Source organism: Gilliamella sp. App2-1 (assembly GCF_001690255.1).
Taxonomy (GTDB): domain Bacteria; phylum Pseudomonadota; class Gammaproteobacteria; order Enterobacterales; family Orbaceae; genus Gilliamella; species Gilliamella apicola_G.
On the sequence record NZ_LZGR01000022.1, the window covers coordinates 1 to 57,671 of the forward strand.

The window sequence follows — 57,671 nt, forward strand, 5'->3', positions numbered from 1 at the left end:
AAATATAAAAAAACTTAACATTAAAATAAATTTATAAAATGATTTATTGACCAGTTATATTTACTAATATTGAGAAAACCCACATCATGAATACCATAAAAAACAGAAAAAATTTCGTTTGAAGCACGCGTTTTTCTAATTCATTGGTTTTGAATTTATTTGCAAGCAAGTGGCTCTACTTTATTGTTATAAATAATAGTCACTCAGCAGAAGAATCTTTAAGACTCTCCAAAATTATGTTGTTAGGTTATCTTTTTGGTATTTTCACTTGAATAACAACTGTTATAAAAATATTCAGGTTAATCCGGTTGAACGCTGGTTTCTTGTTATAGGATTAACAAAAAGTAATGGATGACTCCACGTTAAGTTAAAATCGCTGCCGTTAGTTTAATGACAACCAAATTTATGAACAGACTGATGTTAATATTATAGAGCAATCGATTGCCTAACAGCTGATATTGGTTGAGTACTATGTACTGACTGCATCCATTTCAAAGTAAACCCTAATAAGGGAAAAGCCTTAATGAGCAATGTATTGTTGAACCCAATCAATAGATAAAAGTCTTAAATAGAGCCATTAAGGCAAAAAACTGGACAGAAGGAAAAAGCAACATTAATACCAAGGACGGAAGTTAAAGATAAAAACATCAAAGTGAATGTAACCGGCCCAGTGGCTTTGAGGACAGCTATCGTCATATTTGGGAATGGATGATAAAGAAAAGAGCGAGGATATTTGCTGAGTAAGCATATTTGCGGTGGAGTACAGAGGTCATGCCAGAGAAAGGAAACGATAAAGTTATTTTTATTACCTTTTTAGATTATTACTTAGTTACGCTCTATGGCATCCAAATTAAAAACTTATTCTTTTGCTAAAGATAAAACTCGAATTATATCTAGTTTTGTCAATAATTTGAAGGGCCATTAATGGCCTTTCAAATTTATAACAATTACAGCATTTATTTTTTCATTTCTGCAATTTTTTTACGAATATTAGCAGCACGATCTGATGAGGAAGGATGGCTACTTAAGATTGAAGCATCACCACCACCTAATTTATCAAACGCTGAAGCAAGACCTGATGGATCGATATTTCTTTTTACTAGAAAATCAAAAGAGTAGTTATCTGCTTCTTTTTCTTGACTTTGGGAAAATTGAGCATTAATAACCGAGGTAGCTAAAGCGCCTAGTGAAGATTTAGATAATTTAGCTACAGCCGCATTACCTGATATAGCAACAGTATCATGTGCTACTTCGGTTGCATAAGCAACTTGCATAGCTTTCTTACTATGGCCTAAAGCAACGTGACCTAATTCGTGACCTAAAACACCTGCAATTTCATTGTCAGTCATCATGTCCATTAAACCACTATAAACACGAACACAACCATTAGCCATAGCCCAAGCATTAACTTCTTTTGTAATGTATACTTTATAGTTAATTGGCGTACCGTTTAAATTGTTACCAAGTGATTTAGCGACTTTATTTAATCGTTTAGTATAAGGGCTTTTTTCTGAAGCTATTTTTGATTCAGCATCCATTTCCGCACAAGCTTGTTTAGCTACTTCCTTTACATCATTATCACTGAGAGTAGCAGCTTTCAAACCTTTCATGCCAAGACTAGTTAGATCATCTACACTCAGATTTTTACAACCAACTAGTGACATTGCAGCAACTAAAGGTAGTGCAACTAACAATGTTTTTTGATGTGTTTTCATACTTTTTTCCTTATATTAACATAATTCATTTTTCTCACTTTCGTTAGTTCGAAGAATTTTAACGTAACTTTAATAATAATCAATGAATAATTACTTGATTAGGCATTATGGGGGCTTTAGACTAATGCCTCATTTTTTGAGGACCCTAATTATGCAACTATCCGATTTTGATTTTTATCTTCCAAAAGAACTGATTGCCAAACATCCTTCAAAAACCAGAAGTGAATGTCGACTTTTATCACTTGATAGTCATACAGGTAAAGTTGAAGATAATATATTTACTGATATTATCGATAAAATAAATCCGGGTGATTTACTTATTTTTAACAATACAAAGGTTATTCCTGCTCGCGTGTATGGAAAAAAAGCTTCAGGAGGAAAAATCGAAATATTAATTGAAAGGATATTAGATAGTAACCGAGCGCTTGCGCATATTAAGGCATCGAAATCACCCAAAGTAGGCGCTGAACTGATATTAGGAGAAGATGCGTCAACTCATGTTACGATGCTAGCACGCCACGATACTCTATTTGAATTGCAGTTTCCCGATGATGTACTGAGCATTTTAAATAAAATTGGCCATATTCCATTACCGCCTTATATCGATCGTCCAGATGATGAACAAGATCGTGAAGTTTATCAAACTGTCTATAGTAAAGTGCCCGGAGCAGTCGCAGCCCCCACTGCCGGTCTTCATTTCGATAAACCTTTATTAGAAAGACTAAAACAAAAAGGAGTTGAAATGGCATTTGTGACTTTACACGTTGGAGCAGGAACTTTTCAGCCAGTTAGAGTCGAAAATATCCAAGCGCATATTATGCATTCAGAATATGCAGAAGTACCTGAGTCCGTTGTGAATGCTATATTAGCATGTAAAGCAAGAAACAATAAAGTTATCGCTGTGGGGACAACATCTGTTCGTGCTTTAGAAAGCGCCGCACAAAGAACAGGTAAAATCACACCTTTTTTTGCCGATACCCAAATTTTTATTTATCCAGGCTACCAGTTTAAGGTCATCGACTCCCTCATCACCAATTTTCATCTGCCTGAATCAACGTTGATTATGCTTGTTTCTGCATTTGCTGGTTACGAAAATACCATGAATGCTTATCAACATGCAGTTAAAGAAAACTATCGATTTTTTAGTTACGGTGATGCTATGTTTATCACTGATCTGAATAATCAATCTTAATAAAATATTAAATAGATAGCCAATCTGATTTGAACTAACCTCAAATCAGATTGGCTATTTTCAATTAACTATCCAGATATTTATTTACCGTTTATCCTATTAATAATATTCGTTATGCGTTTTTTGCTTGAAGGGTGAGATGTTGGATTATTTGTTGAATGAATAGGCACTTTTACTAGCATTTCAACTAAACTCATCGGATCAATATTTTTACTCTCTAATAAATCAAATGCATAATTATCAGCTTCGATTTCATATTGTTGAGCAACTTCTTCTTTAGCAATAATAACAAGTTCTTCAATGTTATCAGTAAATTCAATATAAGGGGCTTGTAGAAATAAACTAACTGCATGTTTGAGTGCTATATGCGCCTGTTCGTGAGCAAGCACTGCTTGTAACTCATTATCATTTAACAATTTTATTAAGCCACTGTTGACACGTATGCAACCATTAGCGGTAGACCATGCATTAGGCTCGGTATTAATATAGACTTTATAATTTATCTCAATATTATTCGCTTTTGTGGGTAAGGTGTTAGCAATTTTATTTAGCCTTTGGTTTAATGCATGATCGTCAGCAGGAATCACTGCTCGCTTATCTATTTCAATGCAAGCAAGTTCACTAATGGCGAATATATCATTTTCAGATAGCGATTTAAGCCGTTCGGAGGTAATGACTTTTGGATAAGTCTTATCTTGGATCTGACAGCCAGTGATTAAAAACATCAACAAACACAACAAGAATAAAATAATACGTTTCAAACGATTCAAAGCCTCTTCAAATATTGTTTATTCCAGTCAGGCGCGATAAACTAGGCCCTGCAAATTAATGATACGGCTACGTATTATAACAATAATTCGCTCCAAACTGTTTATTTGGTCGCAAGAGGTTAATAAGAAATGAAGTTTGAATTAGATAATACCGACGGATTAGCTCGTCGAGGACGTATGAAGTTCGATCGTCGCGGGGTCGAATATACTGTTGAAACACCTGCATTTATGCCTGTCGGTACTTATGGCACTGTAAAAGGTATGACACCTGAGGAGGTTGCCGCAACCGGCGCTCAAATCTTACTTGGTAATACATTCCATTTATGGTTAAGACCAGGCCAAGAAATTATGAGGAAACATGGTGATTTACATGATTTCATGCAGTGGCATGGCCCAATTCTAACCGATTCGGGTGGGTTTCAAGTTTTCAGCCTTGGAGATATTCGTAAGATTAAAGAAGAAGGCGTCTATTTTCGTAATCCGATTAATGGCGATTCGATTTTCTTATCACCTGAAATATCAATGGAAATTCAATACGACTTAGGTTCAGATATTGTCATGATTTTTGATGAATGTGCGCCCTTTCCTGCTGAGTGGGATTATGTCAAAAAATCAATGGAGATGTCATTGCGCTGGGCAAAACGAAGTCGCCAGCGATTTGATGAATTAGGCAACAAAAATGCGCTATTTGGTATTGTGCAAGGTGGTATACATCAGGAGTTACGTGATATCTCGATTAAAGGGTTAACCGAAATTGGCTTTGATGGCTATGCTGTTGGGGGATTAGCGGTTGGCGAGCCTAAAGCAGATATGCACCGAATTTTAGAAGGTACTTGTCCACAATTACCTGCCGATAAGCCTCGTTACCTAATGGGAGTGGGTAAGCCTGAAGATTTAGTTGAAGGTGTACGCCGAGGGATTGATATGTTTGATTGTGTGATGCCGACGCGAAATGCGCGTAATGGGCACTTATTTGTCACAGAGGGGGTGATTAAAATCCGTAATGCGAAATATAAAGACGACACCACACCGCTTGATCCGCATTGTGATTGTTATACCTGTAAACATTACACAAAGTCTTATCTTCATCACTTAGATAAATGTGGGGAGATTTTAGGTGCACGTTTAAATACCATCCACAATTTACGTTATTATCAACGCTTAATGGCAGAAATTCGTGAAGCGGTTGCCAACAAACGTTACGAAGATTTTGTTGTCGAATTTTATCAACGCATTGGCAAAACGCCTGCACCTTTATCAAAATAAATACATAACAAGCATAATTTTTTGTAGTAAGTATTGACACTTTTTAGTTAGCGCAGTATTATGCGCTTCCTAACGGCGAGTAGCGCAGCTTGGTAGCGCAACTGGTTTGGGACCAGTGGGTCGGAGGTTCGAATCCTCTCTCGCCGACCAATTTCATAAAAAAGCCTACTCATTTGAGTAGGCTTTTTTATTTACCCCTGTTTTGGCTGAATTTAAATGGATGATGCTTTGTACAAAGCTAGCTAATACTGTTTTTGCAATACAATCAAAGCAGCGATACTTATCAAGTCAGCACACTTCATTTTATTATTTCAGACTAACAAAAACTATAAACTAGCTCTTGATTGAATCATTGGCACTAATACTGATAAGTCTGATTGGTAATTAGTTTCATTTCTTAACTGATTTAACAATAAATTAGCTATATATTTGCCAATTTGCTTAGACGGCTGCGCAACGGTTGTTAATGGTGGAAAACTGACTTTGCTAAACTCGCTATCGCCAAACCCACTTACCGCTAATTGATATGGAACACCAATATGCCGCCGTTGACACTCATAAAGCACACCACATGCTAATTCATCAGTCGTACAAATTAAGGCATCGATCTCAGGCCAGTTCAAAAGTACATCCGGTAGTAATTTACTTCCTGTGCTAAAATTAGCAGGCTTTGCAGCATGCATAATCCTATGCGTAGATAAATGGTGATTTAGCATTGCTTTATGCCAGCCATGTAACCGTTGTTGAAAAAGGTAGTATTGCTGGTTAGCACAAAGCAAACCAATAGATCGATAACCTTTTTTGATCACATGTTCAGTCAACATATACATTGCTAAACTATCATCCAATCCCACATTCAGATTGGTTAATTCATCATATTGCTTGCCAATACTCATAACTTGAACGGTTTTATTTCGAGCTACTTGTCGAATAAAATCATCACTTTCAACATAAAAAAGGAGTATTGCTTCAAGATTATGGCTATATAGTGTATTTAATAATTGTGATTCACATTTAAGGTAGTGGTAAGATTCAATGATTAATATGGTATATCCTTCTTGTGCCAAGCTTGCTTGTAACACATTAAGTAATATTTGAGTGGCGTGATCATAGATCTTTGTCGTTATAATTGCGATGACCTGATTAGCCGATGCGGATGCTAATAAGCTAGCTGCAACATTTGGTTTATAGCCTAACGTATCAATGGCAATTTGAATCTTTTTACGAAGTTTATCAGAGACAAGCTCTGGGCTACGCAAAGCACGAGATACCGTCATAGAGCCAACACCCGCAAATTTAGCCACATCAAATAAAGTAACCTGTCCTGTACTTCTGCGTTTTTTTATATCCTGCATCTTTCACTCCAATTGCATGTCAATGATAGCCAATTAACAGTGGATGTATCATAACCTCATAAAAGGTTATGGATCTGTCTTTTAAATCACAATCTTTTAAATCATATTATTCGGCAAAAGTAGACGTTTCTGATTAATTTATTGAAAATGATAACTACATCACATAATGGCTGAAAATTTCATCAACTTTGATAGCGCTATCACATTTCTTATTTTTTTTTATTTCTATTATTACGCGGTGTGTTAATTTCCTAATAAGCTCTCAATGAGATCAAATTTAGCGGAGGAAAAATGTTAGCAAAATGGTTAACTAGCCAAACGGTCAATATTGTTGATTCAATCGAGGATTGGCAAACAGCGATACAACTTTGTGCAAAACCGTTATTACAAAATAACGCTATTTCACCCGATTATATTCAAGCCATTTTCAAATTACATGAATCAATTGGCCCTTATTATGTCTTGGCTCCTGGCATTGCGATGCCACATGCAAGACCAGAACAGGGCGTAAACCAATTGGGTCTATCAATGCTATTGGTCAAAGACGGCGTCAAATTTAATTCAGAAGAAAATGATCCTGTTTATTTAATTACTTTATTAGCAGCAAGTGATAGTACTAGCCATATTGAAATATTAACTCAATTGGCAACACTATTTGGTACACAAAATGATATCCAGACAATTTTTAATGCGCAAACCCCTGCTCAAATATTGTCTGTTATCAACCATTATTAAATTTAATTAAACTCAATAAAAGGATAAACAAAATGAAAATTATGGCTGTTTGTGGTTCGGGTCTTGGTAGTAGCTTTATGGTTGAAATGAACATCAAAAAAGTTCTTAAAAAATTAAACATTGATGCAGAGGTCACACATGCCGATCTTGCTTCAGCAACACCAGATCAAGCTGATGTATTTGTCATGACAAAAGATTTAGCTGCCAGTTCAGGTATTCCTGACAATAAATTAGTTGTACTAAACAATATTATTGATATCAATGATTTAGAATCAAAACTTGTTGAACATTTTGCTAAGTACTAATCAACCTATGAGGTGTTGCCATGATTCAAGAAATCGTAAAATTTATTGTAGATATTTTAAAAGTACCTGCGATATTAGTCGGTTTAATTGCGTTGGTTGGACTCATTGCCCAACATAAATCATTTGCTGATACCGTAAAAGGCACAGTTAAAACAATTTTAGGTTTTTTGGTATTAAGTGGTGGTGCAAGTGTACTGATTAGTGCAATTACCCCACTCGGCATAATGTTTGAACAAGCTTTTAAATTACAAGGTATCATTCCTAATAATGAAGCCATTGTTTCTATGGCATTAAATGAATTCGGTGCAGCAACAGCATTAATTATGGCATTGGGTATGATCGCCAATATTGTGGTCGCACGGTTTACACGCTTAAAATTTATTTTTTTGACAGGGCATCATACGTTTTATATGGCTTGTATGATTAGTATTATTTTAACCGTAGCAGGTTTTCAAGGCTGGCAACTCGTGTTCACAGGTTCATTAGTTCTGGGATTAATTATGGCATTTTTCCCTGCGTTAGCACAACCACATATGCGTAAGATTACCGGTAATGATGATGTTGCATTTGGACATTTTGGTACTTTAGGTTATGTGTTAGCAGGGTGGCTTGGACAAGCTGTGGGTAAAAACTCTCGTTCAACCGAAGAGATGAATTTACCTAAAAACTTAAGCTTTTTGCGAGATAGCTCAATTTCAATCTCATTAACAATGATGATTATCTATCTCATTTTAGCAATATCTGCTGGTGCAAGCTATGTCGAAACCAATCTCAGTAAAGGTGATAATTATTTAGTTTATGCAATTATAGAAGCAATAACTTTTGCTGCTGGGGTATTTATTATTCTTCAAGGTGTACGATTAATTCTAGCTGAAATTGTACCTGCCTTTACAGGTTTTTCGGAAAAATTAGTCCCTAATGCCAAACCGGCTCTTGATTGCCCTGTAGTATTCCCATATGCACCTAATGCAGTACTCATTGGTTTTTTATTTAGCTTCCTTGGTGGTTTAGTCGGATTATTTGTTCTAGGGCAATTAGACTTAGTCCTCATATTGCCGGGTGTTGTTCCCCATTTCTTTTGTGGCGCTACTGCTGGTGTATTTGGCAATGCAACGGGAGGACGTTGTGGGGCAATGCTAGGGGCGTTTGCGAATGGTTTATTAGTCACATTTTTGCCTGTTATGCTATTACCAGTATTAGGATCACTAGGTTTTGCTAATACGACTTTCTCGGATGTCGATTTTTGTGGTATTGGAATTATTCTTGGTAATATGGCTAAATGGTTTAACAAAGATATGATAATGGGTATTTTTATGGCTATTTTTGCCATATTAGTTATTTATAATTATGTAGCTAAACCTAAAGTGGATGCAAAAAATTAAGCATACTTACTATAGCCTCTAATCATATTAGGGGCTTTATCCAAGCGATTAATATCGAAAAATTAAAAATTGTGGCAACGAAAATAACCCGATCATAAGCAAAATGCCATTCTTGTTTTATATTTACCAACAAAAATTTTACATTTACAACCACTATATCCAACCATAAGATTAAACATTTAGGCATAAAAAAGAAAGAAATAAACATGAACAATACCAAACAAGCGAGTATTTATGTTAATAAACATATTTCTCTACAACCACCAGCAAAAGAGCTCGCTGCTGAGTTGTATCGTGTTATAGATTTTAACCGAGATTATTTTAGCCAATTTATGGCATGGCCTAAGTTTGTGATTCACCCAAAAGATACCGCTGATTTCTTAGATTCTTGTTTAGCAAAACTTCAGAATAATCAGTCAAAAAATTATGTCATTATGTTGAATAATCATGCTGTAGGGATGCTTTCTTTTAATCAAATCGATCAAAATAATAAAACAGCCTACCTTGGTTATTGGTTAGATAGCCGAGTTCAAGGACAAGGGGTCATGTCACAAGCCATTAATGCTCTAACAAAATATTATGCGACAAAGCGAATCATTAAACGCTTCGTTATTAAATGCTCTGTTGAAAATAGGCAAAGCAATGAAGTGGCCAAGCGATGTGGTTTTAGCTATGAAGGTACACTTAAGCAAGCTGAGTATTTAAATGATACTTTTTACGATCAACACATTTATAGTTTAATTTCGACTTATCTTTAAAAACATTATCTTTGCAAATAACAACAACCGTATTAATACGGTTGTTGTTATTTCGATTTTAATAATCGAGTTTATTATGCCTTATGACAACAATTTTTGATAAATTCAATAATATTATCTGTTTTTACCATTTCTTTGTCACCGCCAGCACGGGATTTATATTCAACTTCGCCATTTTCAAGATTGCGCTCACCAATGACAATCGTATGAGGAATACCAATAAGTTCAGCATCAGCAAACATCACACCCGGTCGCTCTTTACGGTCGTCAAAGAGTACCTCAATGCCAGCAGCTTGTAGATCAGCGTAAAGTTTTTCAGCTGTTTCTTGGACTTTTTCTGATTTGTGCATATTCATTGGAATAATCACGACACTAAACGGCGCAATGGCTTCTGGCCAAACAATACCACGTTCATCATGGCATTGTTCAATAGCCGCTGCTACAATTCGACTAACACCAATCCCATAACACCCCATGATCATGACATGATTTTGCCCATCTTCACCTTGCACTGTGGCTTTCATTGCTTGTGAATATTTTGTACCAAGTTGGAAGATATGCCCAACTTCAATCCCTCGTTTGATTTGTAATGTCCCTTTGCCATCAGGGCTAATATCACCCTCAACCACATTGCGAATATCTTCAATGCGAGGTAAAGCAGTGTCACGTTCCCAATTGATATTAAAATAGTGTTTATGATCGATATTGGCACCAGCACTAAAATCGCTCATCACAGCCACGTCACGGTCAATAATAATTGGCATATTTAAGTTAATTGGACCTAATGATCCCGGTCCTGCCTCAACTAACGCGCGAATTTCTTCTTCAGTTGCAAACTCCAGTGGCGAGGCAACAATATCAATTTTTTCAGCTTTTATCTCATTTAAAGTATGATCGCCTCGAACTAATAAAGCGACTAATTGGTGACCGCTTTCTTTGGTGGCTTTAACCATTAAAGTTTTTACAGTTTTTTCGATCGGCAAATTGAACTGTTCGACTAATTCGTCAATGGTTTTGGCATTTGGGGTATCGACCAGTTCCATGGCTTTAGTTGGCTCTGCTCGTTTTTGCATTGGTGCTTGTGCTTGTGCCATTTCGATATTAGCCGCATAGTCCGATTCTGTTGAAAAGACAATGTCGTCTTCACCACTGTCAGCTAATACTTGGAACTCATGTGACCAGTTACCACCAATCGATCCTGTGTCAGCGCGCACTGCTCTAAAGTTTAAACCTGCGCGTGTAAACACAGCGCTATAGGCTTTATACATATCATCATAAGTTTCTTGCAATGATTCTTGTGTGGTATGGAAAGAATAGGCATCTTTCATTATAAATTCACGCGAACGCATCACACCAAAGCGAGGGCGCACTTCATCACGAAATTTAGTTTGAATTTGATAAACATTAAGTGGTAATTGTTTGTACGAACTTACTTCATTACGGAGTAAGTCAGTAATCACTTCTTCATGGGTTGGGCCCAACACAAAATCACGATCACCACGGTCTTTAATCCGTAATAGTTCTGGACCATATTGTTCCCAACGCCCACTTTCTTGCCAAATATCAGCAGGTTGTACGACCGGCATTAATACTTCTATTGCTCCTGCTTTGTTCATCTCTTCACGAACAATATTTTCTACTTTTTTAAGGACTCGGTAACCAGTGGGAAGCCAAGTATATAAACCCGCAGCCACTTTACGGATCATGCCGGCACGTAACATTAATTGATGGCTAATGACTTCTGCATCAGCGGGGGTTTCTTTTAACGTTGAAAGAAGATATTTACTGGTTCGCATAAATTTATCCCGAAAATAATTTATTTATAAATATAATAAAAATGTGAGCTAGTTTAGCAGTACCAAGCACAACACTAAAGTAATTTTATCGCTATTTTAAATATAAAATTAAAGTTAAAACACTAAGGCAACATTAAGAAAAAGTTTTTTAGGTTATGGGGCAACCGTAAATCATTTTTGGAATATAAATGTCGATTTTTTTGTATTAATCCCTAATTACTTTTATTTAACCCTAAGTTAATTGGCGTTAGAACGGTAACTTATTTTATCTATTTTTGAATTAAAATTGATACTTTAGTTATTTTGAATTCGTTAAGTATCAAAGTGGATATTTTTTATCATGTTGATTATATTTATTTTGTTTGTTGTTTGTGTGATAAGGATCACTTTGTAATAGTCGTTAAATTGATATTATAGATACAGTATTTTAGATTAAGGAGTAGTACAAGATGAATAAGTTAATGACTAACGAAAATGTAACGAATTCAATGAGTGAATCAAAATTACCTAAATGGTGTAAAAGTGATACATTATGGATGCTTAGCCTTTATGGTACTGCGATTGGCGCTGGAGTGCTTTTTCTACCGATTAATGCGGGCATTGGTGGATTAATTCCATTATTGGTAATGTTGGTTCTTGCTTTTCCAATGACATTTTTTGCCCACCAAGCTTTGTGCCGTTTTGTATTATCAGGCAAAAGTCGTGAAGGAGATATTACCGTTGTGGTTGAAGAAGCTTTTGGACGCACTGCAGGAAACTGGATAACGGGACTTTATTTTTTTGCAATTTACCCAATATTATTAGTCTATAGTGTTGGCATTACCAACACGGTAGATAGCTTTATGGTTCATCAACTGGGAATGGAATCACTACCACGAGCTTTACTTTCATTTTTTTTAGTTGCATTTTTAATGTTAATTGTTCACTTTGGAGAGGAACTTATTGTTAAAGTCATGTCAATATTGGTCTTTCCATTCATCGTCATCTTAATGATTTTAGCTTTATTTTTAATACCTGAATGGAATGGAGAAATTTTTGCTAATTTATCTTTTAACAGTAGTGGTAGCGAGGGTGGACAAAGTATTTTAATGACTCTTTGGTTAGTTATTCCTGTTATGGTGTTTGCCTTTAACCATTCACCAATTATTTCATCTTTAGCGGTAGCTAAACGTAAAGAATATAGTGAAGTTTATGTAGAACCAAAGTGTACTAAAATTATTGCTGCAAGTAATATAATGATGGTTGTGACTGTCATGTTTTTTGTTTTTAGTTGTGCTCTTTGTTTATCGCCAGCAGAACTTTTAGAAGCAAAAGCTCAAAATATTTCGACGTTATCATATTTGGCTAATCGATTTAATTCACCCGTCATTGAGTACATTGGTCCGCCAATTGCTTTTATTGCAATGGCTAAATCGTTTTTAGGGCACTATCTAGGCGGTAAAGAAGGTTTTAATGGTATCGTTAGTAAAGTATTACGCAGTCGTAATAGAACCATTTCAGAAAAGAAGCTTGATAAACTTGCTATTGTATTTATGTTTGTAACGGCATGGGGAGTTGCAACTCTGAACCCAAGTATTTTAGGGCTGATTGAATCACTTGGTGGTCCAATTTTAGCTATACTGTTGTTCTTGATGCCAATTTATGCAATTCATAAGTTACCAGTATTGGCAAAATATCGAGGAAAACCAAGTAATGTGTTTATTGTTATTATGGGATTTGTTGCAATTTCAGCTGCTATCTATAATTTATTATAAACTTTAGCTAATTGATAATTACTGTATTGTTTATTTTATAGATACAATCCGTCGAAATCTGTTGAGGGATAAAATAGTCTATCGGATAAGATAACTTACCTGTAAAATAAACTATAAATAAAGCAAGTGCTAACAATTAATGGGTATTAATAACTTAATTTTATAATCTAAAAAGTGAAGTTTAAATATCACTATGATAAGTGATGAGTTGTATTGTTACGCTGTTTGCCAATTAACTAGCACAATTAAGTTTAAAAAGATATAACTAGGCCAGCACGATTAATTTATGTTTGGCATCAACAAGGAAAAAATATGAGTTCGGTATTTGAAATATTTAAAATCGGTATTGGCCCTTCAAGTTCACATACAGTAGGGCCAATGAGAGCAGGGAAGGCATTCATAGATCAACTAATTAATAATGATATGATGTCATCAGTAACAAAAATTGTAGCTGATGTTTATGGTTCTTTGTCATTAACAGGTAAAGGTCATCAAACAGATATTGCTATTATCATGGGCTTAGCGGGTGAAAAACCTGATACTGTTAATATTGATAATATTCCTATTTTTATCGAAAAATTAAGCCAAACTCAACGTTTACCTATTTATAATAAACGTTATGAAATCGACTTTCCTATGGATAGTTGTATGGTGTTTCATTCTAAATTTTTGCCATTACATGAAAACGGCATGACGTTGAGTGCCTATAAAGGTGATACATTACACTTTCAAAAAACTTATTATTCCGTTGGAGGTGGTCAGATTGTTGAAGAGGAGCAATTTGGTCTGCAAAAACAAGATACTATAACACTTCCTTATCCATTTTCTTCTGCTGCACAACTATTAAAACATTGTGAAGATAATTCATTGTCTATTTCTAGTATTATGATGAAAAACGAGTTGCAATTACACTCTTATGAAGAAATTGAAGAGTATTTTTCTCGCGTTGGACAGATTGTTTTGGAATGTATCAAACGTGGAATGAATACTGAAGGATTATTACCGGGGCCACTTAAAGTTCCTCGTCGTGCATTTTCATTATATCGTCAATTATCTAACGCCAAAGATAAGATTATTAGTGATCCAATGGTAATTATTGATTGGGTAAATATGTTTGCGCTTGCAGTTAGTGAAGAAAATGCAGCAGGTGGAAGAGTGGTTACTGCGCCAACAAATGGTGCATGTGGAATTATACCTGCGGTGCTGGCTTATTATGATAAATTTATTAATCCGGTTACGCCTGATATTTATATCCGATTTTTCCTAACTTGTGGCGCAATAGGGCAACTTTATCAAATAAATGCTTCTATTTCTGGTGCCGAGGTCGGATGTCAAGGGGAAGTTGGTGTTGCTTGTTCTATGGCAGCTGCAGGACTTACTGAACTTTTAGGTGGTAATCCTGAGCAAGTTTGTATGGCAGCAGAAATAGCAATGGAGCATAATTTAGGATTGACTTGCGATCCGGTTGCAGGTCAAGTGCAAGTACCTTGTATTGAGCGCAATGCCATTGCTGCAGTAAAATCGATAAATGCGACGAGAATGGCTTTAAGACGAATTACTGCGGCAAAAGTATCTTTAGATAAAGTTATTAAAACTATGTATGAAACGGGAAAAGATATGAATGCAAAATATCGAGAAACATCACGTGGTGGGCTGGCAATTACGGTTCATTGTAATTAAGTTGGCATTAATTGCAGTAACAAATTTGCCGATTGAAAAAACGGCGAAACATTAAATACAATTTAATGTTTCCAGCACATGGTGTTAACTTTAGAACGCAAGAAATCATTCTCTGTTAGCACATTTATTTGTTCATTTTTTGCAGCCCGTTGTTTTCTTTTTCGTTTGGGCTGTTCTGCTGAGGTAATATGGATAACTTCATTATAGGCAAGTAAATTATTAAGCTGATCAAGTTCACCTAGTCCACGAAGAACAGAAATTAATGTTTGTAATGTAATAGATTCGCCGTGCTCAATACGTTTTATTGTTGCAATACCAATTTTGGATTTTTTAGCAAGCTCTTGCTGAGATAAGTTTTTCGCAATTCTTGCTATTTTTATTCTACGGCATAACATAGCAATCATTTCGGTAGATTCATTCATGAAATATCCTTCTTGTATGATATGCCACACCACACGATGTGGCATGTTGCATATTGCTATTAAGCTGTTATTAGATTAGTGGTTATTTTCTTGATTTTTGATTTGTTGTTTTTTTAAGCTTTCTAAAATCTTTTTATGGATTCCATTAAAATCACCATTACTCATAATTAAAATTGCATCTGTTGGTCGAGTTGATTTTGTGATCATTTCAACAAGTAAATCAATATCGCCGGTCCAGTAAGCTGGCTGAATACAAGCTTCAACCACATCGGCTACTAACCAAGACAGATGTTCAGGTTGGAAGATGAAGATCTCGTCAGCACGCCCAAGTACTGGTGCTAGCTCATCTTTAGAAATCCCTAATTTCATCGTGTTTGAGCGGGGTTCAAGTACCGCCAAAATGCGACGATTAGCTCCGATTTTACTACGTAATGCTTCTAATGTTGCTAAAATTGCAGTTGGGTGATGGGCAAAGTCGTCATAGATTTCGATATTATTAATTTCACCGTAAAGTTCTAACCGTCTTTTGGCATTAACAAACGAACCTAATGCTAAACAAGCATCCACAGGATCAATCCCCACATTGTGGGCTGCTGCGATTGCCATTAATGCATTATGCATATTATGTTCTCCCACTAATGAATATTTTACTTCGCCTATTTTTTTATTGTTATAGTACACAGCAAAATGGCTTGCATCGTTATTTATACGTTGTGCTAACCAACCAACTTTTGATTCAGTAAATGTTTGTTTGCTCCAGCAGCCTTTAGCTAATACTTGTTTTAAATTTACATCTTCTTGTGGTGCAATAATCAGCCCTTTGCCGGGCACTAAACGAACTAGATGGTGGAACTGTTTTTGAATTGAATTAAGATCATCAAAAATATCTGCATGGTCAAATTCTAAATTGTTCATGATAAGTGTTTTAGGGCAGTAGTGCATGAATTTTGAACGTTTATCAAAGAACGAGCAATCATATTCATCCGCTTCAATAACAAAATAGTGACCTTCCCCTAATCTTGCTGATACATCAAAATTACCTGGTACGCCACCAATAACAAAACCTTGTTTATAATCTTGTTTTTCTAAAATCCAATTGACCATACCTGCGGTTGTTGTTTTACCATGAGTTCCTGCAACAGCAATGACCCAACGATCGCATAATACATTATCATGTAACCATTGAGGGGCTGAAATATAAGGAATGTCATTGTCTAATATATATTCAACGCAAGGGTTACCTCTTGATAGAGCATTGCCTATGATGACTAAATCAGGTGAAGATGATAATTGTGATGGATCATATCCTTCAATGATATCAATATGTTCTTTTTGTAAAAGTGTACTCATTGGTGGATAAATGTTTTTATCTGAACCTGTTACTTTATGTCCTAGAGAACGGGCTATTAATGCAATTCCAGCCATAAATGTGCCACAAATTCCAAGAATATGAATATTCATTTTGAATCCTCAACGTTGTATAAATTCTATATCGATGATGTAGGGTAATCATTGTTGATTTGACCGGCAATCAGATGTAAATTCAGCGTGATTTTGCAATTATAATCGATTCTAGTTGCTTATGCGATAGGCCATAGATGTCTAATCAGTAATTGTGGTGCTTGGTTGCCGCGAAATTCATCTACATCTAAATGATAAACGATTTTTACTTTTTTTATCGTTTTATCAGGCCATTCTTGTCTATTGACATTAAAAAATACCCCTTCAATAAGTGGACCGCCATTTTGAGGTTCTAATACTAATTTAAGGTGTTTTTCTGCCAATAATCGTTGTTGATGAATAATAAATTCACCATCAAAAGTTGGTGTACAAAACCCTTCTCCCCATGGACCTGATTCTTTTAACTGTTTAGCGATTTCGTAAGTAAAATATTGACTATCTATTTCACCATCGGTTTCAATGATAGGTTCTAGTAGCTCCGGTTTTAATCGCATATCTAAAAGTGTTATAAAGCTACTTTTAAAACGTTCTAAATCTTCTTCGCGTATGGTTAATCCAACAGCCATTGCGTGTCCACCAAAACTGACAATTAAATTAGGTTGTTGCTGACTTAATTCATCAATAAGATCACGCAGATGAACGCCCTGAATTGAGCGCCCAGAACCTTTTAAAAAACCATCTTGTGTTGAGGCAAATGATATAACTGGTCGATAATATTTATCTTTTAAACGAGTAGATAGTATTCCAATAATGCCTTGATGCCACTCAGGATGATAAAACACGAGCGAGTTAGGAATTGATGTGTTTTGTTTTTCAATTTTTTGAATAAACGATAAAGCCTCTTTATGCATTGTTTGTTCAATTATCTTTCGATCGTTATTGAGATTATCAAGATCAGTAGCTTTGCTGATTGCTGAATCATAATTATCACAAAGTAATAATTGAACACCTAATGCCATATTATCCATTCTGCCCGCTGCGTTTAATCGCGGGGCGATATAAAAAGCTAAATCGGTTGAAGTAAAAGAAGTTGGATCCTTTTTAGCTATATGCAATAAGGCTTTGATTCCTTCACAACTATAACCAGCTCGGATTCTATTTACACCCTGATGAACTAAAATACGATTATTATGATCAAGTTTAACTACGTCAGCAATAGTACCTAACGCAACTAAATCTAATAAATTTGCCAGATTATATTCGATCAAATTATTATCAACGAACCAATTCTCTTGTCGTAATTTTGCGCGTAAAGCCATTATAAAGTAAAAAGCCACACCAACTCCAGCTAAATGCTTAGATGGAAAAACACAATTAGGTAAATTAGGATTTATTATGGCATCAGCATTAGGTAACCGTTCTGGGCATAAATGGTGATCAGTAATAATGACCGACAAGTTTGATTGCTTCGCAAATTCAACAGCGTCAACAGCGGAAATTCCGTTGTCAACAGTAATAATAAGCCTGGCTTTTTGTGAAATAGCTTTTTTAACAACTGAAACACTTAACCCATATCCATCGTCAAAGCGATCTGGAATGATATAATCAACAAATCGGCAACCCATATTTTTAAGTGCTTTGACAGTTAATGCGGTGCTTGTGGCACCATCAGTATCAAAATCGCCAACAATCATAATCTGTTCATTATTCTTCATTGCTAAATAAAGAATTTCAACGGCTTTTTCAATACCTTCTAATTTATCGTAATGGCACAGATTGCGTGTGGTATAGTCCAGTTCTTGCATGCTAGTAACCCCACGCAAAGCATAGATCCGCTGTAATAATAACGGAATATCTTCAGGAAATTCTGGATATACTTCATCTAATTTGCGACGAATTATTCTATTTCTTTTCATATTTTATATGTTAGTGCATTTGTACTAACATGTATTTTTACCTTATATTTAAATTTCAATAGCGATAAAAGTCTAATTATTATTTGGTTTTTTATCTAAAACTTTAATTAATTTATCTGCTGGCACATAACCTGAAACAAGCTGTCCATTAGGTAAAACAATTGCTGGTGTTCCACTAATTCCAAGTTTCTTACCAACATTAAATTGTTGTGTTACATAAGGTATCATGCTACTTGCTGGTGAAATTGTATTACCTTTATATGCATTTTCAAATGCTGCTTTGCGGTTAGCCATGCTCCAAATAGATTGCATATTTTTACCAACTTCACTATCGGCTCCGGCTCGAGGAAATGCGAAATAGTGTACTGAAATACCCGCTTCTAAATATTTATCGATATTCTCGTGTAGTAGTTTACAGTAATGGCAAGTGTAATCAGTAAAGACAGAAATGATATATTTTTCATTATTAGCTTTATAAACAATAGCATCTTTTTCAATTGATTTCATTAGATTAAGATTGATACTATTGGCAATGTTTTCAGGTTCATCACCTTGTACGTCATAAATAGAGCCTTGAATTAAATATTTACCATTTTCTGTAACATATAAAATACCTTCAGGCGTAATAACACTTTTAAATCCTTGAATTGGACTATCATTAATTTTTAATTCTTTGCTATCGTAACCCAGTTTATTTAAAGAATTTATAATATCAGTATTATTTGCTAATACTGAAGTTGAAATTAAAGCTAACCCTAAACATAAAACTAATCTTTTCATTCAATTATCCTTATTTTTTCGAGCATTATGCTCGTGGATGATGTTTACTGTGTAACTGTTTTAATCGTTCTGTCGCCACATGTGTATAAATTTGTGTAGTTGATAAACTACTGTGCCCAAGCAACATTTGTACAACACGCAAATCTGCGCCGTGATTAAGTAGATGCGTTGCGAAAGCATGTCGAAGCACATGAGGTGAAAGCGCTTCAATATTGATACCGGTTAGTATGGCATAATATTTAATTCTATGCCAGAATGTCTGTCGTGTCATTTTTTTGCCTAATCGGCTTGGGAAAATTACATCTATAGGGCCTGTTTTTAGAAGATTGTTTCTAGCATATTTAAAATAATATTCAAGCCAGTAAACTGCTTCTTCACCAAGTGGTACTAAACGTTCTTTATTACCTTTACCTATCACTCTTACAACCCCTTGGCGTATACTAACATCACTAAGTTCTAAATTCACTAACTCAGAGACACGTAAACCTGTGGCATAAAGCACTTCTAACATTGCTTTATCTCGAAGTTCAATGGGATCTTCTATACTTGGTGCTTCAAGTAGTGCATCAACCTGTGATTCAGTTAAATCTTTAGGTAATTTTTTTGGAAGCTTGGGGGATGACAACATCGCAGAGGGATTATCTGTTCGATAATTTTCTTGATATAAATATTGGAAAAAACGTTTAGTTGCGCTAAGTAAACGTGCTGAACTACTTGCTTTATACCCATCTTTTACTCGCTGCATTAAAAAGTGTTGTAAATTAAACATTTGGGCATTCAAAAGTGTGGCATTTTGCTGTTGCAAAGATTGACTTAATGCCAACAAATCAAGTCTATAAGATTCAATCGTATTTTCAGCTAAGTTTCTTTCTAACCATAATGAATCTAAAAACCTTTCTATTAGCATTTTATTTTGTTCTAGTGTGTCTTGGTTAGACATTAAAATCATCTCTACATTCTATTTATTTCTAACATTATATACTAACTGTCAATAAGTTGCAGTTTTGGGCAATAAGTTATTTTTTATAACAGCTGTAGTACTTTATGTATAGTCCTTATATTCATATAAATCTTTATTAAAAAGTAGTATTTTATACGGAAACGCCATATTTTTGAAATTTTTCGACAATCATTATTAGATAGATTAATTTAATGCATTATTGTAAATTTTTATTTTATTTATTAAATAATTACTATATACTGCACTTTTTTGGTTATTTTTTACAATTTTCACTATTTATGGTTGAAGAGAATTATGTTAAAGCGAATTGTTAATCTTTTTATTGCTCTGTTTGCTATCTCTATTATTGCCATGGAAACTTGTATTTATTGGCACACTAAGTTTCATCTTTGGCACCCAGATTCTTCAATAGAACGATTAATTTATTATTATAGTTTCTTTACAGTTTTATCAAATTTAATGCTGGCATTGAGTTGTTTTTGTTTAGCTATCAATCCTAATTGCAATCAATATAGTTTTAAAGTGCTTCGTTTGAATAGTTTGATTGGTGTTACTATAACTGCTGTTGTATATAACTTAGCGGCAAGAGATATTCATGTACCACCTAATATGTTACTGAAAATTGCTAATGAGAGTTTACATGTTGTCATTCCCGCTTTGGGTTTATTAAGTTGGTTTATTTGGGGGCCATTTCGAAGAATTGATTTAAAAGTCTTTATGGGGTCGTTATTGTCGATGATTGGATATGGCATTTATATTTTTATTCGAGGTCATTATACCAATCAATATCCTTATCGATTTATTAACGTTGTGCAAATAGGATATCCTCAAGCACTGTTAGGTGTGAGTCAGGTTTTTTTGTTGTTTTTTCTATTAGCCTTTTTATATTGGATGATTGAATGCTTAAGAAGTCGAAAATAAAACTGTACATTATTACAAGAGAGAACAGGGAAAATAGGAATAAAACCCCTGTTCTTTTTGTTATTAATTATTTTAGATAGTTATGCTAATTAATTACCTAATTTAAGATCAATCACTTCAATATTATCTTTACCACCATAGATATCATACCAAGGCTTCGCATATTGCTTTAATATCTTGTTAAGCTGTTCAACATTTTCACGACCAGTTTGATCTAACCAACGTTTTAAACCTTCTTTGCCTCCATTTGCATAGCTTGCAACACCTTCAAACCATGTTGCTCGTCCACCAAGAATACCACTATATTTTGCGCCATTCTCACCAGCAAAAATGAGTTCTTGGTGGAAGGTTTTTGTTGGTACGCCCGCACTTAAATAAATGAAAGGACGTGTTGCCGTATCACTTGCTTGTTTAAAGTATTCAGCTGCTTGTTTTTGAGTGTAAACAACTATGTTGTTATCGTTAAAGCCTTCTACATGTTTAAATAACACCGGAACTTCGACTTTTAATATATCAATGTAATACTGTTCTTTAGTAAACTCTTTAATGGTATTAATGACTTTTTGGGGTTTTATTTTTGCAAATTCAGGGCTTTTATCGTCAATTATTACATTATCATATACAATAGGCTCAACAAAAACTGGAATATCTGCGGCTCTAGCTTCATTGCCTAAACGCTCTAAAAAAGCGTGTTTTTTATCTAAAATATCTTGAGGATCATCAGGATTATAATAAACCAATACTTTTGCGGCATCCGCGCCTTTTTTTATTAAACGTTGTAATGAATCTTCTGGCAAAATATCGGGCAATCGTCCTGGCGTATTGGCGTCATAGCCCGTCTTTTCGTATGACATGATTAATCCAGCATTGCTATTTTTGGCAGCCATGCCTTTAAAGCCATATTCTTCATCTAACAAAATTGCACTGACATATTTTGTCAATTCTTGAGAGACAAGTTCCTTAAATTCATACACCATATCAATATTATAACGATCTTTGCCAACCGCAGATTCCATCATCTTCACCATTGAACCTCGTTGATCGATTGCTAATGCAGCGATAACGCCATCTTGGTTTGATAATTGCTGCATACGTGTGAATTTACCGCGAGATATACATTTTCTAGCCATTTTATAGCTCTCCATTTAATAAGATATTTCATTGTAGTTTTTTTGTTTGGCTATTTATTCATCATTTGTGCTGGTTTTAACGATATACTCAAATTAAGCGAATTTAATTGTTGTGTAATGCCATGATAATTTAAGTTAAGTGCTCGTGAGCGATCCGTACCGTATCATTATTGCTTCTTCGTTAGCTGGTTTTGATGTTGAGTTATTTGCTTATTTTATGGTGAAAGTATTTTTTGACTCAAATCTGTTATAGTGGCGCGCCTTCTTGTTCAATATAGTCTACGCTATTGCGAGCAGATTAACGCTTTTACTTATTTAGTTTTATGTTTATTTGGTTGGATTGTTTGGAATCAGTGCATTAGTTGAGTTATTTTTATTAATTAATGATAACAGCCAAAAATATATTACAGAATGAAGTTTAACCATAGAATTTTCATTATTAGTTAGAATATAGTATATTGAAATTGGAAGGTGGAAAATTTATTATTATCTTGACTTATCATAAATTCTGACCGGTATACTTCATTCGTTTATAACGGTTATTCGAATTTATGTTGTCGAAAAATTTCAGAAAATACTAGTTTTTAATATAAATTATTACATAATCAGTGCTATTTAATAAAATTGTGAAATTACTCATATTTTTCCAAAATAATTAGTTTAGAATAATAATTAATCATATTTTAACTTTAAAAATTATTTAGGAGAACAAAATGAAGGCAGCGGTGATTAGGCAAGAGTGTGATGGTCAAGTCGAAATTAAAGATATCCCTATTCGTCCTTTATTAGCCGGTGAGGCTCTAGTTGATGTTGAGTATTGTGGTCTTTGCCATACTGATCTTCATGTTGCGGCTGGAGATTTTGGTAAAAAACCAGGTCGTGTTATCGGTCACGAAGGCGTGGGGATTGTGACTAAAATTGCTCCTGATGTAAAGAGCCTAAAAATTGGTGATCGTGTTAGTATTGCTTGGTTTCATGCAGGTTGTGGTACTTGTGAATATTGTATATCAGGCCATGAAACATTTTGTCGTAATGCATTAAATTCTGGATATAGTGTTGATGGCGGTATGGCAGAACAGTGCATAGTTAAAGCCGATTATGCAGTAAAAGTGCCAGAAGGATTAGATCCGGCACAAGCAACAAGTGTAACTTGCGCAGGCGTGACTACCTACAAAGGCATTAAAGTCGCCGGTACTAAACCGGGTCAATGGCTTGCTGTATTTGGTATCGGTGGTTTAGGAACACTCGCTATCGAATATGGTAAAAAAGTGTTTAACAATAAAGTGGTTGCTATTAGTAATAGCGATAGTCAATTAGACTTGTGTAAAAAGTTAGGAGCTGATTTAGTTGTTAACCCTAAAAAAGTGACTGATGTAGGGACATATATTAAAGAACATACTGAAGGTGGTGTACATGGTGCTGTTGTGACCTCTGTAACTAAAACTGCATTCAATCAGGCTATTAATTCAGTACGACCTTTAGGACGTGTTGTTGCGTTAGGCTTACCTTCTGAAAATATGGAGTTAAGTATTCCTAAAACAGTGTTAGATGGCATTCAAGTTTTAGGCTCACTGGTTGGTACTCGTGAAGATTTGGCTGAAGCATTTCAATTTAGTGCTGAAGGTAAGGTTGTACCGATAGTTGAAAAAAGACCATTGGAAGATATTAATGATATGATCGACGAAATGAAAGCAGGTAAAATTCGAGGTCGTATGGTTGTTGATATGAAAATGAAGAAAACTAAATAATTTAACCTCATTTTTAACTCAAAAGCTGGCTTTATGCTGGCTTTTTTTATAAATAAAAAAATTATTTATTTGATTTATTATGGTTATTATATGAAAAACTTTAATCTTTCTTGTGTTTTATGAATAAATCCCTATTATAACTAAATTTGGCTCATTAATTTTATATGTTTTAAGAGGAACTTCATGGCAGATCACAATTTAGAGAATAATTTGCGAAAAGATCTTGGTTTAGTTTCTGCATTATCACTGGTTGTTGGAATGGTTTTAGGTGCAGGCGCTTTTATGAAACCACCAGCTGTATTAGAAGCTACTGGTGATTATAATTATGCACTATTAGCATGGATAATAGGAGGTGTTTTTTCTATTTGTGGCGGCTTAACACTTTGTGAACTAGGCGTCATGTTTCCGCGTACTGGGGGCATGCTGGTTTATCTTGAAAAAATTTATGGTCCAAAAGTTTCTCATCTTTATGGATGGATGATTACTGTTATTTTTGCTCCGTCATTAGTTGGTGCGTTGGTTGGATATTTCAGTTCAGTATTTTGTTTATTATTTAGCATTAATGATACTTATCGAATGGCAGTGAGCGCTGGTGTTTTGGGTTTTATCGCCTTTATTAATGCTATTGGCGTTAGAGAAGCCGGTTATTTACAAACGATTGCTACAGTTTGTAAACTAATTCCTATATTGCTGTTGGCCATATTTGGTTTGTGGAAAGGTAATGGTCAAGTAGTATTATTTACGGCGAGTGGTCAAGGTATTGAATCATACGCCCCTTTTGCTGTGGCTATTCTTGCAACTCTTTTTGCGTACGATGGTTGGGCACAGGTAGCGTCAGTTGCTGGCGAAATTCATAATCCCTCAAAAGTATTACCTAAGGCTATTATTTTGGGGATTGTTTTTCTTGTGATAGTTTATGCCTGTATTAATATTGCATTATTCAAAATTTTTCCTGTGCAAGAAATGGTTTCGCTTGGTCATGATGCTTCTGCCGTAGCATCACAACGTATGTTTGGGCATTTTGGTGGTAATTTAGTTGCTGTTGGCATTATGGTCTCAATTTTGGGAGGTATTAATGGGTATGTTATGACTCTATCTCGTACTATATTTAGTATGGGGGAGCGAGGAACTATTATCGGTGCTCGTTATTTAAGTTCCATTGATGATGATAGTCGTTCGCCGGTTAATGCCATTATTGTATTGATTGTTTTTTCTTTCTTGTATTCAACGCTTCTTGATGCAGATCGTTTATCCGAAATTTCAATGTTTGCAATTTGGGTATTTTATCTATTAACGTTTATTGGTGTAATGATTGCACGTAAAAAATATCCGAATGAGCCTAGATCTTATAAAGTTATTGGTTATCCAATAATTCCTATTATTGCAATGTTAGGGGCGATTTATGTTATTTATGGTATGTTAGTTTACCAAACCATAAATGGAATTGCTTCAATAGTAATGACTTTGATTGGTCTACCTCTGTATTATTATTACCATGGCAAAAATAAAAACAAAAATCTTTCGCTTGGTGAAATGAAAAAGTATAAAGTAAAAATAAGATATACCATTGCTGTTTCAGCAATTATTATTGTGGCTCTGTTAATTATTTATGGTTATATGACGATAAATTAATAGATAATAAACTTATTTTTCGTTAAATGGCTTGTTTGATGTTATTTTTGAAATGGCAGTAAAAGAAATCAACAAGCTGTAGGTATGCTAATATGGCATGCCTTTTTTAGGCTAACATTTTTTATATTTTAATTTAATCTTCGTGACTAACAGATCAATGTTTTGTTAATCAGTTATTTTTCAATCAAATAATCATCGATTTTAAGCTTTTATTTTTATTAATAGTGAATTTTAAGATTATTTATAAATACTTAAAATATTACTTGCCTTTAGAATGAAAACAAATAAAATCACATAAAATATGAATAAATATTCACTTAAGGTGATTGTAAAAATGAAAGAACGTACAACCGAGTTAGTTGATGGGTTAAGACATTCAGTACCTTATATTAATGCACATCATGGTAAAACATTTGTAATCTTACTCACGGGTGCACTGTTAAAAAGTAATAATTATTCAAGTATTATCAGCGATATTGGTTTACTCTATAGTCTTGGTATTAAACTTGTTATTGTCAATGGCGCTCGTAATCAGATCGATGAAGCTTTAAAAAATCATAATATTGAACCTAAATATCATAAAAATACGCGCATTACTGATGCAACAACACTAGACATCATTAAACAAATTACAGGATCATTACAACTTAATATTACTGCAAGTTTATCAATGAGCTTAAATAATACCCCATTACAAGGTGCTCATATCAGTGTTATCAGTGGTAATTTTGTGATTGCACAACCTTTGGGTGTAGATGATGGTGTTGATTACTGCCATACAGGTAAAATCCGCCGTATAAACAACGAGGCTATAGCGGAACAGCTAGATCGTGGCTCTATTGTATTATTAAGTCCAGTTGGTGTTTCGGTTACTGGTGAAAGTTTTAATTTAGCATCTGAGGATGTTGCCGCTGAAGTTGCCATTCGCTTAAAAGCGGATAAATTAATCAGCTTTTGTGCTGAACAAGGTGTTTTAGATGAACAAGGCTGGGTTATTACTGACCTTTATCCTGTTGATGCGGATAATTATGTCAAACAAAAAGAACAACAAGGCAAATATTTATCTAGTGAAGCACGTTTTTTACGTGCAGCATCCAAAGCATGCCGTAGTGGAGTTAGGCGAAGTCACTTAGTAAGTTATTTGATTGATGGCTCCATTTTACAAGAATTATTTTCGCGCGATGGTATTGGAACACAAGTTTCGATGGAACATTCTGAACAGGTTCGTTCGGCAACCATTAACGATATCGGTGGAATTTTAGAGCTCATTCGTCCGCTTGAAGAGCAAGGTATTTTGGTCAAACGCTCACGAGAACAATTAGAAATGGAAATTGATAAATTTACCATTATTGAACGAGATAACATGACAATTGGTTGTGCTGCGCTTTACCCTTATTTTGAAGAAAAAATGGGCGAAATAGCCTGTGTGGCTATTCATCCAGAATATCGTAATTCGTCTCGAGGAGATATTCTCATTGAAAAATTAATGGAGAAATCAATCCAGTTAGGGCTTGAAAAAGTTTTTGTTTTAACGACATGTAGCATCCACTGGTTTAGAGAAAAAGGCTTTAATCCAGCAGAAGTGGAAGACTTGCCCATTAAAAAGAAACAACTTTATAATTATCAAAGAAATTCGAAAATTCTAATATTTGATATCTTTTAGCTTTTTATAGTATTAAGCCTTATAGACAATATTATTGTGTAGTAACCAAGGCTATTTGCTAATCGTTTTAGTTGAAAAAATTAGTTAATTAATTGGGCGGACATTTCATCACTAATTACTAATATATCAATATAATTCGCATTTAGTGCCGCTTTTAAACTATTAATTTTTTCGCAATCACCACTTGCACATATTTTTAAAGGAATTTTTTTCAGATTGTCTAATGTCACTCCGATAATTTGATTGCAAAATGGCGTCGTTAATTCATGCCCATTTTGATCGAAAAAGCGGGATAGTATATCACCTACAATATTTTTATTGGCAATCGTTTGGAACAACTCTCCATAAAACCCATACCAAATTGAACTTTTTGAGATAGCAGGACAACCGATACTAAATAGCGCGACTGTTATCTTACTCCACCAATCTTTCAACTCTTTCATATGTTGAGTTTTTTCAATTTCTATTTTTAAAGGCTCGGTATCAACAATGGCAGGGTAATCAATCAGTATAGCTTGACTATTTAATTTATTCGAAAGTTTATAAGCAATATTATTGACGTGATATTTTGTTTCAATTTTTCCTGATGGTCCCCCAATCATTGGTACAATAGTCGTATTATTGAATTGAGTGTTGTCATTTTTTAAACTGCTAACAATATAATTAATTGTGCGTCCCCATGAAATGCCAATAACATCGTTATCATGAATATTTTTGACTAATACATTTGCAGCAACACTACAAACAATTTGATTTTTGCTGTCATTATCAACATTTTGATTGACAGGTACAACAATAACTTGTTTCAAATTATATTTATTAAGAATTTTTTCTTCTAATGCAATATTGGGAAGTAGATCGTAATTTATTGAGATAGAAACAATACCTAATTCTCGTATTACTTTTAGCATTCGACTAATACTTGATCTATGTATATTAACGATTTTGGCTATTTCGGATTGAGTTTTATTTTCTTCATAATAGAGTTGAGCTATTTTTATTAATAATTTGTGTTGCTCAAAATCGTAGTTACCAAAGTTATTATTGATCATGGTCGTATTATCTTATTAGTCATGTTTTTTTTAATCACTATTTATTTAAAGAATATCAAGATGTCATGAATGATAATTCATATTATGGCATCTTGATGCTATTAAAGTATAACAAAAAAATTAAGACTCAATATCAGGAAAATTGTTTAATACAAAATCTTCGGCTTCTTTTGACCAAATATTATGGTTTTTATGTAATATTTTCTTTAATGCTACATCATCACTACTATCTGTTAACGATTCTAAACTTTTAAGCTCAAATTGCTTATGAGTGTAAACTAATTTTTTTCCACCTCTAATTTTATCTTGTCGTTGAGTTATTTCACAGGCTTGAGCGATTCCCATTATATGCGAAACAATTTTAGCAACTTCAATCTTGCCTGACTCAATTAACTTAACAGCTAAGCGCATATCATCAGTATTTCCTCCTGATGTTCCAACAATATGAGTAAAATTATAATGGACATCATAAAAATTAATTTCTGCTTCGAAATTTTTATCTTGAGGGCCAGCAAAAAAATTCAGACAACCGTCAAATGCTAATAATTGCGATGCTAAATGAATTAACTCTTTTGATGGTAAAAAGATAAAGATATCATCAAAACAATTTTTGGAAGATTGATTTTGCAATAGAGACAATTGATCTTCGCATTCAGATATATTGACGAATTCAAGTTCAACCCCATTGCGTGATTGATATAGTGTTTTTAGATGTGCTATTTTTTCTTTGTTTCGCCCAGTGACAACCACTTTTTTGGGTTTTATCGCCCCCCCTAAAGCATAGTCTATTGCAAGCATCCCCATAGGGCCTGTTCCCCCTAATATAAGCAATTCACCATTAGGCTTTATTCCCATAATATGATCGTAACTATTTGGTTTCAAATGATAGCTAGCATTAAAAGCACCAATAACACAGGATAAGGGTTCAATTAACGCACCTTCAAAATAAGTTTTTCCATTATAAGGTATTAAACAATCTTGTTGTAATACGTCGCGATTGACTATCATATAGGTTGCACATCCCCCCATATTAGGATAAGAGTAACCCACACAATAAGGGCTATTAGTGAGCTGTAAGTTGGCTTGTATGACATATTTTTGCCCTTGTTTAAATTTATGTTGCCAATTTTTACCTACTTGCAAAATATCACCACAGCATTCATGTCCAATAATGATTGGATTGTTTTCTAGATCTGGTGGGGTTTTTTTATGGTTTTCACCTTGATTTACTAGCTTTAATGAAGACATGCACATACTGTCAACAATGACAGATACTAACACTTCATCATCTGTGATAGGTGGAAGTTCAAAAGATTCTAATCGAAGATCATTTTTCCCATATAATCGAACAGCTTGCGTTTTCATATATTCCTCTTTAATAAAATAAATTTGATACAAATTTATACTCAATAATGCATAAACACCTTGTTATACCTGCAGTTGTAAGGAAAAATGTATTGATAACAATTTGTTTTATTTCCTTTAGTTAAAAATATTACATATCTTTTTAAGACTTTTTAGTTGTATTTTAAGCTAAAATACCTAACCCATAGCCAATAATACCCACGGTAAATAATGCAAAAATTAAGATAATTGGGCTGACTTTTTTTCGGAGCAATTTCATCATTAAAAGTGTTAGACCCAACGGTAGTAAACCTGGTACAAGGTCATTGAGTATACCTTGTACTGTCATAACGATTTCATTACCATTTGTGTCGGCAGTTTTAGATACAACTAAAGGGACATTTATTGAAGTCCATTGGGTCACTAATACGCCCATAATAAATAAACCAAGAATAGAAGCACCTTCTGTCAGTTTAGGCAAGATATTACCTGAAAGATCTTTAACAATACCGATTCCTTTCGATAATCCATAGGTTAAACCATACCATTTCATGGCAAGTCTGACGAAATTAAACAAAATAAAAAATAATAATGGACCTGCCATATTTCCATTGAGTGCTAAAGATGCGCCAAGTGCTGCAGTAATAGGTCGTAATGTACCCCATACAAGGGGATCTCCGACCCCTGCTAAAGGTCCCATTAATCCAATTTTGAGGCTATTGATTGTTCCATCATTAATTGGTGCGCCATTTGCTCTTGCTTCTTCCATCGCTATAGTGACACCAAGCACGGGCCCACACATTGTAGGGGTCGTGTTGAAAAACGCTAAATGCCTTTTTAATGCTTGGCGTTGTTCCTCTTGGGTTTGATAAACTCGTTTGATTGTCGGAATCATATCCACACAAAAAGCAAGCGCATGAATACGCTCATAATTAAAAGAAGCTTGTTGGAAATTAGAACGAATAAAAGTACTAATCACATCTTTTTTTTGAATGGTTTTTGACATTTCTTTCATAATATACTTCCTATAAATTATTCTTCTAATTCATCATCAGTGATTATTTGGTTGGTATTTGTCATTGAATTTCCAATTTCGTTATTAGTTTTTATTACATTGAACTTTGGGTTTAATTGAACATAAATAATGGCAAAAATAACCCCCAAAATACCAAATGAAAGTAAACTAAAATTTAGATATCCACCTAAAACAAAACCTAAATAGAAAAAAGGGGCTAAATATTTAACAATCATCATGTTTAACACCATTGCATAACCGACAACAACGATAAATCCACCAGCAACAGCAAGCCCACCAGTGACAATATCGGGTAACATGTTTAATAGGGATTGCACAGTATTTGCATTAACATAAATGGCAACGAGAGTGGCAGGGATAGAAACTCTTAATGCTTGTACAAAAAGAGCACTAAAATGGAGTAATTCAATCTTTCGGAATTGAACTTTGTCTGCTGCTTTATCTGCTTCATGCTGAAAAATTACCGTGATAGTTCTTGCAAAAACGGTTAATATTTGCCCTGCCGCGGCAACAGGAAGTGCTATGGCTATCCCTGTTTGGATATCTTGCTGTCCTATAACAACTAAGATTGTTGATATCACACTTGCCAACGCAGAATCGGGAGATTGTGCGGACCCAATATTCATCCAACCCAATGCGATTAGCTCAAGCGTACCACCTAAAATGATACCTGTTTTTATATCTCCTAATATTAGGCCAATTACGGTACATGCAATCAATGGACGATGTGTTTGAAACTCATCAAGTACGCTTCCCATTCCTGCGATACACGAGAAAATAAATATGAACATGATTTGCAGTATTGAAATGTCCATGTTTTCCTCCTACCATTTATTATGTTAGTTAATTTGAATAACCTGGTTAAAGAAATTTAATAAAATCAACATTCGGATCGGTAATAACGGCTTTTAAACATAGATTGATACCCATCTCATGCATTTTTTTGAATGCAGATATGTCATTTTCGTCGACGGAAACCGCTTTGGTAATTTGTTTTTTTCCCTCTTTAAACGACATTCCTCCAATATTAACCTCTTTAATAGGAACGTCTGCATTGACTAATCGCAAGACATCGGTTGGATTGGTGAAAAGATAAAAAACAGTATCATTTTCATATTTAGGATTTTTATAGACCGCAGCGGCTTTATCAATACTAACCACAGACACTTTAATTCCAGGAGGAGCTGCCTGTTTAACTAGTGCTGAACGAATTTGATCATTAGCAACCTCATCACTCACAATGATAATTCTTTCTGCTTTGGCTTCTTTTGTCCAAACGGTGGTAACTTGACCATGAATCAATCGGTCATCGATACGAACTAAATTTATGATCATTTATAACTCCTCATCTGTAGATATATTTTTAGATAGTGATTTGAAAGATTTAATAAAATCCAATTTAACTTCGTTAAGTTGTTCATAGGCGTTTTCAATATTAATTAAAGACAAATCAAGATTTAATAACTCTAAGCAAAGTGGTAGAGATAAGCCGCTAATTATTTCGATATTACCTAACTGCATGGCTAGAATGGAGGCTGCGTTATAAGGACTACCAGAAAATATATCAGTGATAATAATGAACTGTTTGGATTCTGATTGGTTAATAATTTTTAGATATTTATCTTTTAGGTTATCAATGCTATCCCCTGGTTCAAAAGTTATCGCATATAAATTAGAGTATTGTCCCGCAATCATCTCAATACTATTTTTCATTTCATAGGCAATTTTTCCGTGTCCAGCCAAAATAATATTCATTTAGCACCTCTCACAAATTCTCTATTTAAATCACAAATGTTAATTTAACTTTATATTCACACTTTCTCAAAGTAAATCACCAATGTGAAGAAATGTGATGTAGATTGGATTTTTTGTAAAATGAGCAGAAAGAAGTTCTTTATTTTTAGAAAGGTATCGTGATTTATTGCCAAAAACTTTACTATTTCTCAATGATAAAATATTTTGTTGTCATTAAAGTAATTAACTTATTGAAGCTTGTAAAATTTGCATCGTAAATGTTTTTTTTAAATAAAACCCACGTGGGCGCGTTAAAATAATTTGACCATTTTCACCAATTGCTTCGGTGAGTGCTTTTCCATTGGCTGCTTTCGGCCTAATTTGTAGATAAGTGCCATATCGAGCTGTAATTTTTTCAACTTGCCCTAGAGCTATCATATCCATCAATTCTTGCCAATCTTGTTTAAGCTGCTGTTCTTGTTCAGGAGTTGGCGTCCATAAAATAGGGAGCCCAACTTTTCGCTCGACTAACGGAATGGTTCTTTGCCCTTCGATTGGAATCCACAGTACTTTGGAAAGTTTATATTTGACATGGCTTGTTTCCCAAATAACGCCATGATTAGCCATTAAGGGTGTAACACTGACAAAGGTGGTTTCTAATGGTTTACCTTGTTTATCAACAGGAATGGTTTTTAGTTCTATACCAAGGTTAGCAAAATCTTGCTCAGCTTTACTTCCAGCATTTGCACCTAAAAAATTTTCAATAAGGTTACCCACCCAACCTTTTTGTTTGTTTAAGTTAGCTGGTATAGGAATGTTTAAATACTCAGCTATCTCACCAAAAGAATAGCCTGCAACTAACTGAGCACGATACAATAATTCTTGTTCACTTGTTGGTATTAATATTTTCATCACAGAGGAATATAAAAGACTAATTGAATCAGATGCACAGCCAATTATTTTTGGCTGTGAATGTGGAAATTTATATCAATTAACTTAATTTTTCAACCCAAGTAGCATAAGTATTAATAAATAATGACAAAAACTCTTTACTCTTTTCAGTAATATTGTTTTGCTTATCAAAAGCAGCGCTAACACCACCAAAATAAGCTTCTGGTTGTTGTAATGTTGGCATATCAAGAAATACTAAAGATTGGCGTAATTGATGATTTGCACCAAACCCACCAATTGCACCTTGCGAAACAGAAATAATTGCAGCCGGTTTTTCTGACCATATGCTCTTACCATAAGGGCGCGAACCAACATCTATCGCATTTTTGATAACCGCAGGAACGCCACGATTATATTCTGGCGTCACAAAAATAACACCCTGACAATCGGCTATTTCTTTGCGGAAACGAGTATAACAGGCAGGTGGGGTATCATTATCAATATCTTCATTATATAAAGGTAAATCCCCAATTTGGATGATTTGTAATGAAAGTGATGGTGGTGCAATTTTCTGAAAAACTTTTGCCACTTTTAAGTTATAAGAGTCTTTACGTAAACTCCCGACCAGTACAGCAATTCTTTTACTCATCTTAAATCTCCACTTATGTTAAATAAAAGGCATTGTTTATGCCTCTTATTTTATTGTCATTAATAATGATTTATTAATGTCCTGATGAGTCAACTTTTCGACCGGCTTCAAATAAGAACCATGCCCGTTTTTCAGTTTGATCTATCCATTCTTCAATTAAACTTGCAGTTGCGGTGTCATTGTATTTACCACAAATATCATGGGCTACACGCATACGCTCTGTTAGTCTTACATTATCTTGGCAAAGCTCGGCTAGCATATCAGAAGGTTCAACAAAATCAGCATCATTATCCGAAATGCTTTGTAATTTAGCAATGTGTCCAATTGAACGTAGTGTTGTACCACCTAATTTGCGGACACGTTCAGCAATTGGATCTGTCATTGCAAATAGCTCTTCACCATGATCATCTAGCATTAAGTGGTAATCACGAAAATGGGGACCACTAACGTGCCAATGAAAGTTTTTGGTTTTTAAATATAAAGCAAATACATCTGCTAAAACAGAATTCATTGCTCCAGAAATATCTTTTGATGCCTTTTGACCTAAATCAGTAGGAAACAAAATTGCTGCTTGTTGTAGTTTTTTAGCAGAAGTCGTACTTTTAGCCATGATATATTCTCCTTAAATTGAATAATAAATAACCGTATTGACAAAATTACGCCAACTTAATGTTAATGTCCAATAAAAAACATTAATTTTTTACTATCATTGTTATTTTAGAAACCTATGGTTCTTTGTTTTATTTCTTTCTTTTTCCTATTCATTTGAAATTTTATCTTTCAAAATAAAACAAAATATTTCAAACTGTGATCATCTTAAAAGATTTTAGTTTTTAGACTTGATACTATTTTTCATGAAATTTAACTCAATAGGAGACAATATGATTGATTCTATTTCATTTGGTGCCGAGTGGTTTATTGGTTTATTCCAAGAGGGAGGCAAAGTATTTGTGGGTATGGTAACTAGCATTTTGCCGTTATTAATTTCATTACTTGTAGTGATGAATGCAGTAATTAAATTTATAGGGCAAGAAAGGATTGAGCATTTAGCGCAAGCTTGTGCGGGTAATCCAATTTCTAGATACATGCTATTACCGCTCATTGGGACTTTTGTTTTTTGTAATCCAATGACATTAAGTTTAGGTCGATTTATGCCGGAGTTTTACAAACCAAGTTATTATGCGGCGGCTTCTTATAGTTGTCATTCAATGAATGGATTATTTCCACACGTTAATCCTGGAGAGCTTTTTGTTTATTTGGGGATAGCTGCTGGTTTAACTACATTAAATTTACCTTTAGGTCCTCTTGCTGTGAGCTATTTTCTTGTCGGTTTAGGTACTAACTTCTTTAGAGGTTGGATTACTGACTTTTGTACCGCTATTTTTGAAAGAAAAATGGATATTAAATTAGAAAAAAAAGTTCATTTATAACCATGTTAAGGAATATAAAAAATGCCTAAATTTATTCATATTGAAAAAGGTGAATCTGGTTGGGGTGGACCCTTGGAACTTCCCGTCATTGCAGGAAAAAAAATTGTTTATATTGCTGCAGGTACTCGTCCAGCGATAGTTGATACACTGTTGGAATTAACTGGATGGCAAGCCATTGATGGTTTCAAAGAGGGTGAGCCGCCTAAAGAAGAAATAGGTGTAGCTGTTATTGACTGTGGTGGAACATTACGTTGTGGTATTTACCCAAAAAAACGCGTTCCAACAGTTAATATTCATGCAACAGGTAAATCTGGGCCACTTGCTCAATATATCATCGAGGACATCTATGTTTCAGGGGTAAAACCTCACAATATTAAGTTGATAGAAAAATGCGGTGAAGTTTTAAGCGAAACGCCACCAGTAGTCGAAGAGCCACAAATAGATAATAAAACATCTGAATTTAAGAAATATGATAGCAGTAAGAAAATCACTGAACAGAGCGATGGATTATTAGCAAAAATTGGTATTGGTATGGGATCTGGTGTTGCAATTTTCTTTCAGGCTGGTCGTGATACTATTGATACAGTATTTAAAACAATACTTCCTTTTATGGCGTTTGTATCGGCACTAATAGGGATCATTATTGCTTCTGGATTAGGTAACTTTATTGCGCATGGACTTGTTCCGCTAGCAAACAATCCAGTTGGTCTTATTATATTAGCCTTGATCTGCTCCTTCCCATTGTTGTCTCCGTTTTTAGGTCCTGGAGCGGTTATTGCTCAAGTTATTGGTACTTTAGTTGGTGTGCAAATTGGACTTGGAAATATTCCTCCTCATTTAGCATTGCCAGCATTGTTTGCAATTAATGCACAAGCTGCATGTGATTTTATTCCTGTTGGTTTATCACTTGCTGAAGCTAAACAAGAGACGGTGAGAATAGGGGTGCCATCAGTGTTGGTTAGTCGCTTTTTAACTGGCGCACCAACAGTATTAATTGCCTGGGCCGTTTCGTTATTTATATATCAGTAAATGATTTTAAAGATGGGGGGGAGATACATCCATCCATCCATCCCATCTTAAGCAACCGGTAGAAATGAAAAGACTTATATCAAATGTAAAAAAATAAGAAGGTTAATCATGTCAAATGTTATCTATAGTTCAAAAATAAAACAAATTGGTGAGTTTGCCCAAGAAGCATTAGCTGACGGTATGTTGATCCTATTTAAAAACGGCGCACCTGTAGATTTATCTGATTACTGTTTTATTCACAGTCATGATGATTTGAAGCAAGATTTGCAAGCCGGACAGATCATTCAATTAGGTAAACATATTTATAAAATTACTGCGGTAGGTGATGTAGGTAGTGTTAATTTTCGAGAATTGGGACATATCACATTAAAGTTTGATGGTAATAGCCAAGCTGAATTACCAGGAGCTGTTCACGTAGAAGGTGAAATTCCGACTCAGCTTTTTGTAGGTGATGAAATTAGAATTGTAAACGATTAAGGAACATAAAAATGAAACAAGTAACAGTTGTTATTGGTGGTGGTCAAACGTTAGGTGAATTTTTATGCAAAGGTATAGCGGATGCTGGTTATAAAGTTGTTGTTGCTGATTTAAATATTGCTAATGCGAATAAAGTCGCAGAGGAAATTAACCAAAAACATGGCGAAGGTACAGCAAAAGGATTTGGTGTTGATGCAACAAATGAAAACAGTGTAATTAAACTTGCCCAAGATGTCGATGATGCTTTCAAACGCGTTGATTTAATGGTCTATAGCGCAGGTATTGCGCGAGCAGCACCTATTACTAATTTTGCATTAAACGATTTTCAATTATCGGTCAATGTAAACCTTACCGGCTATTTTTTATGTGCGCGTGAGTTTGCTAAATTAATGGTAAAATACAAAATTCATGGGCGAATTATTCAAATTAACTCCAAATCAGGTAAAGTGGGTAGTAAACATAATTCTGGTTACAGCGCCGCTAAATTTGGTGGTATTGGACTAACCCAATCGCTTGCACTTGATCTTGCCGAGTACGGTATTACCGTAAATTCATTAATGTTGGGTAATTTATTGAAATCACCAATGTTTCAATCCCTAATACCACAATACGCTAAAAAATTAGGTATTCCAGAAAATCAAGTTGAGCAAGTTTATATTGATAAAGTACCACTCAAACGCGGTTGTGATTATCAAGATGTGCTTAATGTATTGTTATTTTATGCAAGCGATAAAGCATCTTATTGTACAGGGCAATCAATCAATATTACTGGCGGACAAGTGATGTTCTAGCTAAAATAAAGTGCAAAAGTTGATCGAAAACTTATTGCACTTTTGATTTTATTCTAACTTAAACTAAATGGGGAAACCACAAATATGACCACCACTTTAATTGCTATTGCTCTAATTGCATGGTGTACCCAAATTATTTTTAGTTGGTTTCAAATTCGTCGTTTTAATCAAGCTTTCTTAACCATGAAAAAAGGTACTTACTTAGGTGTTGGTCGTAGTAAAAGTAAACGATTTAAACCAAGAGTATTAATTGCGATTTCATTAGATAAAAATAAGGTCGTAATTGATTCAATATTAATGAAAGGAATCACCGTTTTTGCTTTACCTAAGCCGATTATTCAATTACATGGTTTACCTGCTTGTGAAATTATTCCTGAAAATATTTTCCCAAATGATCCGACTTGCCAAAGTGCACTGGCAATAGCATTAACCACAAATAAAAAATAATTCACTTTTATTTTGAAAAATATTCCCTTTCATTCTGAAATAATATATTTTAAAGTGAGTTAGTTTATTATGTATGCCAATCATGGTAATGGGATTTAATCATGAAAGTAAAACAACGACAAACAGCTATTTTAGAATATTTGCAAAGCAATGGGCAAGTTAGTGTAGATGAATTAGCTGAGCATTTTAAAACAACAGGAACTACTATTCGTAAAGATCTCACTCAACTTTATGAGAGTGGTTTAGTTTTGCGCACTTATGGTGGAGCTATGCTGAATCGAGAAATTGGCGATAGAGCCATTGATCATAAAACCTATATCAATACGGCACAAAAAAAAGCCATAGCTGAAGAAGCAGCTAAGTTAATTCATGAGGGTGACTCAATTATTTTTGATGCAGGAAGTACGGTTGCTCAAATGATTCCTACGCTTGCTAAATTTAACAATCTAACGATTATGACAAACAGCTTGCATATGGTTAATGAGTTAGTTGCTAATGATAATGATCAAACCATTATTTTAACGGGAGGAACGTTTCGTAGAAAATCAGCTTCTTTCCATAGTAATAATGAGTTAGCTATTGCGGCGTTTGAGTCTTATACATTTGATATGTTATTTATGGGCGCTGATGGTGTTGATTTAGTTGGTGGTGTTACGACTTTTAATGAAAGTTACCATGGTAGCGTCGCTATGAGTAAAGCCGCTGCAAAATTAATACTATTAGCTGACGCAACCAAATTTGGAAGACGTAGCCCCAATGTAGTATGTGATTTAATCGCTGTCGATACAATTATCACTGATGATAATTTAGATGATAGATATTATGATGCGCTAACTCAAAGCGGTATTAAAGTGATTAAAGTAAAGAGCCGCGGAAAGTAGATCAAAGTCAATTTTGTTAAAATTTCCAGAAAAATAGATTTCTTATATATTGAAAATTTAATTATTTTTTCAGTTAATCGTTTAATCTACGTAATAACTACAAAGAGATGACGTACATTTCATCCTTTTAGTAATAATAAATTTACTTTACTTTCTAAAAAACTTGTATAAGTTAGTATGGCTCATTAAGAGCATTAGATAGCAATATTTTTGCTATCTATATAGTAGTAATATAGTGACTGACTTAGTGTTATATTTATTATGCCACTGATCAAATGATAAGTGACATATTTGTTTATTTTGTCAAAACTAAAACAACAGCCTTGCTCGGATCGTTCCTGGTACGTTTTTGAGTTTAATTAACAACTCTTCAGCTTTACCTTGTTCAACTCTCTCAATATCAATTACAACATAACCAATTTTAGGATCGGTTTGTAAATATTGTGCTGAAATATTAAGCCCTTGTTCCGCAAATAAAGTATTGATAGCAGTTAGTACACCAGGCTGATTATGATGTATATTAATAAAGCGACTTGAACCTTTAGCTGGAATAGGTAAAGAGGCTTCAGGAAAGTTAACCGCCGAAAGTGTTGCACCAGTATCCGAATATTTTGCGAGTTTTGTGGCAACTTCAATCCCAATGTTTTCTTGCGCTTCGCTAGTTGAGCCACCAATATGCGGTGTAATAATCACGTTATCAAATTGACATAATGGTGATTCAAAGGGCTCGCTGTTACTTGCAGGTTCTGTTGGGAAGACATCAATAGCTGCTCCGCTGAGTTTATTAGCTTTTAGTGCTTGAGTTAATGCATCAAGGTCAATAACTTTACCGCGTGAAGCATTAATTAAAATTGCGCCTGGTTTCATTGCATCAATTTCGTTGTTGCTGATCATTTTGATTGTTGTTGCGTTTTCTGGGACATGCATGGAAACAATATCGCTTAACGCCAGTAATTCATTCATTGATGACATTTGCTTAGCGTTACCCAACGGTAATCTGGTTTCAATATCATAAAAGTAGACATTCATGCCCAGTGATTCTGCTAAAATGCTTAATTGACTACCAATATGTCCATAACCAATAATACCTAAATTTTTACCTCGTGCTTCGTGCGAACCCGTGGCAATTTTGTTCCATTTGCCTTGGTGCGCTTTAGCATTCGCTTCAGGCACGCGGCGCAATAATAAAATTGCTTCAGCTAGCACCAGTTCTGCAACAGATCGTGTATTAGAAAATGGCGCATTAAACACTGGGATGCCTTTCACTGTTGCAGCATCTAAATCAACTTGATTAGTACCAATACAAAAGCAGCCAATCCCTGCAAGCTTGGGGGCTGCATCAATTATATCTTTGGTTAAATGTGTTCTTGAACGAATACCAATAAAACGAACATCTTGCAGGGCTTGTTTCAGCTCTGCTGGTGATAATGCGCTTTTATGATATTCAATATTGGTAAAACCAGCTGATTTTAATATTTCAATGGCACTAGGATGAACGCCTTCAAGTAATAAAAACTTGTTTCCATCTTTGGTTAAAGCCTGAACAACCATTTTCCCCTCTCTTCCTTTCTGTATACAAAATTGGTATTTATTGTGATATACCGTTATAAAATTGTTTTAGTAAATGATTTTACCTTAGTTCTTTTACACCCGTGCTACATCCGACAAGCGCAACATCAGCGCCTTTATTGGCAAATAATCCCACCGTTACCACACCTGCAATGCTATTGATTCGATTTTCTAATTCCATTGGTTTGGCAATGATAAGATCATGGACATCTAAAATCACATTACCATTATCCGTAACTACACCTTGACGATAGATGGGTTTACCACCTAGTTTAAATAGTTCGCGAGCAACATAAGAACGCGCCATCGGAATCACTTCAACAGGTAATGGAAATTGACCTAATACATCAACCACTTTTGATTCATCAACAATACAAATAAATTGTTTGGCAATGGCTGAAACAATTTTTTCACGTGTTAAAGCTGCACCGCCGCCTTTAATCATTTGCAAATGATGATTTATTTCATCAGCACCATCGACATAAACATCTAAACTATCGACTTCATTACAATCAAGTACTGGAATGCCATAGCTTTTTAATTTTTGAGTGGATGCTTCTGAACTTGAAACAGTGCCTTTGATCTGATCTTTTATTGTGGCTAACGCATCAATAAAATGCGCTGCCGTCGAGCCTGTTCCTACACCGACATAAGAATCAGGTTTGATAAATTTTAATGCTGCCCAGCCTACGGCCTTTTTTAATTCGTCTTGTGTCATGATATCACCCTATTTTGAGGATAATTTTTCTTAAAAAAATAAAATTTTGAAAGCAAAATGATTGAATATATGGCATAGTACCCAATTGGAAAGCAAAAATCATTAGGATTTTAAGAAAATATATCAACTCAAAGTTTGATATGTTTAAAATTTATTGCGATATTAAAGTAACTTGAATATTCAAGCAATGAGCAAAGATCAAATCATTAGTAAAGAGATTATGAAGCGTCCAGATTATAGAGCATTACAAGCATTAGATGCAGTGATAAAAGAACGAGGATTTGAACGGGCAGCAGATAAACTATGTATTACACAGCCTGCAGTATCGCAACGTATTAAGCAACTAGAGAGTTTTTTTGGTCAACAATTGTTGGTTAGAACAATTCCACCAAAAGCCACTAAGCAAGGCGAACATCTATTAGGGTTATTGCACCAAGTTGAGTTATTAGAACAACAATGGTTGGGTGATAATGAACAAAGTACAACGCCATTGTCATTATCGATTGCAATCAATGCTGATTCTTTAGCGACATGGCTGTTACCTGCATTAAAACCCGTCTTAGATAAAAATATTTTACGTTTTGATATACAAGTCAAAGATGAAGAACATACGTTAGAACTTCTCCGTTTAGGTACGGTGGTTGCAGCAATTAGTATTCAACCCAATCCTTTACCTGGTTGTTTATCTGATTTGCTAGGTGCATTAGATTATATTTTTGTGGCTTCGCCTGATTTTGCTAAAAAGTACTTCCCACATGGCGTGACTCGGTCATCTTTACTAAAAGCACCTGCAGTTGCGTTTGACCATTTAGATGATATGCATCAGGCCTTTTTGCAAGAAAACTTTAACCTTACCCCTGGTAGTGTAGTTTGCCATATTACCAGTTCATCCGAGGCTTTTGTGCAATTGGCTAAACAAGGCTCAGCTTGTTGCATGCTACCAAAGTTACAAGTTGAACAAGAATTAAAAAATGGTGAATTGATTAATTTAACGGAAGGATTATATCAAAGACGTATGCTATATTGGCATCGTTTTGCGCCTGAAAGCAGTGTAATGCAAACTATTTCTGAGACTTTAATTCGCTATGCTCAAAACACATTATCATAACCTCAGGCTTTAGATCACAATTAATAGATTAATTAGGTGATTTTTATACTGAAACGCATACTTTCCTGAAATTTTTTGACAAAATATAGTCTTTACTTAAAGAGCTGAAGATATGAGCCAATTAAAAAATGACCGTTATTTACGTGCCTTACAATGTTTACCTATAGACTACACTCCGATCTGGATGATGCGTCAGGCTGGACGCTATTTGCCTGAGTATCGTCAGTTGAGGGCAAAAGTGGGTGATTTTATAACTATGTGCCAAACACCAGAATTAGCGTGCGAAATCACTTTACAGCCATTACAACGATTCGATCTTGATGCTGCTATTATCTTTTCTGATATTTTAACTATTCCTGATGCTATGGGGCTTGGCTTATATTTTGAGTCGGGCGAAGGCCCAAAATTTGCAAAATCGATATCTTGTCTGTCCGATATTGAGCAATTACCCATCCCCGATCCTGAGCAATCACTTAAATATGTGATGGATGCGATTCGATTAACGAAAAAAGAACTCAATAGTAAAGTGCCATTAATAGGTTTTTCGGGGAGTCCATGGACATTAGCGACCTACATGATTGAAGGGGGCAGTAGTAAAGCATTTACTAAAATCAAAAAGATGCTCTATAGTGAACCAAAAGCACTGCATCTGCTGCTTGAAAAGCTCGCCAATAGTATTGCGTTATATTTAAATGCGCAAATCCAAGCTGGAGCGCAATCGATTATGATTTTCGATACTTGGGGCGGTGTATTGAGTCATCAAAATTATCAAACATTTTCACTTGACTATATGCAATTAATCTTGTCGCAATTAAAGCAAGGTAAAAAAAGTGAAACGATAACCTCGTATATTCCTGTTACTTTATTTACTAAAGGGGGAGGATTATGGCTGGATAGTATAATCAACACAGGCTGTGATGCAGTGGGGGTGGATTGGACGGTGAATTTAAGCCAGATCACTCAAAAAGGGCAAGTTGCGGTGCAAGGGAATTTAGATCCTTCCGTTTTGTATGCAGAAAAACAAACAATTGAATCCAATGTAGAAGCCGTTCTTAGTGAATTTGGTCATTACAATGGACATATTTTTAATTTAGGGCATGGTATTCACCAAGATATACCCATAGAACATGTACAGCATCTAATTGAAGCAGTACATCGGCAGTCAAAAAGGTTTCATCATGATTAAAAATCCTGTTCAATTAAGAGTAGAAAAGTTACCACAATGGCAACAACGTTTATTTATGGTTTGCCTGTGCGAACGGATGTATCCTAATTTTGTTTTTTATTGTCAACAACAGCAAAATGACGACGATGCAAAAAGTTACAAAAAAATACTAGATTTAGTTTGGGAATCATTATTAGTTGAAGATGTAAAAATCAATTTTGATTTACAGCTTGAAAAATTAGAAGCAATAATTCCGATTGTCACTGAAGATAGTCCATATATGGTTTACCCAGCTATTGATGCTTGCCAGGCGCTAGGTGAAGTTTTACACTCTTATTTGAGTGGTGAAATAGCCGAACATACCGCTAAAGTTAGTAGTATATCAGCAACGACTGTTGCTGAATTTGAAATGACCAAAACAAATGTTACCCTTTCAGAAGATGAACAGCAAAATTTACCCAGTGTCATTGATGAATTTGATTTACAGTGGGAATTATTCCGATTATTACGTGATCAAAATAATGAAATGATTGAATTGATAAAAGGATTAAAAGCTGAAATTCGAGCAGAGGGAATAAGTAATATTGGTGTTTTTTTGAGCGGTTAGGGCTTTTGAAGTGTAATTTTTTTATTTTTTATTAAATTTTTCTTTAATATTAGACAAATATAGACTACATTTATTAACATGTAATATAAACTTTTCACAGTAGCGAAGCTGAAATTTTGAGTTTTAGCTTCATTTATGATGTTAACATTAACAATAAAATAATATGTAAGGATATACCCATGAATAAAACAGAACTTATTGACGCTATTGCTAGCAAAGCTGATATTACTAAGGTCGCTGCTAAAACAGCATTGGAAGCTACATTAGCTGCTATTACTGAATCATTAAAAGCGGGTGAACCAGTCCAATTAGTTGGCTTTGGTACATTTAAGGTTAATGCTCGTAAGGAACGTACTGGCCGTAACCCTAAAACGGGTAAAGAAATTAAAATTGCTGCAAGCAAAGTACCTGCATTCGTATCAGGTAAAAGTTTAAAAGAAGCAATCAAATAGTTGCTTTTTTCTTTCTGTCGATTTTATTGATGGACATTATTTTAAGGCCATGGCTGTAGGTTACATAGGGCATAGGGAAAAGGGCATAAGGCATAGTCTTGTGACCTTATCATTGCCCTAAAGAATAAAGTACTTTAGAAAAACAGTACTTCTTTTTTCTATCCTATTTATAACATTGCATCTCAATTAAGAATCATGCTACTAATAATTTTAAGCGATTATTTCAGTCAATTTGGCTTGTAATATATTAGCTAAATCTTGAGGCGTGATTTCGATTTCTACTCCTCTCCTGCCGCCTGATATAAATATTGTTGAGTGCTGATTTGCACTTAGATCAATAATTGTAGATAGTTGTTGCTTTTGACCTAGTGGACTAATTCCCCCCACTAAATAACCAGTTACTCTTTGGGCTAAATTAGGATCAGCTAAATCTATTTTTTTGCAGTTTAATGCTTTTGCTACTTTTTTAAGATCCAAATGACTATCGACAGGCAATACGCAAACCGCTAACGTTTTATTATTACCATTTAAACTCACAACTAGAGTTTTAAATACCTGTGCTGCGGTGACATTTAAACTGGGATCAAGTTTATCAACCGCTTCTTGCCCATAGTTAGTTTGGTTTGGATCGTGTTTATATTGGTGGATGTTAAATTTGGTTTTTAACTTCTTAAGTAAATTAATAGCTGGTGTCATAGCCGTTATCCAATAGATAGAAATAATATTAAGTGATTTTTGAATTTTAGAGCCCCTATTAACTTAAGTTAATAGGGTAATGATGAAATTGTGCTTTTTTAAATAATTAAATTATAATTTTTATCTTATTCATGCGTATTAAATACTGTCTCATTATTTTTCGATAGGATATTAAGACGATAAAAGAAGCACATAGTAAAAATATCAAAGAACAATGATAACGTTGTGCTAACAATCGTTGATAAAATATTATCACCACAAATAGCATTTAAAGTTGGCGGTATCACAATTAAGATAAGATAATAGATTAAAACCATTGGGACTGCTAATTTCCAATAAGATAGTGCATATTTATGGCTTTCAGCAAATTTCTGAAAAAAAGGTTTCACTGTCGGTTGAATAATGGAACCAACAAAATAATAATAAATTGTTGTTAAAACAATTGAATAGATAAGTGCTATTGCAATAAATAAAAAAACCACCAGATTTTTGGGAAAAATGAAACCTAAAACGATAAATATCAATGCTGCAAATATAAAGCCCACAATAGATATGGCTATATAAACAACATTAAAAGCAACTATATTTAAGACATTCGGTAACATTCTAAATAATATTAAATTTATATTGAATTTATCATTGATAGAAAAGTTATATATAACTGCAAGCACTATAGATTTTATTATGAGAGATAGTAAACTAAAAATCATGAAAGGTTTTAGTAAATATGATAGTGTTGCTTTTGGATTTGCTGTTTGAGTTAATTGGATAAGCGCTTGTTTATCATATAAATTGTTATAAATCATTGTGGTAATTAAACTCAGCACCAAACTGACTATAGCTATTTGCCAGAACCGATTTCGAATAAAATTAATGGATTGATTAAAAATCAAAGAAAAAGATAATGTTGTTTGCATATTTGTATCGTTGCCTTATTAGCGGTAACGGATAAGTTACCGCTAATTGTTATGATTAAATATAAATTATGATTGTAGTAGCGAAATATCAGCCACTTTCAAAAATAAGTTTTGCAGTTTTTTCAAAAGTGCTAATCGATTAAGTTTAATCTGTTCGTTGTCAACCATAACCATGACAGAATCAAAAAACGCATTCACCGTTTCTTTTAGTGACGATAATTCAACTAACGCATCTTGATAACGACCTTCACTAAAATAAGGTGAAAGTTTATCAGTTAAAATTGCTAATTTTTTAGCTAATTCTCCTTCAGCGCCTGCTTCTAGCAAGGCTACATTGATCTGCTCTGGAATAGCAATCTCGGCTTTAGACAAGATATTTGACACCCGTTTGTTAGCCTCTGCTAATGATGAAGATTCTGGCAAGGTTCTAAAGTGAGTGACTGCTTTAATGCGCGCATCAAAATCAGCCGGTTTTGTTGGATTAAGCGCTAAAACTGCTTGAATAGTATCAATGGCAAAGCCTTGTTCTTGATACCAAGCGCGGAAACGACCTTGCATAAAATTAACAATATCCTCAACTACATTTTTATTATTCAGTTTTTCGCCATATAACGATGCGGCATAATTGGCTAATTCAACAAGATCTAAAGGTAATACCTTTTCGACAATAATTCGTAAAATACCAATCGCAGCACGTCGCAATGCAAAAGGATCTTTATCACCTTTAGGATGCTGACCAATGCCAAAAATACCAGCTAGAGTATCCATTTTTTCAGCGATAGAAACCGCACAAGACACAGCCGTACTCGGTAATTCATCACCGGCAAAACGCGGTTTATATTGTTCTTCAATAGCGGTTGCAACTTCACTGCTTTCGCCATCTTTAAGTGCCAAATAACGCCCCATAATGCCTTGCGTTTCAGGAAACTCAAAAACAGTATTAGTCACTAAATCACATTTAGTCAACTTACCCGCTCGTTTAGCTTGCTCAATATTGGTACCTATATGTTCAGCAATAAAACCAGATAAGGCTTCAATACGAAGTGATTTATCTTTAACTGTACCCAATTGTTGTTGGAATAATACCGTATCAAGGCGAGGCAAACGATCTTCTAAACGTTGTTTTAAATCAGTTTGATAAAAGAATTCAGCATCAGCAAGGCGTGGGCGAACCACTTTTTCATTACCCGAAATCACGACTTGTGGATCTTTTGACTCAATATTCGCTACAAAAATAAAGTTTGGTAATAATTTGCCTTGTTTATCATAAACAGGAAAGTATTTTTGATCGCCTTTCATGGTATAAACCAATGATTCAGCAGGAACCTCTAAAAATCGTTCTTCAAATTTAGCCGTTAACACAACAGGCCACTCAACGAGAGAACAAACTTCTTCAAGTAGGGTATCAGTTAAATCAGCTTTGCCATTCAGTTTAGCCGCTTCGCTTTCGGCTTGTTGCTTAATCATGGCTTTTCGCTTGTCATAATCAGCAATCACTTTACCACGCTGTTCCAAAGTTTCAGGATACTGATCGGCATTATCGATAGTGAACTCTTGTTCTCCCATAAAACGGTGACCACGAATAACGCGGTTTGACTCAATATCTAAAATGGTACCAGGCACCAGCTCATCACCATACAACATGGTGACCGTATGGCATGGACGAATAAATTCGACTTGACGAGCTGCCCAACGCATTGGTTTAGGGATAGGTAATTTGCTTAATGCCGTTTTAACCATATCACATAAAAGATTAACTACTGGTTGACCTTTTTGATTGTGAGTATAAGAAAGCCATTCGCCTTTATCTGTTTTTATACGCTCAGCTTGATCAACGGTAATACCACATCCTCGCGCCCAACCTTCGGCAGCTTTAGTTGCATTACCATTGGCATCAAATGCCGCACTGACCGCAGGACCACGTTTAACTATTTGGCTATCGGGTTGTGTATCATTCAAATTTAAGACTTTTAACGCTAAACGGCGGGGAGATGCATACCAAAGCACTTCACCATGTTCTAAACTGGCATTATCAAGTTGCTGTATAAAATTAGCCGCAAAGCTTTCTGCTAAAGTGCGGAGTGATTTTGGGGGTAACTCTTCAGTACCGATTTCCACTAAAAATGTTTTTTGCATAATCTGTTAATTCCTACTTTGATGCACTTTTGTTAGATCGTGAATTTTGGCACATAGGAAATCCGAGTGCTTCACGTGATGCGTAATAGGCTTCCGCCACCATTTTGGTTAAGGTTCTGATGCGTAAAATATAACGTTGTCGCTCTGTCACTGAAATCGCTTTTCGTGCATCAAGTAAATTAAAACAGTGGGCGGCTTTTAAAATACGTTCATAAGCTGGTAGTGGAAGTGGTTTTTCTAACTCAAGCAAAAATTTTGCTTCTTTTTCGTGTTGCTCAAAACAATAAAATAAAAATTCAACATTCGCATATTCAAAATTATAAGTGGATTGCTCAACTTCGTTTTGATGAAACACATCGCCATAAGTCGTTTTACCAAATGCACCATCACTCCAAACTAAATCATAAACGCTATCGACGCCTTGAATATACATCGCTAAACGTTCAAGTCCATAAGTAATTTCACCGGTAACAGGATTACATTCAAGCCCCCCGACTTGTTGAAAGTAAGTAAATTGGGTTACTTCCATCCCATTTAACCAAACTTCCCAACCTAGCCCCCATGCACCAAGTGTTGGGTTTTCCCAATTGTCTTCAACAAAACGAATATCATTAACAGTGGGATCAAGTCCTAACTGTTTTAACGAGCCTAAATACAGCTCTTGGATATTATCAGGAGAAGGTTTTAAGATAACTTGAAATTGGTAATAATGTTGTAACCTATTTGGATTTTCGCCATAGCGACCATCCGTTGGGCGGCGTGAGGGTTGAACATAAGCAGCATTAATTGGTTCTGGCCCCAGTGCGCGTAAACAGGTCATAGGATGAGAAGTGCCCGCGCCAACTTCCATATCTAAAGGCTGAATCACACTGCAACCCTGATTAGCCCAGTAATCTTGTAACGTAAGAATTAACCCCTGAAAGGTTTTGACATTAAACTTTTGCATGATGTTATCTTTATGGTTGAATTGATATTTCGATAATTTAAACAGTGCTATATATTATACTTTTTATCAATACTTGTGAAATGTCTAATTATACTCTGTTTAATATATTGCCTAATTTAGTTTATATGTTTAGAACTATATAATTACAATGCTCTTAATTAATCTGTCTAATATGGAATAACTACTTGATTTCGCTTAAAAACAAAAAATAAAAACTTAAATAAAATCAATTTGATATCTGAATGATTTTTACGGAGAAAATAAAGCAATTTTTTATAATACCTAAAGATTAATATGACTGTTTTTTTACTGCGTCGGAATGTGCCGACAAAATACAAAATTACACCCACTGGGTTGCGGTTTTCATTTTGCATCTTTACCTATTTATCGGTATAGTGACAACAATTATTATTGCTTGGTTACAAATTATAAATACAACGCCATGTCTATTTGTCAAAAAATTGTTGTTATTGTTATTGTTGGATTAATGAAGGTTAATTTTGTGTATGCTGATGATAATCAGCAGCTTCAATCCTTACGTCGTTCTATTGCAGCACAAGAAAAGCGTTTAGCGCAGCAAAAAAAAGAACGTACCGAACTAGTTAATGACCTTAAACAGCAAGAAACAGAAATTGCTAAGCTTTTAACCTCGATTGAAAAAAATAATTTATCACTTAGAAAACTCAAGCAAGAAATCAATAATTTAGTTAAACAAATTGATATATTAACTATAAAACAAAAACAGCAACGAGCCGTGTTGTCAAAACAACTCGAAAGTGCATTTAAACTAGGCAATACAACAGGGTTTGATCTAATTTTTTCGGGAGAGAAAAGTGAACGTAATGATCGAATAATCACTTATTACGGTTACATTAACCAAGCGCGCCAACAACAAATTCACGATCTTGAAGATACACAAATACAATTGAATGAAAAGAGAGTTGAGCTACAAAAAAAGCAAGATTCGCATACAACATTACAAAAAAAACAAAAAGAACAGCAAACTGAGCTTGAAAAAAATCGCCAAAATCGCCAAAAAACGATAACCGCTCTTGAATCATCAATGCAAGCAAATCAACAAAAATTAGCTGATTTGCGTAACAATGAAGCCAAATTACAAGCCAAAATTGCCCAAGCAGAAAGGGAAAGTCGACGCATAGCAGAAGAAGAAGCAAGGCAAGCAAAACATATTAAAGAAAAGCAAAAAAATACAAGTTATGCCCTTAATACTCATGAACGGGCTTTAATGGCTCGTGTAAGTGGTATTGGCAAACCGCATCATCAGTTTAGTTGGCCTGTGAATGGTAGTGTTGCACATCGATTTGGCGAATTGCTTCAAGGTGAACTTTATTGGAAAGGAATGGTGATTAATGCTAAAGATGGCACTCAAGTTAAGGCCATTGCTGATGGTCGAGTTATATTGGCAAGTTGGTTACAAGGCTATGGTTTTGTTGTTGCGCTTGAGCATGGTAAAGGGGATATGAGTTTATATGGCTATAATCAACGCATGTTGGTTGAGGTGGGCGATAAAATTCACAGTGGGCAACCTATTGCTCTGGTTGGTTCAAGTGGAGGGCAAACCATACCCGCTTTATATTTTGAAATTCGCCGTGATGGTAAGGCGCTTGATCCTAGAGGGTGGTTGAAATAATGCATTTTATAAACATGCTTGTTATAAGTCTATTAGCACTAAATACCCACTATGCATGGGCAGCGAAACTTGCACTAGTCATTGATGATTTTGGGTATCGCCAACATAATGAAGAGCAAATTATTGCTATTTCACCCAATATTACTATTGCGGTTTTACCCCATTCGCCGAATGCCAAGCGCATTGCTACTATGGCATATGAACATGGTAATGATGTCATCATTCACCTGCCGATGGCGCCTATTAACAAACAACCGTTAGAAAAAGATACATTATTCCCTTATATGAGTGGGAGTGAGATAAAAACGATTATAGATAATGCGGTTGAGCGTGTGCCTCATGCCATCGGCGTTAATAATCATATGGGTAGTTTGATGACATCAAATCTTACTGGTATGACACATGTTATGAAAGCATTAAGCCATTATTCGATGTTTTTCTTAGATAGCGTAACTATTGGTAAGACTCAAGTAAAAAAAGCCGCTAGTGATTATAATATCCCAGTATTAACGCGTGATGTATTTTTAGATGATCTGCAAAAAGAAAGTGCGATTAGCAAGCAATTTGATTTGGCTATAAAACTGGCACGCAAGAATGGCGTGGCCATTGCTATTGGTCATCCGCATCCTCAAACGGTTAGTGTGTTAAAAACAAAGCTGGCCAATTTACCTGTGGATATTGAATTAACCAAAATTAGTCAATTGATTACGCCAATACCAGCACCGGTTAAACATAAAATGACATTAAAAGATATTTTTGAAAGATGTAAAAAACGAATTGAAGAAATATCAAACTTTAATGTTATTGAGGAATAGCCGTTATTTTTTTTCTAAAGTTCGATGGCGAATTTGTACTTGTTTATTCTGTGCTTTAAAAAATGTAGCTAACTGTTCAGCAATAAAGACAGAACGGTGCTGACCACCTGTACATCCAATGGCAATGGTTAAATAACTACGGTTGTTCTTTTCTAATAAAGGTAGCCATTGATTTAAGTAATTGGCGGTTTGGTAGATAAAATTGGATACTTCATTGTGTTTTAATAAATATGCTTTTACTGGTTCGTCTAAACCTGTTAGCGGACGCAAACTGACATCCCAATGTGGATTAGGTAAAAACCTGACATCAAACACAAAATCAGCATCAACTGGTAGACCATGTTTAAAACCAAATGATTCAAAAATAATGGTTAATTCGCGTTCTTTTTTACCTAAAATACGCGATCTTAATATGTCAGATAGTTCATGAACAGAAAGATCATCGGTGTTTATAACTAGGCTTGCGTGCGACTTTAACGGCTCTAGATATTTTTCTTCAAGGTCGATTGCTTCTTCAAGAGAATATCGTTGATTGGTTAATGGGTGAATTCGCCTTGTTTCACTATAGCGTCGAATTAAAGTATTACGGCTGCAATCAAAGAAAATAATCTCTGGTGTAACAGATTGGGGTAAGTGTTGAAAGATATCGTTATTGAAATCAAATTGCTCTGGTAAATTTCGAATATCGATGCTAATGGCAACCGGGGGATTATTGTCTTTTAATGAGTTGGCTAATTGAGGTAATAAAACAACGGGAATATTATCAACACAATAAAATCCCATATCTTCTAGTGCTCGTAGAGCAATTGATTTGCCAGATCCGGAGCGACCACTTACTATCATTAGAATCACAATATTAACTCCAATATTATTGATGCATTAATTATATACTGTTTATTTCTTTATATACAATTTCGAGTATAAATAATATTGTTAACAATTAATAATCAATTTTAATTTTTGCAATTAATTGTTTAAGAGCTTGACCCCGATGTGATATTTGGCTTTTCTGTTCTTTAGTCAGCTGCGCTGCGGTGCAACCTAATTCTGGTACATAAAAAAGTGGATCGTAACCAAATCCTCCATCTCCTTGCTCTTCATTTAAGATTAAACCATTCCATTTACCTAAACAGATGATTGGTGTTGGGTCGTTTTCGTGTCGCATAAAAACCAGCGCACAATAAAAGTAAGCGGTGCGCTTTTCTTTTGGGAAGTTTTGTAATGCCTTGAGTAACTTTTGATTATTGCTTTTGTCATTACCATGTTCACCCGCATAACGAGCAGAATAGATACCAGGCGCACCACCAAGTGAATTTACCGCTAAGCCTGAGTCATCGGCAATGGCAGGTAGCCCAGTTAATTTTGCGGTATGTCTCGCTTTTAAAATTGCATTTTCAATAAAGGTTAAACCTGTTTCATCGGCATCTGGTACATTAAATTGGCTTTGTGCAATAATATCAAAACCTGCATCAGCGAGTAATTTTTGCAATTCATTAACTTTGCCTTGATTATTTGTAGCTAAAACAATTTTTTTCATTTTAATTTCCTTAATAGCAATTGCTTATCTGTTATTGGCATGAGCAGATTATTCTATAATGATTGCTAATTTTGTATTTACTCTTTAAAAATCAGGCTCACAACTAAATGTCATACTTTCGCCGGTTTTGGGATGATTAATCGTGAGTAATTGCGCATGTAATAGCAGTCTTTTAGACATGGCAAACGCTTCGGGATGCGCATAAAATTTATCGCCTAAAATCGGATGGCCAATGGCTTGCATATGAACACGTAATTGATGCGATCGCCCTGTAAAAGGCAATAATTTGATTCGTGTTGTATTATCAGAATTACGTGAAATCACCTGATATTCAGTTAGCGCATGTTTGCCATTTTCTAAATCGACCATTTGCCTTGGGCGATTAGGCCAATCACAAATTAAAGGTAATTCGACACAACCAGTGTCATTTTGAATATGTCCATGTACAACAGCAATATAGATTTTTTTAGGGATCCGTTCTCGAAACTGTTTTTTTATTTCTCGATCGGCTAATTTAGACAGTGCGGCAACCATAATACCACTGGTTGCCATATCTAACCGATGAACGGATTCGACGTAGCTATATTTTTGCTGTAATCGATGAATAATACTATCTATAAATTGGGGTTTATTGCCTGAAACCGATAAAATACCAGGTTGTTTATTTACAACCACAATATGGTCGTCTTGATACAAAATAGATAGCCAAGGTTCAATAGGCGGGTGATATTCCAAAAGCATTTATGTGACAATTTGTAAAATAAAATTGCCACACATTCTAACAAACTCAACAAAAAGTGCCAGTGTTATAAATAAAGTTACTTCTTACTCCAGATTGAACCTCTGGGCGATGGGAAGACCTGTGAGATTAACACGCCTAAACCAACAAAAAGATAGCACGCAAAAATAATAATCATCCATTGTGACATTTCGATGGTTAAAAATGTCCAAATTTTATCGGCACAAGAACCATAAGCATTAAACATGTTAGGGATCAATACATCTAAAGGTAACCAAGCTGGGAACTGGACTTTAATTGCACAAGTATCACTTAAATTAGGTTCGAATTGTAAATGAGCATGGAATGCTGCTACACAAAAGCCTTTATAGGCACTAAAAAGCCAAATAAAAATACTTATTAATCGAACAATAATCTGACGAGGAGCAATGAGTCCTACTATACTAGCTAGCATGATGCCTAATATGGCGCAACGCTGATAAATACAGAGTGTACAAGGTGCCAACCCTAAACCATGTTGAAAATAAAGCGCAGTTATTTCAAAAGCAAGAGTGGAAAAGAGCAATAAGAACCAAGCGAATCGGCTTTGTGAGTATTGGTTCAGTAGGGATAACATACTATTTTATTCCTCCATATTCCGCTATAATCTTTCTTCAATTATATTGAATATAATCTATCTTATTATTTTAATACGATAGTGTAGTTTATTTTTTTATAATGTAAACGACTTTATTTATTGATGGTGGATTAATCATTTCTTATGGACGCAACTGTTTCAGAAATAAAATTGCAAGTCTCATTTGTTACCATTTCAGAGGAAAATGCGACGCAGCGTATTGATAACTTTTTAATCACCTATTTAAAGGGTGTACCAAAAAGTATGATTTACCGCATTTTAAGAAAGGGCGAAGTTCGTGTTAACAAAAAGCGGATTAAGCCTGAATATAAATTGAATATTGGCGATGAAATCCGTATTCCTCCTATTCGCATGACTAAAAAATCTACACCCGAAATTTCGACCAAGCTTAATAAAGTCGCTGATTTAGAAAAAACAGTTATCTATGAAGATGATGTTATATTGGCGATTAATAAACCATCAGGTATTGCTGTTCATGGTGGTAGTGGTTTAAGTTTCGGTGTGATCGAAGCTTTACGCGCTTTAAGACCTGAAGCAAAGTTTTTGGAGTTGGTACATCGCATTGATCGCGAAACATCGGGCGTATTGTTGATTGCTAAAAAACGCTCGGCACTAAAATCGTTACACGAGCAATTACGCCTTAAACAAATGCAGAAAAATTATTTGGCGCTTGTTAAGGGGAACTGGACTTCTGAATGTAAAGTAATACAAGCCCCTCTCCTTAAAAATGTATTAAAAAGCGGTGAACGAGTGGTGAAAGTAGATAAAGAAGGTAAACCATCAGAAACGCGTTTTAAAGTTGAAGAACGATTTGATTTTGCAACCTTGATTAAAGCAAGCCCTGTTACTGGGCGGACTCATCAAATTCGCATACATACTCAATATGCTAATCATCCAATTGCTTTTGATGATCGCTATGGGGATAGGCAATTTGATGCATTATTGGCTGATACAAAGCTTAATCGATTATTTTTACATGCCGCCAGTGTTAAATTTATTCATCCTAAAAGTTTACAAGAGATGCAATTACATGCGCCAATGGATGCTACTTTACAGGCTTGTTTAACCTATCTTAGAAAAGCTAAATATGAGCAAACAGAATCTTAAAATAAAAAAGGTAGTGAGTACGAATGAAAGATATTAATTTATACTTAATTAGGCATGGACAAACGCAGTGGAATATTAAAGATCAGATGCAAGGATCTCAAAATTCACCGTTAACTGAGCAGGGTATTTTAGGTGCTAAAGTGACTGGACAACATTTAAAAAATGTTCCTTTTATGCAAGCATACTCAAGTACGCAACAACGCGCTATGGAAACCCGCGATTATATTGTTAACGAAAATAATATGGTTATTCCTACTTTTGAACTTGCTGATCTGCGAGAGATGGATTTTGGTATTTGGGAAGGTAGGCATGTTCCTCAATTGAAAAAAGAGTTTCCTGAGTTTACGACTTATTTAACTGATCCTGCTAATTTTGATGCTTCCGTCAATCAAGGTGAAAATTACCTTGATATACTTGTGCGTATGAAGCAGGGGCTAAACACTATTGTACAAAACGCACCCCAAGATACCGGTAATATTTTGGTTGTGTCGCACGGTACAGTATTACGCATATTACTTTGTGTTTTAAATGGTGGCGATTGGCGTTTACATCGCGATGAAGCTTATTTTCCTCGGATGTTAAATACCAGCATTAGTGTGGTTAACTACAAGCAAAGTAATGACCAATCCGAAGGAACATTTACTGTTAAATTCTTCAACAATGTGGAACATTTGACCGAAAAATAAGCATTTGTTATCTTCTCGACTAACGGTTATTGAAATGATTAGTCGAGATGTTATCGTTAAAATTAATTAATAATTATCGCTTATAAGCCGCATAACGCTTTTCTAGTTGCTTTAGTTGATTGATTCTTGCATCAATTTTGGAAATCATTGTTTGATTACCTTTGGTTTGATTTTTAGCATTTTGTAGTAATTGAACAGCTTGTTGAAATTGACCTTCTAATGCAATTGCTTCGGCTTGAGCACTCATTTCTTGAGCCCTTGAATGTAACCCGCCATAAGCTGTAATGAGTAAATCCCAGCCATTGGTATCGTCATTGTGGTCAAACGTATAGCGGTGTAACAAGCTTACGGCTTGTTGATAGTTTCTATTTTTTATATACGCATTAGCTAGATTTAATTGAAATGCAGAGCTATTTGGTGCTTTTTTTAATGCCACTTGTAGGCGAGTAATTGCGGCACTGTTATTGTTGAGCGCTAAATCAATATCAGTCATTAAATCAATATACCAAATATTATTAGGATCACTATCTAATAATGGTTGCAGTTGTTGTTTCGCTTTTTGATTATTACCACTTAAATTGTCAGCTAAAGCACTACTATAGATAATGGCTATATTACTTTGTTCATTATTCAATTTTTTATAATCTTCAATTAATAATTTTGCGGTATTTTTATTTTTAGCCATTAATATTGCTAATCGGGCTTTTGCTAGATAATAATTTAATGATGGCGATATATGCTTTTTGCTATATTGCATTGAACGATTACGAATATCGGTCAAACGGCTATTGGGTAATGGGTGAGTAAGTAAAATTTCAGGTGGTTTACTGCTAAAACGGCTTTGATCGGCGAGTTTTTGTAAAAAATCAGATGAAGCATAAGGATCGAAATCAGCTTTAGCAAGCGTTCTTAGACCGACACGATCGGCCTCTTGTTCATTACTTTGCGTAAAACTAATCATACTTTGAGCAGAGCCCGCCATGGTACTGGTTATTGCTGCCATGCCGGCTTCGGGATTGGCTAATGTTAGTAATAAAGAGCCTAATGTTGCCCCCCAAACATAAGGGCTATTACGGTTTTGATTTTCCATTGCTCTGGCCAAATGGCGCTGGGTGACATGGCCAATTTCGTGAGCCATAACG

Annotated in this window: 56 protein-coding genes and 1 tRNA gene (1 of these 57 running past the window's edge); 27 read left to right on the forward strand and 30 right to left on the reverse strand. The window is 34.9% G+C overall.

Annotated features, from left to right (window positions below):
- Window positions 1–956: 956 nt before the first annotated feature.
- The gene (locus A9G22_RS02620) at window positions 957–1,715 is read right to left on the reverse strand and encodes a M48 family metalloprotease (protein WP_065587134.1); all 759 of its coding nucleotides are present in this window, start codon (window positions 1,713–1,715) and stop codon (window positions 957–959) included.
- Window positions 1,716–1,866: 151 nt separating this feature from the next.
- Here A9G22_RS02620 and queA point away from each other — a divergent pair, with 151 nt between their 5' ends.
- On the forward strand, window positions 1,867–2,907 hold the full coding sequence (queA, locus tag A9G22_RS02625) for a tRNA preQ1(34) S-adenosylmethionine ribosyltransferase-isomerase QueA (RefSeq protein WP_065587135.1): 1,041 nt from the start codon (window positions 1,867–1,869) through the stop codon (window positions 2,905–2,907).
- Between the two features lie 80 nt (window positions 2,908–2,987).
- Here the strand turns inward: queA and A9G22_RS02630 are convergent, their stop codons facing one another.
- Window positions 2,988–3,632, reverse strand: coding sequence for a M48 family metalloprotease (locus A9G22_RS02630; protein ID WP_065587136.1), 645 nt, complete (start codon window positions 3,630–3,632; stop codon window positions 2,988–2,990).
- A gap of 174 nt (window positions 3,633–3,806) precedes the next feature.
- Here A9G22_RS02630 and tgt point away from each other — a divergent pair, with 174 nt between their 5' ends.
- Window positions 3,807–4,943 carry a tRNA guanosine(34) transglycosylase Tgt gene (gene tgt / locus A9G22_RS02635; RefSeq protein WP_065587137.1) on the forward strand — a complete coding sequence of 379 codons (1,137 nt, stop codon included), beginning with the start codon at window positions 3,807–3,809 and terminating at the stop codon, window positions 4,941–4,943.
- Window positions 4,944–5,016: 73 nt separating this feature from the next.
- Window positions 5,017–5,093 (forward strand) — tRNA-Pro (locus A9G22_RS02640).
- A gap of 176 nt (window positions 5,094–5,269) precedes the next feature.
- On the opposite strand, the gene A9G22_RS02645 is transcribed toward A9G22_RS02640, so the two are convergent.
- Window positions 5,270–6,298, reverse strand: a complete 1,029-nt coding sequence (locus tag A9G22_RS02645) for a LacI family DNA-binding transcriptional regulator (protein WP_065587138.1) — start codon at window positions 6,296–6,298, stop codon at window positions 5,270–5,272.
- A gap of 291 nt (window positions 6,299–6,589) precedes the next feature.
- Between A9G22_RS02645 and A9G22_RS02650 the strand changes: the two genes are divergently transcribed.
- The 4 genes from A9G22_RS02650 (at window position 6,590) to A9G22_RS02670 (ending at window position 9,478) form a co-directional block, all read left to right on the forward strand.
- On the forward strand, window positions 6,590–7,033 hold the full coding sequence (locus tag A9G22_RS02650) for a PTS sugar transporter subunit IIA (RefSeq protein WP_065587139.1): 444 nt from the start codon (window positions 6,590–6,592) through the stop codon (window positions 7,031–7,033).
- Between the two features lie 32 nt (window positions 7,034–7,065).
- Window positions 7,066–7,338 (forward strand): PTS sugar transporter subunit IIB, encoded by a 273-nt coding sequence (locus A9G22_RS02655; protein WP_065587140.1) that lies wholly within the window; start codon window positions 7,066–7,068, stop codon window positions 7,336–7,338.
- 20 nt (window positions 7,339–7,358) lie between these two features.
- Window positions 7,359–8,720, forward strand: coding sequence for a PTS ascorbate transporter subunit IIC (locus tag A9G22_RS02660; RefSeq protein WP_065587141.1), 1,362 nt, complete (start codon window positions 7,359–7,361; stop codon window positions 8,718–8,720).
- A gap of 206 nt (window positions 8,721–8,926) precedes the next feature.
- Complete coding sequence (locus tag A9G22_RS02670; RefSeq protein WP_075508316.1) at window positions 8,927–9,478, forward strand: GNAT family N-acetyltransferase; 552 nt, start codon at window positions 8,927–8,929, stop codon at window positions 9,476–9,478.
- Window positions 9,479–9,552: 74 nt separating this feature from the next.
- Here the strand turns inward: A9G22_RS02670 and proS are convergent, their stop codons facing one another.
- Entirely contained in the window at window positions 9,553–11,274 is a 1,722-nt protein-coding gene (proS, locus tag A9G22_RS02675; protein WP_065587144.1) for a proline--tRNA ligase, read from the reverse strand.
- A 449-nt stretch (window positions 11,275–11,723) separates the two neighbouring features.
- Here proS and A9G22_RS02680 point away from each other — a divergent pair, with 449 nt between their 5' ends.
- Window positions 11,724–13,028: an aromatic amino acid transport family protein gene (locus A9G22_RS02680; RefSeq protein WP_304363184.1), complete on the forward strand. Its 1,305-nt coding sequence runs from the start codon at window positions 11,724–11,726 to the stop codon at window positions 13,026–13,028.
- 312 nt (window positions 13,029–13,340) lie between these two features.
- Window positions 13,341–14,708: an L-serine ammonia-lyase gene (locus A9G22_RS02685; protein ID WP_065587145.1), complete on the forward strand. Its 1,368-nt coding sequence runs from the start codon at window positions 13,341–13,343 to the stop codon at window positions 14,706–14,708.
- Between the two features lie 62 nt (window positions 14,709–14,770).
- Here A9G22_RS02685 and A9G22_RS02690 read toward each other — a convergent pair whose 3' ends face one another.
- The 5 genes from A9G22_RS02690 to xerD form a co-directional block, all read right to left on the reverse strand.
- Window positions 14,771–15,130 (reverse strand): helix-turn-helix domain-containing protein, encoded by a 360-nt coding sequence (locus A9G22_RS02690; RefSeq protein ID WP_065587146.1) that lies wholly within the window; start codon window positions 15,128–15,130, stop codon window positions 14,771–14,773.
- A 75-nt stretch (window positions 15,131–15,205) separates the two neighbouring features.
- Entirely contained in the window at window positions 15,206–16,591 is a 1,386-nt protein-coding gene (gene mpl / locus A9G22_RS02695) for a UDP-N-acetylmuramate:L-alanyl-gamma-D-glutamyl-meso-diaminopimelate ligase (protein ID WP_065587147.1), read from the reverse strand.
- Window positions 16,592–16,710: 119 nt separating this feature from the next.
- The gene (gene recJ / locus A9G22_RS02700; RefSeq protein ID WP_065587148.1) at window positions 16,711–18,447 is read right to left on the reverse strand and encodes a single-stranded-DNA-specific exonuclease RecJ; all 1,737 of its coding nucleotides are present in this window, start codon (window positions 18,445–18,447) and stop codon (window positions 16,711–16,713) included.
- 72 nt (window positions 18,448–18,519) lie between these two features.
- Window positions 18,520–19,227, reverse strand: coding sequence for a bifunctional protein-disulfide isomerase/oxidoreductase DsbC (gene dsbC, locus A9G22_RS02705; RefSeq protein ID WP_065587149.1), 708 nt, complete (start codon window positions 19,225–19,227; stop codon window positions 18,520–18,522).
- Between the two features lie 25 nt (window positions 19,228–19,252).
- Window positions 19,253–20,167 (reverse strand): site-specific tyrosine recombinase XerD, encoded by a 915-nt coding sequence (xerD, locus tag A9G22_RS02710; protein WP_075508370.1) that lies wholly within the window; start codon window positions 20,165–20,167, stop codon window positions 19,253–19,255.
- 315 nt (window positions 20,168–20,482) lie between these two features.
- Here xerD and A9G22_RS02715 point away from each other — a divergent pair, with 315 nt between their 5' ends.
- Window positions 20,483–21,109, forward strand: coding sequence for a Pr6Pr family membrane protein (locus A9G22_RS02715; RefSeq protein WP_075508317.1), 627 nt, complete (start codon window positions 20,483–20,485; stop codon window positions 21,107–21,109).
- Between the two features lie 89 nt (window positions 21,110–21,198).
- Here A9G22_RS02715 and A9G22_RS02720 read toward each other — a convergent pair whose 3' ends face one another.
- Complete coding sequence (locus A9G22_RS02720; RefSeq protein ID WP_065587151.1) at window positions 21,199–22,239, reverse strand: tagatose 1,6-diphosphate aldolase; 1,041 nt, start codon at window positions 22,237–22,239, stop codon at window positions 21,199–21,201.
- Between the two features lie 713 nt (window positions 22,240–22,952).
- Here A9G22_RS02720 and adhP point away from each other — a divergent pair.
- From adhP to argA, 3 genes are all read left to right on the forward strand, one after another.
- The gene (gene adhP / locus A9G22_RS02725) at window positions 22,953–23,987 is read left to right on the forward strand and encodes an alcohol dehydrogenase AdhP (protein WP_065587152.1); all 1,035 of its coding nucleotides are present in this window, start codon (window positions 22,953–22,955) and stop codon (window positions 23,985–23,987) included.
- Between the two features lie 183 nt (window positions 23,988–24,170).
- The gene (locus A9G22_RS02730) at window positions 24,171–25,619 is read left to right on the forward strand and encodes an APC family permease (protein WP_065587153.1); all 1,449 of its coding nucleotides are present in this window, start codon (window positions 24,171–24,173) and stop codon (window positions 25,617–25,619) included.
- 334 nt (window positions 25,620–25,953) lie between these two features.
- Window positions 25,954–27,282: an amino-acid N-acetyltransferase gene (gene argA, locus A9G22_RS02735; RefSeq protein ID WP_075508318.1), complete on the forward strand. Its 1,329-nt coding sequence runs from the start codon at window positions 25,954–25,956 to the stop codon at window positions 27,280–27,282.
- Window positions 27,283–27,362: 80 nt separating this feature from the next.
- Here the strand turns inward: argA and A9G22_RS02740 are convergent, their stop codons facing one another.
- The 9 genes from A9G22_RS02740 to A9G22_RS02780 form a co-directional block, all read right to left on the reverse strand.
- The gene (locus A9G22_RS02740) at window positions 27,363–28,334 is read right to left on the reverse strand and encodes a sugar-binding transcriptional regulator (RefSeq protein ID WP_065587155.1); all 972 of its coding nucleotides are present in this window, start codon (window positions 28,332–28,334) and stop codon (window positions 27,363–27,365) included.
- A 120-nt stretch (window positions 28,335–28,454) separates the two neighbouring features.
- A complete protein-coding gene (locus A9G22_RS02745) occupies window positions 28,455–29,699 on the reverse strand; it encodes a zinc-binding dehydrogenase (RefSeq protein ID WP_065587156.1) in 1,245 nt (414 codons plus the stop codon).
- Window positions 29,700–29,862: 163 nt separating this feature from the next.
- A complete protein-coding gene (locus A9G22_RS02750) occupies window positions 29,863–30,684 on the reverse strand; it encodes a mannose/fructose/sorbose PTS transporter subunit IID (RefSeq protein WP_218058732.1) in 822 nt (273 codons plus the stop codon).
- A gap of 26 nt (window positions 30,685–30,710) precedes the next feature.
- Window positions 30,711–31,529: a PTS mannose/fructose/sorbose transporter subunit IIC gene (locus A9G22_RS02755; protein WP_065587158.1), complete on the reverse strand. Its 819-nt coding sequence runs from the start codon at window positions 31,527–31,529 to the stop codon at window positions 30,711–30,713.
- Window positions 31,530–31,575: 46 nt separating this feature from the next.
- Complete coding sequence (locus A9G22_RS02760; protein WP_065587159.1) at window positions 31,576–32,049, reverse strand: PTS system mannose/fructose/N-acetylgalactosamine-transporter subunit IIB; 474 nt, start codon at window positions 32,047–32,049, stop codon at window positions 31,576–31,578.
- The gene (locus A9G22_RS02765; RefSeq protein ID WP_065587160.1) at window positions 32,050–32,469 is read right to left on the reverse strand and encodes a PTS sugar transporter subunit IIA; all 420 of its coding nucleotides are present in this window, start codon (window positions 32,467–32,469) and stop codon (window positions 32,050–32,052) included.
- Window positions 32,470–32,691: 222 nt separating this feature from the next.
- Window positions 32,692–33,360, reverse strand: coding sequence for a DNA mismatch repair endonuclease MutH (gene mutH, locus A9G22_RS02770; RefSeq protein ID WP_065587161.1), 669 nt, complete (start codon window positions 33,358–33,360; stop codon window positions 32,692–32,694).
- Window positions 33,361–33,439: 79 nt separating this feature from the next.
- Window positions 33,440–33,988: an NADPH-dependent FMN reductase gene (locus A9G22_RS02775; protein WP_075508319.1), complete on the reverse strand. Its 549-nt coding sequence runs from the start codon at window positions 33,986–33,988 to the stop codon at window positions 33,440–33,442.
- A 73-nt stretch (window positions 33,989–34,061) separates the two neighbouring features.
- Window positions 34,062–34,598 (reverse strand): Dps family protein, encoded by a 537-nt coding sequence (locus A9G22_RS02780; protein WP_065587163.1) that lies wholly within the window; start codon window positions 34,596–34,598, stop codon window positions 34,062–34,064.
- A gap of 271 nt (window positions 34,599–34,869) precedes the next feature.
- Here A9G22_RS02780 and srlA point away from each other — a divergent pair, with 271 nt between their 5' ends.
- The 6 genes from srlA (at window position 34,870) to srlR (ending at window position 39,043) form a co-directional block, all read left to right on the forward strand.
- The gene (gene srlA / locus A9G22_RS02785; protein WP_065587164.1) at window positions 34,870–35,418 is read left to right on the forward strand and encodes a PTS glucitol/sorbitol transporter subunit IIC; all 549 of its coding nucleotides are present in this window, start codon (window positions 34,870–34,872) and stop codon (window positions 35,416–35,418) included.
- A gap of 21 nt (window positions 35,419–35,439) precedes the next feature.
- Window positions 35,440–36,447 (forward strand): PTS glucitol/sorbitol transporter subunit IIB, encoded by a 1,008-nt coding sequence (srlE, locus tag A9G22_RS02790; RefSeq protein ID WP_075508320.1) that lies wholly within the window; start codon window positions 35,440–35,442, stop codon window positions 36,445–36,447.
- Between the two features lie 108 nt (window positions 36,448–36,555).
- Complete coding sequence (locus A9G22_RS02795) at window positions 36,556–36,924, forward strand: PTS glucitol/sorbitol transporter subunit IIA (RefSeq protein ID WP_075508321.1); 369 nt, start codon at window positions 36,556–36,558, stop codon at window positions 36,922–36,924.
- An 11-nt stretch (window positions 36,925–36,935) separates the two neighbouring features.
- Window positions 36,936–37,715 (forward strand): sorbitol-6-phosphate dehydrogenase, encoded by a 780-nt coding sequence (gene srlD / locus A9G22_RS02800; RefSeq protein WP_075508322.1) that lies wholly within the window; start codon window positions 36,936–36,938, stop codon window positions 37,713–37,715.
- A gap of 84 nt (window positions 37,716–37,799) precedes the next feature.
- Window positions 37,800–38,162, forward strand: coding sequence for a transcriptional regulator GutM (locus A9G22_RS02805; RefSeq protein ID WP_075508323.1), 363 nt, complete (start codon window positions 37,800–37,802; stop codon window positions 38,160–38,162).
- A gap of 101 nt (window positions 38,163–38,263) precedes the next feature.
- Window positions 38,264–39,043 (forward strand): glucitol operon DNA-binding transcriptional repressor SrlR, encoded by a 780-nt coding sequence (srlR, locus tag A9G22_RS02810; RefSeq protein WP_065587169.1) that lies wholly within the window; start codon window positions 38,264–38,266, stop codon window positions 39,041–39,043.
- Window positions 39,044–39,352: 309 nt separating this feature from the next.
- Here srlR and serA read toward each other — a convergent pair whose 3' ends face one another.
- Together serA and rpiA are read right to left on the reverse strand one after the other, a co-directional pair.
- Entirely contained in the window at window positions 39,353–40,594 is a 1,242-nt protein-coding gene (gene serA / locus A9G22_RS02815) for a phosphoglycerate dehydrogenase (protein ID WP_075508324.1), read from the reverse strand.
- Between the two features lie 79 nt (window positions 40,595–40,673).
- Window positions 40,674–41,330, reverse strand: coding sequence for a ribose-5-phosphate isomerase RpiA (rpiA, locus tag A9G22_RS02820; RefSeq protein WP_065587171.1), 657 nt, complete (start codon window positions 41,328–41,330; stop codon window positions 40,674–40,676).
- A 220-nt stretch (window positions 41,331–41,550) separates the two neighbouring features.
- Between rpiA and A9G22_RS02825 the strand changes: the two genes are divergently transcribed.
- The 4 genes from A9G22_RS02825 (at window position 41,551) to A9G22_RS02840 (ending at window position 44,662) form a co-directional block, all read left to right on the forward strand.
- Window positions 41,551–42,438: a LysR family transcriptional regulator ArgP gene (locus A9G22_RS02825; protein WP_065587172.1), complete on the forward strand. Its 888-nt coding sequence runs from the start codon at window positions 41,551–41,553 to the stop codon at window positions 42,436–42,438.
- Window positions 42,439–42,550: 112 nt separating this feature from the next.
- Complete coding sequence (gene hemE, locus A9G22_RS02830) at window positions 42,551–43,624, forward strand: uroporphyrinogen decarboxylase (protein ID WP_065587173.1); 1,074 nt, start codon at window positions 42,551–42,553, stop codon at window positions 43,622–43,624.
- Window positions 43,617–44,210 carry a YjaG family protein gene (locus A9G22_RS02835; protein WP_075508325.1) on the forward strand — a complete coding sequence of 198 codons (594 nt, stop codon included), beginning with the start codon at window positions 43,617–43,619 and terminating at the stop codon, window positions 44,208–44,210. The genes hemE and A9G22_RS02835 overlap by 8 nt, the downstream gene beginning before the upstream one ends.
- Window positions 44,211–44,389: 179 nt before the next feature.
- A complete protein-coding gene (locus A9G22_RS02840; protein WP_065587175.1) occupies window positions 44,390–44,662 on the forward strand; it encodes an HU family DNA-binding protein in 273 nt (90 codons plus the stop codon).
- 210 nt (window positions 44,663–44,872) lie between these two features.
- Here the strand turns inward: A9G22_RS02840 and ybaK are convergent, their stop codons facing one another.
- The 4 genes from ybaK to glyQ form a co-directional block, all read right to left on the reverse strand.
- The gene (gene ybaK, locus A9G22_RS02845; protein ID WP_065587176.1) at window positions 44,873–45,358 is read right to left on the reverse strand and encodes a Cys-tRNA(Pro) deacylase; all 486 of its coding nucleotides are present in this window, start codon (window positions 45,356–45,358) and stop codon (window positions 44,873–44,875) included.
- A gap of 125 nt (window positions 45,359–45,483) precedes the next feature.
- On the reverse strand, window positions 45,484–46,275 hold the full coding sequence (locus A9G22_RS02850) for a hypothetical protein (protein WP_065587177.1): 792 nt from the start codon (window positions 46,273–46,275) through the stop codon (window positions 45,484–45,486).
- A 66-nt stretch (window positions 46,276–46,341) separates the two neighbouring features.
- Window positions 46,342–48,414 (reverse strand): glycine--tRNA ligase subunit beta, encoded by a 2,073-nt coding sequence (gene glyS, locus A9G22_RS02855; RefSeq protein ID WP_075508326.1) that lies wholly within the window; start codon window positions 48,412–48,414, stop codon window positions 46,342–46,344.
- A gap of 10 nt (window positions 48,415–48,424) precedes the next feature.
- Window positions 48,425–49,357: a glycine--tRNA ligase subunit alpha gene (gene glyQ, locus A9G22_RS02860; protein WP_065587179.1), complete on the reverse strand. Its 933-nt coding sequence runs from the start codon at window positions 49,355–49,357 to the stop codon at window positions 48,425–48,427.
- Between the two features lie 442 nt (window positions 49,358–49,799).
- Between glyQ and envC the strand changes: the two genes are divergently transcribed.
- Together envC and A9G22_RS02870 are read left to right on the forward strand one after the other, a co-directional pair.
- Window positions 49,800–51,008: a murein hydrolase activator EnvC gene (gene envC / locus A9G22_RS02865; RefSeq protein ID WP_176700215.1), complete on the forward strand. Its 1,209-nt coding sequence runs from the start codon at window positions 49,800–49,802 to the stop codon at window positions 51,006–51,008.
- Complete coding sequence (locus A9G22_RS02870) at window positions 51,008–51,823, forward strand: divergent polysaccharide deacetylase family protein (RefSeq protein WP_065587180.1); 816 nt, start codon at window positions 51,008–51,010, stop codon at window positions 51,821–51,823. Before envC ends, A9G22_RS02870 begins: the two co-directional genes overlap by 1 nt.
- Before the next feature lie 3 nt (window positions 51,824–51,826).
- Here A9G22_RS02870 and rapZ read toward each other — a convergent pair whose 3' ends face one another.
- The 4 genes from rapZ to dsbB form a co-directional block, all read right to left on the reverse strand.
- Window positions 51,827–52,675, reverse strand: a complete 849-nt coding sequence (rapZ, locus tag A9G22_RS02875; protein WP_065587181.1) for an RNase adapter RapZ — start codon at window positions 52,673–52,675, stop codon at window positions 51,827–51,829.
- An 88-nt stretch (window positions 52,676–52,763) separates the two neighbouring features.
- The gene (locus A9G22_RS02880; protein ID WP_065587182.1) at window positions 52,764–53,360 is read right to left on the reverse strand and encodes an XTP/dITP diphosphatase; all 597 of its coding nucleotides are present in this window, start codon (window positions 53,358–53,360) and stop codon (window positions 52,764–52,766) included.
- Window positions 53,361–53,444: 84 nt separating this feature from the next.
- Window positions 53,445–54,101, reverse strand: a complete 657-nt coding sequence (rluA, locus tag A9G22_RS02885) for a bifunctional tRNA pseudouridine(32) synthase/23S rRNA pseudouridine(746) synthase RluA (protein ID WP_065587183.1) — start codon at window positions 54,099–54,101, stop codon at window positions 53,445–53,447.
- A gap of 77 nt (window positions 54,102–54,178) precedes the next feature.
- Entirely contained in the window at window positions 54,179–54,715 is a 537-nt protein-coding gene (dsbB, locus tag A9G22_RS02890) for a disulfide bond formation protein DsbB (protein ID WP_065587184.1), read from the reverse strand.
- A 144-nt stretch (window positions 54,716–54,859) separates the two neighbouring features.
- Here dsbB and rluC point away from each other — a divergent pair, with 144 nt between their 5' ends.
- Complete coding sequence (gene rluC / locus A9G22_RS02895; protein ID WP_075508327.1) at window positions 54,860–55,843, forward strand: 23S rRNA pseudouridine(955/2504/2580) synthase RluC; 984 nt, start codon at window positions 54,860–54,862, stop codon at window positions 55,841–55,843.
- Between the two features lie 23 nt (window positions 55,844–55,866).
- Window positions 55,867–56,529, forward strand: a complete 663-nt coding sequence (locus tag A9G22_RS02900; protein ID WP_065587186.1) for a histidine phosphatase family protein — start codon at window positions 55,867–55,869, stop codon at window positions 56,527–56,529.
- 73 nt (window positions 56,530–56,602) lie between these two features.
- Here the strand turns inward: A9G22_RS02900 and A9G22_RS02905 are convergent, their stop codons facing one another.
- Window positions 56,603–57,671: the 3' portion of a beta-barrel assembly-enhancing protease gene (locus A9G22_RS02905; RefSeq protein ID WP_075508328.1), read on the reverse strand. Its footprint extends 383 nt past the window's final position; the window shows 1,069 of its 1,452 coding nt (coding positions 384–1,452); the start codon falls outside the window, past its right edge; the stop codon is at window positions 56,603–56,605.

Coding starts and splice junctions, on each gene's coding strand:
- tgt (WP_065587137.1), top strand. CDS start 3,807: ATGAAGTTTGAATTAGATAATACCGACGGATTAGCTCGTCGAGGACGT.
- A9G22_RS02900 (WP_065587186.1), top strand. CDS start 55,867: ATGAAAGATATTAATTTATACTTAATTAGGCATGGACAAACGCAGTGG.
- ybaK (WP_065587176.1), bottom strand. CDS start 45,358: ATGACACCAGCTATTAATTTACTTAAGAAGTTAAAAACCAAATTTAAC.
- A9G22_RS02630 (WP_065587136.1), bottom strand. CDS start 3,632: ATGTTTTTAATCACTGGCTGTCAGATCCAAGATAAGACTTATCCAAAA.
- A9G22_RS02755 (WP_065587158.1), bottom strand. CDS start 31,529: ATGGACATTTCAATACTGCAAATCATGTTCATATTTATTTTCTCGTGT.
- rpiA (WP_065587171.1), bottom strand. CDS start 41,330: ATGACACAAGACGAATTAAAAAAGGCCGTAGGCTGGGCAGCATTAAAA.
- A9G22_RS02720 (WP_065587151.1), bottom strand. CDS start 22,239: ATGGCTAGAAAATGTATATCTCGCGGTAAATTCACACGTATGCAGCAA.
- A9G22_RS02650 (WP_065587139.1), top strand. CDS start 6,590: ATGTTAGCAAAATGGTTAACTAGCCAAACGGTCAATATTGTTGATTCA.
- A9G22_RS02685 (WP_065587145.1), top strand. CDS start 13,341: ATGAGTTCGGTATTTGAAATATTTAAAATCGGTATTGGCCCTTCAAGT.
- A9G22_RS02840 (WP_065587175.1), top strand. CDS start 44,390: ATGAATAAAACAGAACTTATTGACGCTATTGCTAGCAAAGCTGATATT.
- envC (WP_176700215.1), top strand. CDS start 49,800: ATGTCTATTTGTCAAAAAATTGTTGTTATTGTTATTGTTGGATTAATG.
- adhP (WP_065587152.1), top strand. CDS start 22,953: ATGAAGGCAGCGGTGATTAGGCAAGAGTGTGATGGTCAAGTCGAAATT.
- glyQ (WP_065587179.1), bottom strand. CDS start 49,357: ATGCAAAAGTTTAATGTCAAAACCTTTCAGGGGTTAATTCTTACGTTA.
- A9G22_RS02835 (WP_075508325.1), top strand. CDS start 43,617: ATGATTAAAAATCCTGTTCAATTAAGAGTAGAAAAGTTACCACAATGG.
- A9G22_RS02850 (WP_065587177.1), bottom strand. CDS start 46,275: ATGCAAACAACATTATCTTTTTCTTTGATTTTTAATCAATCCATTAAT.
- srlE (WP_075508320.1), top strand. CDS start 35,440: ATGCCTAAATTTATTCATATTGAAAAAGGTGAATCTGGTTGGGGTGGA.
- A9G22_RS02805 (WP_075508323.1), top strand. CDS start 37,800: ATGACCACCACTTTAATTGCTATTGCTCTAATTGCATGGTGTACCCAA.
- A9G22_RS02760 (WP_065587159.1), bottom strand. CDS start 32,049: ATGATCATAAATTTAGTTCGTATCGATGACCGATTGATTCATGGTCAA.
- dsbC (WP_065587149.1), bottom strand. CDS start 19,227: ATGAAAAGATTAGTTTTATGTTTAGGGTTAGCTTTAATTTCAACTTCA.
- A9G22_RS02780 (WP_065587163.1), bottom strand. CDS start 34,598: ATGGCTAAAAGTACGACTTCTGCTAAAAAACTACAACAAGCAGCAATT.
- A9G22_RS02660 (WP_065587141.1), top strand. CDS start 7,359: ATGATTCAAGAAATCGTAAAATTTATTGTAGATATTTTAAAAGTACCT.
- A9G22_RS02730 (WP_065587153.1), top strand. CDS start 24,171: ATGGCAGATCACAATTTAGAGAATAATTTGCGAAAAGATCTTGGTTTA.
- A9G22_RS02795 (WP_075508321.1), top strand. CDS start 36,556: ATGTCAAATGTTATCTATAGTTCAAAAATAAAACAAATTGGTGAGTTT.
- rluC (WP_075508327.1), top strand. CDS start 54,860: ATGGACGCAACTGTTTCAGAAATAAAATTGCAAGTCTCATTTGTTACC.
- A9G22_RS02715 (WP_075508317.1), top strand. CDS start 20,483: ATGTTAAAGCGAATTGTTAATCTTTTTATTGCTCTGTTTGCTATCTCT.
- A9G22_RS02740 (WP_065587155.1), bottom strand. CDS start 28,334: ATGATCAATAATAACTTTGGTAACTACGATTTTGAGCAACACAAATTA.
- xerD (WP_075508370.1), bottom strand. CDS start 20,167: ATGTCTAACCAAGACACACTAGAACAAAATAAAATGCTAATAGAAAGG.
- A9G22_RS02870 (WP_065587180.1), top strand. CDS start 51,008: ATGCATTTTATAAACATGCTTGTTATAAGTCTATTAGCACTAAATACC.
- A9G22_RS02750 (WP_218058732.1), bottom strand. CDS start 30,684: ATGTCAAAAACCATTCAAAAAAAAGATGTGATTAGTACTTTTATTCGT.
- proS (WP_065587144.1), bottom strand. CDS start 11,274: ATGCGAACCAGTAAATATCTTCTTTCAACGTTAAAAGAAACCCCCGCT.
- A9G22_RS02745 (WP_065587156.1), bottom strand. CDS start 29,699: ATGAAAACGCAAGCTGTTCGATTATATGGGAAAAATGATCTTCGATTA.
- A9G22_RS02775 (WP_075508319.1), bottom strand. CDS start 33,988: ATGAGTAAAAGAATTGCTGTACTGGTCGGGAGTTTACGTAAAGACTCT.
- recJ (WP_065587148.1), bottom strand. CDS start 18,447: ATGAAAAGAAATAGAATAATTCGTCGCAAATTAGATGAAGTATATCCA.
- srlR (WP_065587169.1), top strand. CDS start 38,264: ATGAAAGTAAAACAACGACAAACAGCTATTTTAGAATATTTGCAAAGC.
- rluA (WP_065587183.1), bottom strand. CDS start 54,101: ATGCTTTTGGAATATCACCCGCCTATTGAACCTTGGCTATCTATTTTG.
- A9G22_RS02670 (WP_075508316.1), top strand. CDS start 8,927: ATGAACAATACCAAACAAGCGAGTATTTATGTTAATAAACATATTTCT.
- A9G22_RS02690 (WP_065587146.1), bottom strand. CDS start 15,130: ATGAATGAATCTACCGAAATGATTGCTATGTTATGCCGTAGAATAAAA.
- A9G22_RS02825 (WP_065587172.1), top strand. CDS start 41,551: ATGAAGCGTCCAGATTATAGAGCATTACAAGCATTAGATGCAGTGATA.
- A9G22_RS02620 (WP_065587134.1), bottom strand. CDS start 1,715: ATGAAAACACATCAAAAAACATTGTTAGTTGCACTACCTTTAGTTGCT.
- A9G22_RS02655 (WP_065587140.1), top strand. CDS start 7,066: ATGAAAATTATGGCTGTTTGTGGTTCGGGTCTTGGTAGTAGCTTTATG.
- dsbB (WP_065587184.1), bottom strand. CDS start 54,715: ATGTTATCCCTACTGAACCAATACTCACAAAGCCGATTCGCTTGGTTC.
- hemE (WP_065587173.1), top strand. CDS start 42,551: ATGAGCCAATTAAAAAATGACCGTTATTTACGTGCCTTACAATGTTTA.
- serA (WP_075508324.1), bottom strand. CDS start 40,594: ATGGTTGTTCAGGCTTTAACCAAAGATGGAAACAAGTTTTTATTACTT.
- A9G22_RS02765 (WP_065587160.1), bottom strand. CDS start 32,469: ATGAATATTATTTTGGCTGGACACGGAAAAATTGCCTATGAAATGAAA.
- srlA (WP_065587164.1), top strand. CDS start 34,870: ATGATTGATTCTATTTCATTTGGTGCCGAGTGGTTTATTGGTTTATTC.
- argA (WP_075508318.1), top strand. CDS start 25,954: ATGAAAGAACGTACAACCGAGTTAGTTGATGGGTTAAGACATTCAGTA.
- mutH (WP_065587161.1), bottom strand. CDS start 33,360: ATGAAAATATTAATACCAACAAGTGAACAAGAATTATTGTATCGTGCT.
- srlD (WP_075508322.1), top strand. CDS start 36,936: ATGAAACAAGTAACAGTTGTTATTGGTGGTGGTCAAACGTTAGGTGAA.
- mpl (WP_065587147.1), bottom strand. CDS start 16,591: ATGAATATTCATATTCTTGGAATTTGTGGCACATTTATGGCTGGAATT.
- A9G22_RS02645 (WP_065587138.1), bottom strand. CDS start 6,298: ATGCAGGATATAAAAAAACGCAGAAGTACAGGACAGGTTACTTTATTT.
- queA (WP_065587135.1), top strand. CDS start 1,867: ATGCAACTATCCGATTTTGATTTTTATCTTCCAAAAGAACTGATTGCC.
- A9G22_RS02680 (WP_304363184.1), top strand. CDS start 11,724: ATGAATAAGTTAATGACTAACGAAAATGTAACGAATTCAATGAGTGAA.
- A9G22_RS02880 (WP_065587182.1), bottom strand. CDS start 53,360: ATGAAAAAAATTGTTTTAGCTACAAATAATCAAGGCAAAGTTAATGAA.